This window comes from Sulfitobacter sp. UBA1132 (assembly GCF_002311545.1).
In the GTDB taxonomy this organism is placed as follows: Bacteria; Pseudomonadota; Alphaproteobacteria; order Rhodobacterales; family Rhodobacteraceae; genus Sulfitobacter; species Sulfitobacter pontiacus.
This window is the reverse complement of the sequence record NZ_DCAN01000012.1, coordinates 13,074-67,731: the sequence shown is the minus strand read 5'-3', so window position 1 is coordinate 67,731 and position 54,658 is coordinate 13,074. Positions and strand designations below refer to the sequence as shown.

At 61.7% G+C, this 54,658-nt stretch carries 58 protein-coding genes (1 of these 58 running past the window's edge); 23 read left to right on the top strand and 35 right to left on the bottom strand.

The genetic code is table 11. The features are described from left to right. Nucleotides 1-293, top strand: partial view of an aromatic amino acid transaminase gene (locus B4F27_RS10635; RefSeq protein WP_064216295.1) — the end only. It extends 892 nt beyond the left edge of the window; only the last 293 of its 1,185 coding nucleotides appear in the window; its start codon lies beyond the left edge, outside the window; the stop codon is at nt 291-293. Between the two features lie 163 nt (nt 294-456). Here B4F27_RS10635 and B4F27_RS10630 read toward each other — a convergent pair whose 3' ends face one another. Both B4F27_RS10630 and B4F27_RS10625 read right to left on the bottom strand, forming a co-directional pair. After that, nucleotides 457-1,758 (bottom strand): ammonium transporter, encoded by a 1,302-nt coding sequence (locus B4F27_RS10630; protein WP_005851078.1) that lies wholly within the window; start codon nt 1,756-1,758, stop codon nt 457-459. A gap of 25 nt (nt 1,759-1,783) precedes the next feature. Further along, entirely contained in the window at nt 1,784-2,122 is a 339-nt protein-coding gene (locus tag B4F27_RS10625; protein ID WP_005851080.1) for a P-II family nitrogen regulator, read from the bottom strand. Nucleotides 2,123-2,378: 256 nt separating this feature from the next. Here B4F27_RS10625 and B4F27_RS10620 point away from each other — a divergent pair, with 256 nt between their 5' ends. After that, nucleotides 2,379-4,550 (top strand): transglycosylase domain-containing protein, encoded by a 2,172-nt coding sequence (locus tag B4F27_RS10620; RefSeq protein WP_180828601.1) that lies wholly within the window; start codon nt 2,379-2,381, stop codon nt 4,548-4,550. 135 nt (nt 4,551-4,685) lie between these two features. On the opposite strand, the gene B4F27_RS10615 is transcribed toward B4F27_RS10620, so the two are convergent. From B4F27_RS10615 to B4F27_RS10605, 3 genes are all read right to left on the bottom strand, one after another. Further along, nucleotides 4,686-5,540 (bottom strand): DUF481 domain-containing protein, encoded by an 855-nt coding sequence (locus B4F27_RS10615; RefSeq protein WP_074636159.1) that lies wholly within the window; start codon nt 5,538-5,540, stop codon nt 4,686-4,688. A gap of 156 nt (nt 5,541-5,696) precedes the next feature. Continuing rightward, nucleotides 5,697-6,596, bottom strand: a complete 900-nt coding sequence (locus B4F27_RS10610) for a LysR family transcriptional regulator (protein ID WP_286759636.1) — start codon at nt 6,594-6,596, stop codon at nt 5,697-5,699. Between the two features lie 104 nt (nt 6,597-6,700). Further along, the gene (locus B4F27_RS10605; RefSeq protein ID WP_286759635.1) at nt 6,701-7,450 is read right to left on the bottom strand and encodes an MlaA family lipoprotein; all 750 of its coding nucleotides are present in this window, start codon (nt 7,448-7,450) and stop codon (nt 6,701-6,703) included. Between the two features lie 189 nt (nt 7,451-7,639). Between B4F27_RS10605 and B4F27_RS10600 the strand changes: the two genes are divergently transcribed. From B4F27_RS10600 to B4F27_RS10585, 4 genes are read left to right on the top strand one after another with little or no spacing between them, the layout of a single operon-like run. Then, nucleotides 7,640-8,098, top strand: a complete 459-nt coding sequence (locus tag B4F27_RS10600) for a RidA family protein (RefSeq protein WP_074636155.1) — start codon at nt 7,640-7,642, stop codon at nt 8,096-8,098. Then, entirely contained in the window at nt 8,095-8,856 is a 762-nt protein-coding gene (locus B4F27_RS10595) for a glycerophosphodiester phosphodiesterase family protein (RefSeq protein WP_286759634.1), read from the top strand. Before B4F27_RS10600 ends, B4F27_RS10595 begins: the two co-directional genes overlap by 4 nt. Nucleotides 8,857-8,906: 50 nt before the next feature. Continuing rightward, the gene (locus tag B4F27_RS10590; protein WP_286759633.1) at nt 8,907-10,094 is read left to right on the top strand and encodes a GNAT family N-acetyltransferase; all 1,188 of its coding nucleotides are present in this window, start codon (nt 8,907-8,909) and stop codon (nt 10,092-10,094) included. Beyond that, nucleotides 10,091-10,402 carry a 4a-hydroxytetrahydrobiopterin dehydratase gene (locus tag B4F27_RS10585; RefSeq protein WP_005851091.1) on the top strand — a complete coding sequence of 104 codons (312 nt, stop codon included), beginning with the start codon at nt 10,091-10,093 and terminating at the stop codon, nt 10,400-10,402. Before B4F27_RS10590 ends, B4F27_RS10585 begins: the two co-directional genes overlap by 4 nt. Before the next feature lie 87 nt (nt 10,403-10,489). Here B4F27_RS10585 and B4F27_RS10580 read toward each other — a convergent pair whose 3' ends face one another. Further along, nucleotides 10,490-10,978, bottom strand: coding sequence for a peroxiredoxin (locus B4F27_RS10580; protein ID WP_005851093.1), 489 nt, complete (start codon nt 10,976-10,978; stop codon nt 10,490-10,492). 92 nt (nt 10,979-11,070) lie between these two features. Here B4F27_RS10580 and B4F27_RS10575 point away from each other — a divergent pair, with 92 nt between their 5' ends. The 4 genes from B4F27_RS10575 (at nt 11,071) to pssA (ending at nt 14,341) form a co-directional block, all read left to right on the top strand. Beyond that, complete coding sequence (locus tag B4F27_RS10575; protein ID WP_286759632.1) at nt 11,071-12,279, top strand: NAD(P)/FAD-dependent oxidoreductase; 1,209 nt, start codon at nt 11,071-11,073, stop codon at nt 12,277-12,279. Further along, nucleotides 12,276-12,827: a 16S rRNA (guanine(966)-N(2))-methyltransferase RsmD gene (gene rsmD, locus B4F27_RS10570; protein WP_286759631.1), complete on the top strand. Its 552-nt coding sequence runs from the start codon at nt 12,276-12,278 to the stop codon at nt 12,825-12,827. Before B4F27_RS10575 ends, rsmD begins: the two co-directional genes overlap by 4 nt. Before the next feature lie 91 nt (nt 12,828-12,918). After that, nucleotides 12,919-13,578 carry a phosphatidylserine decarboxylase gene (locus tag B4F27_RS10565; RefSeq protein WP_174226618.1) on the top strand — a complete coding sequence of 220 codons (660 nt, stop codon included), beginning with the start codon at nt 12,919-12,921 and terminating at the stop codon, nt 13,576-13,578. Between the two features lies 1 nt (nt 13,579). Further along, nucleotides 13,580-14,341 (top strand): CDP-diacylglycerol--serine O-phosphatidyltransferase, encoded by a 762-nt coding sequence (pssA, locus tag B4F27_RS10560; RefSeq protein ID WP_005851102.1) that lies wholly within the window; start codon nt 13,580-13,582, stop codon nt 14,339-14,341. 3 nt (nt 14,342-14,344) lie between these two features. On the opposite strand, the gene map is transcribed toward pssA, so the two are convergent. After that, nucleotides 14,345-15,160, bottom strand: a complete 816-nt coding sequence (gene map / locus B4F27_RS10555; protein WP_037944888.1) for a type I methionyl aminopeptidase — start codon at nt 15,158-15,160, stop codon at nt 14,345-14,347. A 34-nt stretch (nt 15,161-15,194) separates the two neighbouring features. Further along, a complete protein-coding gene (gene sfsA, locus B4F27_RS10550) occupies nt 15,195-15,932 on the bottom strand; it encodes a DNA/RNA nuclease SfsA (protein ID WP_037943032.1) in 738 nt (245 codons plus the stop codon). Nucleotides 15,933-15,978: 46 nt separating this feature from the next. Between sfsA and B4F27_RS10545 the strand changes: the two genes are divergently transcribed. Genes B4F27_RS10545 through B4F27_RS10530 form a run of 4 tightly spaced genes read left to right on the top strand, consistent with a single transcriptional unit; the run spans nt 15,979 to nt 18,937 of the window. Then, nucleotides 15,979-16,698, top strand: a complete 720-nt coding sequence (locus tag B4F27_RS10545) for a competence/damage-inducible protein A (protein WP_037954089.1) — start codon at nt 15,979-15,981, stop codon at nt 16,696-16,698. Next, nucleotides 16,695-17,405 carry a GNAT family N-acetyltransferase gene (locus B4F27_RS10540; protein WP_037943034.1) on the top strand — a complete coding sequence of 237 codons (711 nt, stop codon included), beginning with the start codon at nt 16,695-16,697 and terminating at the stop codon, nt 17,403-17,405. The genes B4F27_RS10545 and B4F27_RS10540 overlap by 4 nt, the downstream gene beginning before the upstream one ends. A 12-nt stretch (nt 17,406-17,417) precedes the next feature. Then, complete coding sequence (locus tag B4F27_RS10535; RefSeq protein ID WP_009825885.1) at nt 17,418-17,987, top strand: peroxidase-related enzyme; 570 nt, start codon at nt 17,418-17,420, stop codon at nt 17,985-17,987. Beyond that, complete coding sequence (locus B4F27_RS10530) at nt 17,984-18,937, top strand: OmpA family protein (protein WP_286759630.1); 954 nt, start codon at nt 17,984-17,986, stop codon at nt 18,935-18,937. Before B4F27_RS10535 ends, B4F27_RS10530 begins: the two co-directional genes overlap by 4 nt. A 91-nt stretch (nt 18,938-19,028) precedes the next feature. Here B4F27_RS10530 and B4F27_RS10525 read toward each other — a convergent pair whose 3' ends face one another. The 3 genes from B4F27_RS10525 to B4F27_RS10515 all read right to left on the bottom strand — a co-directional run bounded on the left by B4F27_RS10525 (nt 19,029) and on the right by B4F27_RS10515 (nt 23,174). Continuing rightward, nucleotides 19,029-19,934: a LysR family transcriptional regulator gene (locus B4F27_RS10525; RefSeq protein ID WP_005851116.1), complete on the bottom strand. Its 906-nt coding sequence runs from the start codon at nt 19,932-19,934 to the stop codon at nt 19,029-19,031. A 136-nt stretch (nt 19,935-20,070) separates the two neighbouring features. Then, a complete protein-coding gene (locus B4F27_RS10520; protein WP_286759629.1) occupies nt 20,071-21,030 on the bottom strand; it encodes a zinc transporter ZntB in 960 nt (319 codons plus the stop codon). 116 nt (nt 21,031-21,146) lie between these two features. Next, the gene (locus B4F27_RS10515; RefSeq protein WP_286759628.1) at nt 21,147-23,174 is read right to left on the bottom strand and encodes an NADPH-dependent 2,4-dienoyl-CoA reductase; all 2,028 of its coding nucleotides are present in this window, start codon (nt 23,172-23,174) and stop codon (nt 21,147-21,149) included. Between the two features lie 167 nt (nt 23,175-23,341). Between B4F27_RS10515 and B4F27_RS10510 the strand changes: the two genes are divergently transcribed. Together B4F27_RS10510 and purU are read left to right on the top strand one after the other, a co-directional pair. Then, a complete protein-coding gene (locus tag B4F27_RS10510) occupies nt 23,342-23,833 on the top strand; it encodes an RNA pyrophosphohydrolase (RefSeq protein ID WP_005851121.1) in 492 nt (163 codons plus the stop codon). Between the two features lie 211 nt (nt 23,834-24,044). Then, nucleotides 24,045-24,929 carry a formyltetrahydrofolate deformylase gene (purU, locus tag B4F27_RS10505; RefSeq protein ID WP_005851123.1) on the top strand — a complete coding sequence of 295 codons (885 nt, stop codon included), beginning with the start codon at nt 24,045-24,047 and terminating at the stop codon, nt 24,927-24,929. Between the two features lie 12 nt (nt 24,930-24,941). Here the strand turns inward: purU and B4F27_RS10500 are convergent, their stop codons facing one another. From B4F27_RS10500 to nth, 3 genes are read right to left on the bottom strand one after another with little or no spacing between them, the layout of a single operon-like run. Then, the gene (locus tag B4F27_RS10500; protein ID WP_180828613.1) at nt 24,942-25,532 is read right to left on the bottom strand and encodes a GNAT family N-acetyltransferase; all 591 of its coding nucleotides are present in this window, start codon (nt 25,530-25,532) and stop codon (nt 24,942-24,944) included. Continuing rightward, a complete protein-coding gene (locus B4F27_RS10495; RefSeq protein ID WP_286759627.1) occupies nt 25,532-26,521 on the bottom strand; it encodes an adenosine kinase in 990 nt (329 codons plus the stop codon). Before B4F27_RS10495 ends, B4F27_RS10500 begins: the two co-directional genes overlap by 1 nt. Then, nucleotides 26,518-27,162 carry an endonuclease III gene (gene nth / locus B4F27_RS10490; protein ID WP_005851129.1) on the bottom strand — a complete coding sequence of 215 codons (645 nt, stop codon included), beginning with the start codon at nt 27,160-27,162 and terminating at the stop codon, nt 26,518-26,520. Before nth ends, B4F27_RS10495 begins: the two co-directional genes overlap by 4 nt. A gap of 140 nt (nt 27,163-27,302) precedes the next feature. On the opposite strand from nth, the gene B4F27_RS10485 reads away from it, so the two are divergent. Further along, complete coding sequence (locus B4F27_RS10485; RefSeq protein WP_286759626.1) at nt 27,303-28,196, top strand: bifunctional helix-turn-helix domain-containing protein/methylated-DNA--[protein]-cysteine S-methyltransferase; 894 nt, start codon at nt 27,303-27,305, stop codon at nt 28,194-28,196. A gap of 126 nt (nt 28,197-28,322) precedes the next feature. Then, entirely contained in the window at nt 28,323-28,991 is a 669-nt protein-coding gene (locus B4F27_RS10480) for an OmpA family protein (protein ID WP_005851133.1), read from the top strand. 94 nt (nt 28,992-29,085) lie between these two features. Here the strand turns inward: B4F27_RS10480 and B4F27_RS10475 are convergent, their stop codons facing one another. Further along, nucleotides 29,086-30,117, bottom strand: a complete 1,032-nt coding sequence (locus tag B4F27_RS10475) for an NAD(P)/FAD-dependent oxidoreductase (RefSeq protein ID WP_286759625.1) — start codon at nt 30,115-30,117, stop codon at nt 29,086-29,088. Between the two features lie 59 nt (nt 30,118-30,176). Between B4F27_RS10475 and mnmD the strand changes: the two genes are divergently transcribed. Together mnmD and B4F27_RS10465 are read left to right on the top strand one after the other, a co-directional pair. Continuing rightward, nucleotides 30,177-30,848, top strand: a complete 672-nt coding sequence (gene mnmD / locus B4F27_RS10470; protein ID WP_074636128.1) for a tRNA (5-methylaminomethyl-2-thiouridine)(34)-methyltransferase MnmD — start codon at nt 30,177-30,179, stop codon at nt 30,846-30,848. After that, nucleotides 30,845-31,753, top strand: a complete 909-nt coding sequence (locus B4F27_RS10465; RefSeq protein WP_051577598.1) for a DMT family transporter — start codon at nt 30,845-30,847, stop codon at nt 31,751-31,753. Before mnmD ends, B4F27_RS10465 begins: the two co-directional genes overlap by 4 nt. Here the strand turns inward: B4F27_RS10465 and B4F27_RS10460 are convergent. After that, complete coding sequence (locus B4F27_RS10460; protein WP_168592682.1) at nt 31,709-33,682, bottom strand: lytic transglycosylase domain-containing protein; 1,974 nt, start codon at nt 33,680-33,682, stop codon at nt 31,709-31,711. The two genes, B4F27_RS10465 and B4F27_RS10460, sit on opposite strands and share 45 nt — an antisense overlap. A gap of 119 nt (nt 33,683-33,801) precedes the next feature. Here B4F27_RS10460 and dapA point away from each other — a divergent pair, with 119 nt between their 5' ends. Continuing rightward, on the top strand, nt 33,802-34,677 hold the full coding sequence (gene dapA, locus B4F27_RS10455; protein ID WP_009825897.1) for a 4-hydroxy-tetrahydrodipicolinate synthase: 876 nt from the start codon (nt 33,802-33,804) through the stop codon (nt 34,675-34,677). 147 nt (nt 34,678-34,824) lie between these two features. On the opposite strand, the gene B4F27_RS10450 is transcribed toward dapA, so the two are convergent. The 17 genes from B4F27_RS10450 to B4F27_RS10370 form a co-directional block, all read right to left on the bottom strand. Next, nucleotides 34,825-35,082 carry a glycine zipper 2TM domain-containing protein gene (locus B4F27_RS10450; protein WP_037944890.1) on the bottom strand — a complete coding sequence of 86 codons (258 nt, stop codon included), beginning with the start codon at nt 35,080-35,082 and terminating at the stop codon, nt 34,825-34,827. A 96-nt stretch (nt 35,083-35,178) separates the two neighbouring features. Beyond that, on the bottom strand, nt 35,179-36,576 hold the full coding sequence (locus tag B4F27_RS10445; RefSeq protein ID WP_009825899.1) for an aspartate aminotransferase family protein: 1,398 nt from the start codon (nt 36,574-36,576) through the stop codon (nt 35,179-35,181). Nucleotides 36,577-36,848: 272 nt separating this feature from the next. Beyond that, nucleotides 36,849-39,044, bottom strand: a complete 2,196-nt coding sequence (locus B4F27_RS10440; protein WP_286759624.1) for a DEAD/DEAH box helicase — start codon at nt 39,042-39,044, stop codon at nt 36,849-36,851. 164 nt (nt 39,045-39,208) lie between these two features. Beyond that, nucleotides 39,209-40,777: a gamma-glutamyltransferase gene (locus B4F27_RS10435; protein ID WP_286759623.1), complete on the bottom strand. Its 1,569-nt coding sequence runs from the start codon at nt 40,775-40,777 to the stop codon at nt 39,209-39,211. 85 nt (nt 40,778-40,862) lie between these two features. Continuing rightward, nucleotides 40,863-41,483, bottom strand: coding sequence for a CHAP domain-containing protein (locus B4F27_RS10430; protein ID WP_005851155.1), 621 nt, complete (start codon nt 41,481-41,483; stop codon nt 40,863-40,865). 132 nt (nt 41,484-41,615) lie between these two features. Beyond that, on the bottom strand, nt 41,616-42,245 hold the full coding sequence (gene ureG, locus B4F27_RS10425; protein ID WP_286759622.1) for an urease accessory protein UreG: 630 nt from the start codon (nt 42,243-42,245) through the stop codon (nt 41,616-41,618). Then, nucleotides 42,242-42,877 carry an urease accessory protein UreF gene (locus tag B4F27_RS10420; RefSeq protein WP_286759621.1) on the bottom strand — a complete coding sequence of 212 codons (636 nt, stop codon included), beginning with the start codon at nt 42,875-42,877 and terminating at the stop codon, nt 42,242-42,244. The genes ureG and B4F27_RS10420 overlap by 4 nt, the downstream gene beginning before the upstream one ends. A 12-nt stretch (nt 42,878-42,889) precedes the next feature. Continuing rightward, entirely contained in the window at nt 42,890-43,342 is a 453-nt protein-coding gene (locus B4F27_RS10415; protein WP_286759620.1) for an urease accessory protein UreE, read from the bottom strand. A gap of 9 nt (nt 43,343-43,351) precedes the next feature. Continuing rightward, entirely contained in the window at nt 43,352-45,061 is a 1,710-nt protein-coding gene (gene ureC, locus B4F27_RS10410) for an urease subunit alpha (RefSeq protein ID WP_074636116.1), read from the bottom strand. 24 nt (nt 45,062-45,085) lie between these two features. Then, complete coding sequence (locus B4F27_RS10405; RefSeq protein WP_286759619.1) at nt 45,086-45,391, bottom strand: urease subunit beta; 306 nt, start codon at nt 45,389-45,391, stop codon at nt 45,086-45,088. Then, entirely contained in the window at nt 45,388-45,573 is a 186-nt protein-coding gene (locus tag B4F27_RS10400) for a hypothetical protein (protein WP_005851166.1), read from the bottom strand. The genes B4F27_RS10405 and B4F27_RS10400 overlap by 4 nt, the downstream gene beginning before the upstream one ends. Nucleotides 45,574-45,600: 27 nt before the next feature. Beyond that, entirely contained in the window at nt 45,601-45,903 is a 303-nt protein-coding gene (locus B4F27_RS10395; RefSeq protein ID WP_005851167.1) for an urease subunit gamma, read from the bottom strand. 1 nt (nt 45,904) lies between these two features. Further along, nucleotides 45,905-46,777, bottom strand: coding sequence for an urease accessory protein UreD (locus B4F27_RS10390; RefSeq protein ID WP_286759618.1), 873 nt, complete (start codon nt 46,775-46,777; stop codon nt 45,905-45,907). Nucleotides 46,778-46,930: 153 nt separating this feature from the next. Further along, nucleotides 46,931-48,244: a TRAP transporter large permease gene (locus tag B4F27_RS10385; protein ID WP_005851171.1), complete on the bottom strand. Its 1,314-nt coding sequence runs from the start codon at nt 48,242-48,244 to the stop codon at nt 46,931-46,933. After that, nucleotides 48,241-48,807 carry a TRAP transporter small permease subunit gene (locus B4F27_RS10380; protein WP_064216317.1) on the bottom strand — a complete coding sequence of 189 codons (567 nt, stop codon included), beginning with the start codon at nt 48,805-48,807 and terminating at the stop codon, nt 48,241-48,243. The genes B4F27_RS10385 and B4F27_RS10380 overlap by 4 nt, the downstream gene beginning before the upstream one ends. Nucleotides 48,808-48,919: 112 nt before the next feature. Then, entirely contained in the window at nt 48,920-49,957 is a 1,038-nt protein-coding gene (locus B4F27_RS10375; protein WP_005851174.1) for a TRAP transporter substrate-binding protein, read from the bottom strand. A gap of 195 nt (nt 49,958-50,152) precedes the next feature. Continuing rightward, a complete protein-coding gene (locus B4F27_RS10370) occupies nt 50,153-51,007 on the bottom strand; it encodes a helix-turn-helix domain-containing protein (RefSeq protein ID WP_286759617.1) in 855 nt (284 codons plus the stop codon). 93 nt (nt 51,008-51,100) lie between these two features. On the opposite strand from B4F27_RS10370, the gene pobA reads away from it, so the two are divergent. After that, nucleotides 51,101-52,270 carry a 4-hydroxybenzoate 3-monooxygenase gene (gene pobA / locus B4F27_RS10365; RefSeq protein WP_168592672.1) on the top strand — a complete coding sequence of 390 codons (1,170 nt, stop codon included), beginning with the start codon at nt 51,101-51,103 and terminating at the stop codon, nt 52,268-52,270. Between the two features lie 98 nt (nt 52,271-52,368). On the opposite strand, the gene B4F27_RS10360 is transcribed toward pobA, so the two are convergent. Together B4F27_RS10360 and B4F27_RS10355 are read right to left on the bottom strand one after the other, a co-directional pair. Beyond that, nucleotides 52,369-53,349 (bottom strand): zinc-binding dehydrogenase, encoded by a 981-nt coding sequence (locus B4F27_RS10360; RefSeq protein ID WP_168592671.1) that lies wholly within the window; start codon nt 53,347-53,349, stop codon nt 52,369-52,371. A 21-nt stretch (nt 53,350-53,370) separates the two neighbouring features. Next, nucleotides 53,371-53,964: a TetR/AcrR family transcriptional regulator gene (locus B4F27_RS10355; protein WP_286759686.1), complete on the bottom strand. Its 594-nt coding sequence runs from the start codon at nt 53,962-53,964 to the stop codon at nt 53,371-53,373. A gap of 121 nt (nt 53,965-54,085) precedes the next feature. Here B4F27_RS10355 and B4F27_RS10350 point away from each other — a divergent pair, with 121 nt between their 5' ends. Further along, nucleotides 54,086-54,340 carry a hypothetical protein gene (locus B4F27_RS10350; protein ID WP_286759616.1) on the top strand — a complete coding sequence of 85 codons (255 nt, stop codon included), beginning with the start codon at nt 54,086-54,088 and terminating at the stop codon, nt 54,338-54,340. The last annotated feature ends 318 nt before the right edge of the window (nt 54,341-54,658 follow it).

Sequence of the window (54,658 nt, the reverse complement as noted above, 5' to 3'; positions counted from 1 at the left end):
ACGCCTTGCGCAGCGACTGGATGGCCGAACTCGAAGACATCCGCAACACCATGCTGGGCCTGCGCAGCCAGCTCGCGGGCGAACTTCAGCGTCTCTCCGGCTCTGACCGCTTCGGTTTCCTTGCCGAACACCGCGGCATGTTCTCGCGCCTCGGAACCTCGTCTGACATGGTCGACAAGCTGCGCGAAGACCACGGCATCTATATGGTGGGTGACAGCCGCATGAACATCGCGGGGCTGAACGCCGAAACCGTGCCGATCCTCGCCAAGGCGATCATCGAGGTCGGCATCTAACCCGCCGCTTCACCCTTTCAAAAATACTCAAACCGCCGCGCTGGCATCTGGCGCGGCGGTTTTTGTTTGGGCGCACTGCCAGCCCTGCCCAGCATAACACGCGCGCAGCAAAAAGCCCGGGCGCGAACGCCCGGGCCTCTGCCTGCCTGCAGGAGTTTAGACCTTAGCTCTTGGAGAACTCAGGGTAGGCTTCCATGCCCAGTTCGGACACGTCCAGACCAGCGATCTCGGCTTCTTCGCTGACGCGGATGCCGGTGGTGGCTTTCAGGATCATCCACACGATCAGCGACACGATGAAGACAAAGGCACCAATAGAGGCAAAACCGATGATCTGTGTCACAAAGGATGTGCCGTCGGTGTAGACGGGAACAACCAGTGTGCCCCAGAAGCCTGCGATCAGGTGAACCGGGATCGCACCGACCACGTCATCGATCTTGAGCTTGTCAAGGAAGGGCACCGCGAAGACCACGATCGCACCGCCCACAGCACCGATCCAAAGCGCACCGAAGAGCGTCGGGTCAAGCGGGCCAGCTGTGATAGAGACCAGACCGGCCAGCGCGCCGTTCAGCACCATTGTCAGGTCGGGCTTTTTGTACAGCATCTGGGTCAGGACCAGCGCGGCGATGGCACCGGCAGCAGCAGCCATGTTGGTGTTGGCAAAGATCTGCGCAACAGCATCGGCATCGATCATCGACCCCATCGCCAATTGCGAGCCGCCGTTGAAGCCGAACCAACCCAGCCACAGGATGAACGTGCCCAAAGTGGCGAGCGGCAGGTTCGAACCCTGCATCGGGATCACACGACCGTCTTTGTATTTGCCGATACGGGGGCCAAGCACCAGCGCACCTGCCAGAGCCGCAAAGCCGCCCGCGGCGTGGACCAGAGTGGAGCCCGCAAAGTCGCTGAAGCCCGCGTCAGACAACCAGCCTGCGCCCCACTGCCAGCTTGCTTCGATCGGATAGATAAAGCCGGTCAGCACGATGGTGAAGATCAGGAAGGGCCACAGTTTGATACGCTCGGCCAATGTGCCCGAAACGATGGATGCGGTGGTCGCGCAGAACATCAGCTGGAAGAAGAAATCCGACGCGTTGGAATAGCCGCCCGCGTCAATCGCCGTCTTGATGTCCTTGGTTGCAAAAGTGCCGAACACGCCGGGGATGATCCACGCGTCGCCGGGGTACATGATGTTATAGCCAACCAGCCAGTAGAGAATGGCGGCCAATGCGAAAAGCGCGATGTTCTTGGTCAGCTGGGTGGTCACGTTCTTGGACCGCACCAGGCCGGCTTCGAGCATGGCAAAACCCGCCGCCATCCAGAACACCAGAAAGCCGCCGATCAGGAACAGGATCGTGTTGAAAATGAAAGCAGTGTCAGCCGCGGTTGCATATTCGGCCTCCTGCGCGAAACCCAAGGACGGCAGCAGCGTCGCTGCGGCGGCAAGGGGAATAAGAAGTCGTGATGTCATGTCGTCAATTCCTCGGACGTGGGGGTCAGATGGCGTCTTCGCCGGTTTCGCCGGTGCGCACGCGCACGGCTTGTTCAACGTCGAGGACAAAGATTTTGCCGTCGCCGATCTTGCCGGTATGTGCGGTGCGGGTGATCGTCTCGACCATCTGGTCGGCCAGCGCATCTGCGACCACCAGTTCAAGCTTCACCTTGGGTACGAAGTTCACGACATATTCAGCGCCGCGGTAGATTTCGGTATGGCCGGATTGGGCACCGAAGCCCTTGATCTCGGTCACCATCAGGCCACGCACGCCCGCTTCGGTCAGTGCTTCGCGCACCTCCTCGAGCTTGAATGGCTTGATTGTTGCGATAATGAGTTTCACCTATAATCCCTCTTCCAGATGGCAGGTACTTCCTGCGTTATGCCTTGGATAAAAGAGCGGCCGGTGCCCCTTGAAGGAAGGGTACATCGCGCTTAGTCCCTCTCTGGGCGGGCGCGTTTGCCTGATTATTGGGCGCTATGGGAAATGTGCCTAATTATTGGGCGTTAATTAGACGGCGCAGCGGGGCGTCTGCGCTAAACAAACCGCGCTGTGCAGGATAGAGTGCGAAAAAAAAGAATGGTTCAGCGAGCAGCATATGAGTGATTCATCCAAACGGAAGCGGCCCTTGGTTGCCGATAAACGCACCGCGGGCAAAGGCGGCAAACCGCCCCGCAAGCCGGTCGCGAAAAAGGCTCCGGCCAAGCGCAAGCCTGCACGTCGTGCGCCTGCGCGCCCCAAGGGGCCTATTGGCTGGCTGGCCGCGCTGGTGCGGTGGGTCTTCCGTTTGATCTGGACGATCGTCTGGCGGGTGACTGCCGTGGCGGTGCTGATGGTTGCCTTGGCCGTCGGCTATTTCTACACCACGCTGCCGCCGCTCGAGGCGCTGCTGGACGGGCGTGCGCGAGGGTCTGTCACGCTCAAGGATCGCTATGGTGATGTCTTTGCATGGCGCGGGGATCAGTTCGGCGGCGTCGTCACCGCAGACAGCGTATCCCCCGCCCTGAAGAACGCGGTGATCGCGACAGAGGATAAACGCTTTTATCGTCACTTTGGTGTCAGCCCGCGCGGCATCGCTTCGGCGGTCAAGATCAACCTGAGCGAGGGCCGCGGGCCCTTGTCCGGTCACGGCGGTTCGACGATCACGCAGCAGGTGGCCAAGCTGCTGTGTCTGGGTGAACCCTATGATGCGTCGTCGGGGCAGACGGAAAAGGAATACGAAGCCGAATGTCGCCGGTCCTCGCTGTCGCGCAAGGGCAAGGAAGCCCTGTTCTCCATGGCGATGGAAGCGAAGTATTCCAAGGATGATATCCTGTCGATCTACCTCAACCGCGCCTATATGGGCGGCGGTGCCTTTGGGGCCGAAGCCGCGGCGCAACGTTTCTTTGGCAAACCGGCCGCCGCGTTGAAGCCTGCCGAGGGCGCGATGCTGGCGGGTCTGTTGACCGCACCGACCACCCTGTCACCGACCAATAATCTTGATCGGTCGCAAAGCCGTGCGGCAACCGTGATCCGCCTGATGGAGGATCAGGGCTATCTGTCAAAGGCAGAAGCGGATAACGCCATTGCCAATCCCGCAGAGCTGTCAGAAGCCGCAGAGGCCGAGGCGGGTGGCTATTTCGCGGATTGGGTGATGTCGTCGGGGCCGGAGTTCTTTACCCGCAACACGACCGAGGATGTGGTGATCAAGACCACCCTTGACCAAAAGATCCAGCGCGCCGCCGAGGAAGGTCTGAGCTGGGTGTTCGAAAACAAGGTCCGCGAAGGTTCCAAAGCGCAGGCGGCTGTGGTGATCATGTCTGCTGACGGGGCCGTGCGTGGCATGGTCGGTGGGCGCAAGACCAAGGTCGCGGGGGCCTTTAACCGCGCGACACAAGCGATGCGCCAGACTGGCTCTGCCTTCAAACCGTTTATCTATGCAGCGGCGCTGGATCTGGGGTATTCGCCCAACGACCTGATCGAAGACGCGCCCTATTGTCTGAACGTGCCGGGGTCGGGCCAATGGTGCCCGAAGAACTATACCAACAGCTTCAAGGGCAACGTGACCCTCACCACCGCGCTCAAGGATTCGCTGAACATTCCGGCGGTCAAAGTCTCGGAGAGTGTCGGGCGCGATGTGGTCAGCCAGGTGGCAGAGCAGTTCGGCATCAAAAGCGATCTGGCCGTCGGTCCGGCGCTGGCGCTTGGGGCGTCCGAAAGCACGTTGCTTGAAATGACAGGCGCCTATGCCGGCATCCTGAACGGCGGGTCATCCGTTAAACCCTATGGGCTGATTGATCTGACGTTGCAGGGCGACACTGATCCGGTAATGGGCACGGGCGGCGGTATCGGCGAACGGGTCATTCAGGAAGATGCCGCGCTGCAACTGGTCTACATGATGGAAAAGGTCGTGTCCGAAGGCACGGGGCAGCGGGCGCAATTTGGTGGTCGTGAACTGGCCGGTAAAACGGGCACGACACAGGCCAACCGCGACGCGTGGTTCATCGGTTTCTCTGCCGACTACGTGGCCGGTGTCTGGATGGGCTATGACGACAACACGCCGTTGACCGGTGTATCGGGGGGCGGGTTGCCCACCGAGATCTGGCAGCAGGTCATGATGCGCGTTCACGAAGGGCTGCCGAATACGCCGCTGCCGATGATCGTGCCGGAACCGCCAGTGGTGCAAGCCCCGCCGCAGCCTCAGCAACCGGCGCAGCCGCAGCGGGTACCGCGTCAGGACAACCCACTGGGCGTCATCGACAGGGTGCTGCGCGATATCTTTGGCGGGTAAAGACCCTGCCTCTGCCGCAGCTCAATGCTTTGGAAACGAAAGAAGGGAGGCCGGATTATTCCGACCTCCCTTCCTTTTGTCGCATCCCCGAAGGCGGTACGAGGAGACCCGCCCCCGGGGGTTTGACGGTCTGGCTTAGAAGCCCAGAACCAGCGACACACCCAGGGTGTTGTCAGTGGATTTCAGGCCCGCAACCGGATCGGTGTTGTAGTCGGTACGGTAGCTTACGCGTGTCGACAGGTTGTCGGACATCTTGTAGTTGATGCCAGCGTCGTTCGACACGATGGTGTTCACGTCAGAGCCGACAATGTCGGTGTCCATGGTGAAGGATACGATGTCGTTGAACGCGTAGAAGTAGCGCGACGAGGCGATGAAGCCGACTTCGGTTTCGGAGGTGCCGGTTGCGTCTTTAAAGTAGCGTACACCGGGGCCCGCTTGAACGCGCCATGTGTTGTCTTCTTTATTGATCGCGCGGTAACCCGGACCAAAGCCCAAGAATGCGTCTGTTTCGGAACCGTCAACGGCTGCACCGGATGTATCGGTCAGGTAACCGTCATATTGGTAACGGGCCAGGCCGAACGCATAGAACTCGGGTGTGAAGTAGCGGCTACCTTCATAGGTACCAAAGAACTTCTCTTCGCTCTTGGTGCCGTTTGCTTCGCCGTATTCTACCGCAAAACCAACCAGGTGGTTCCAGTCGCCGACACCGTATGTCAGGCGGCCAGCGCCCGATACTTCGCCGTTGTCTGTGTTGCCGCTGGTGCCCGATGCGGACAGGGCGAAAGACCCGCGCCAGCCTTGGGCAACGCCATTGGCGCCATAACGTTCTGCGTCGGTGCCGCGGGCCAGGTCGGTGTTCACGTCATCGGTGATGTCTTCGATCTGGTCGTTCAGCGTTTCAATGCCAAGCGCACGTTGCTGCGCGAAAACTGGAGCAGCAGCCAAGAGTGCGATTACGGAAACCGCGGACGCTTTAAGTACTGTATTCATTGGGGAATCCTTTCCCTTAGAAGTGACCCGCCTCGTTGATTGAGGCGAGAGCATCTCTGCTGAGAATGGATTTAAGATAGGGGGTCAGATAAGTGAAATTCGAATAAATCGTGCATGAAGCAAGTATTACTTGTTTTAACTGCCCTTGAAGCGGAATTAAGGCGTCTTTTGCCCGTTGTCCAAGCTCTCGATCAGGATATTTTGTTGATTTTCAGCCGCTTGAGCGAGGTCCATCAAACTACGCCGAGCGATCGACAGCATCTCGGGGTCCAGATCTTCGCGCCAGACCACCCATGCGGGGTACGCAAAGCGTGGGGAATTTGCCACAACATGCAGTTTTCCAACGTCGAGATACCGTTGCACTGCCCGTGCGGGCAGGTAGGCAGCGGCGCGACGGTTGACGATATAGTCGGCCGCAAGCCCGCCAAGGGCCAATGATCGCCCCGAATTGGTCAGATGGGGCAGGGCGCTGGCGTGCATATGCGTAAACTCCGGCCCCCAGTCGACCGCGACATATTCTTTGCCAAGATCTTTGACGTCCGTTTCAAAGGACGCGACAAGAATCAGTTCTTCCTCCAGCACGGGTTCGACGCGCAATCCGGGGCGCAGCTGCGGGGTGTAAAGCAAAGCGGCCTGAATAACCCCTTCGACCAGAAACCGTGTCAGCCGGTCGGACATGCCCATTTCGGCGTGAATACTCAGTTCGGGCATCATCGTTTGCATCGCGTCGATCCAGCGAAAGCCAAGCTTGTGCCAAAGGGCGTGCTGCGCGCCGAAGGAAAAGCTGCGGCTGTATCCTTCGGGGATCGCGATCTGCTGCCGGGCTTCTTCCCATATCTTAAGAAGGCTCAGCGCATATGAGGTGAATTGTTCGCCTTCCGAGGTCAGCACCGCCCCCGCTTTCGATCGTTTGAACAGCGGGTGGCCTAGGCTGTCCTCAAGCCGTTGCACGCGCAGGCTGACAGCGGATTGGGTGACAAACAGCCGTTCGGAAGCAGCGACAAAAGAGCCGGTGTTGGCGACTTCGATAAAGGTTTTGATCAGGGTGATATCCATGCCCTGATAATGATCCTCCGCAGGCCCGTTGCCAAGCTGCCCTGACCTGAATCGCGCGCCCCTATCCGAAAGAGACCGGAAGGGAGGCGCGAGTTATTTAATGCTTAGTCAACCATGCGCGGGCCGGTGGTGGCGGCGATGCTGGTGGGGCGCGACAGATCGGCACGGCGCTTTTGCAGATAGTCCTGACGTGCCTGAGCATAGCTGTCGCCCGATGCGGAGATTGGCACTTGCTTGCCATTCACGATGCGGCGGTTTTTCTCGAATGCGCTATCGGCATAGCCGGTGACGGTGCCGACATAGCTTTCGGGGCTATCAAGCGTATAGGACAGCGGGTTGGTGAACAGGTCCACCACGCGGCCGGTGGTGTCGCGACGGGTGGACGGGCCGATCAGGGGAAGTTCGATATACGGGCCTTCGCCCACACCCCAGACATATAGCGTTTCGCCAAAGTCGGTATCATGCTCGGGCACTTTGAATTCGCTCGCGACATCGAACAGGCCGCCCATCCCAAGCGTGCTGTTTACCAAGAAGCGGTAGGTCGACAGGCCAAAGCCCGCAAGATCCGCCTGCAAGGCGCTGTTAACGGCAGCTTGCGGCATCGACAGGTTCTCGGAGACGTTATGCACGACCGTCTGGAATTCGATCGGCACCGCCTCCAGCACGCGGTTGGGTTTGCCCGATCCGCCGATCTTCTGATTGAAGGCGTGGACCTTGCGGTTACCGGCCTCGTGCGGGTCATTGACTCCTGCGGGCTGGGGGCGCGATGCACCGCTACAGGCGGCAAGACCTGCAACCAAAGTGACACCCACAAGGGCGCGCAGCGATGTGGAGAGGGTCGTGGCCTTGGACATGGTATAAATCCCGAAAACGCGTGAAAAACATGGTTTGTTATGCGCAGCGTCCCCGAAATACGCAACATGAGTTTCCTTGGGCATCTCGCGTTGGTGGCAGGTGTTGCAGTTCCTCCCTCTTGGGTCTTTTCGTTTCGGCATCGCATCGCTATCGTCCCGCCAAAGCCATTCATTCCAAGGAAGTCCCCCATGAGCATCACCAGCCGTCTGAACGATCTTGGCGTCACCCTGCCTGACGCACCTGCCCCTGCGGCGAACTATGTGCCCTTCGTGAAAACCGGCAACACGATCTATGTTTCGGGCCAGATCTCGAACGGGCCGGACGGGTTCATCACCGGAAAACTGGGCGCGGATATGGATGTCGCCGCGGGTGCCGAAGCCGCCAAGACCTGCGCGATCAGCTTGCTGGCGCAGGTCAAAGCCGCATGTGACGGCGATATCGAACGGCTCAAGCGGGTGGTGAAGCTGACGGCCTTTGTGAACTCCACCGCCGACTTCACCGACCAGCCCAAAGTGGTTAACGGAGCCTCTGACTTCCTTGTCGAAGCTTTGGGGGATGCGGGGCGTCACGCGCGCTCGGCCGTTTCTGCCGCCTCCTTGCCGCTGGGTGTCGCGGTCGAGATCGAAGGCATCTTCGAAATCGAATGACCCTACCACAGGCGTTTTATACGACTCCTATTGCGCATCGCGGTTTTCATCACCGCGATGCCGGTCGGCCCGAAAACAGCTTTGCCGCCTTTCAGGCCGCGATTGATCGGGGCTATGGCATCGAGCTTGATGTGCAACTGTCACGCGATGGTGTGGCGCTGGTGTTTCACGACTATGCGCTGGATCGCCTGACAGGCCAGACCGGTGCCATCCGGCAACGCGATGCGGATGACCTGTGCCAGATTACGCTCACCGGCGGCAGTGACACTATTCCAACCTTGCCGCAGGTGCTGGACCTGATCGCAGGGCGCGTGCCGCTGCTGGTCGAGATCAAGGATCAGGACGGTGCAATGGGCACCGACATCGGGCCGCTGGAAGATGCGGTGGCAGACGCCCTGCGCGACTATGTGGGCGATGTGGCTGTCATGTCGTTCAACCCCAACAGCGTCGCGCGGATGGCAGAGCTGCTGCCGCATGTGCCGCGTGGATTGGTGACAAGCGCCTATCGCTATGTCGAATGGCCGCTGCCCAAAGCCACCTGCGACCGCCTGCGCGAGATCCCCGATTACCACCGCACCGGCGCGTGTTTCATCAGCCACGAGGTCGACGATCTGCCCCGCCCCCGCGTGGCTGAACTGCGCGAGGCAGGCGCGATGATCTGCTGCTGGACCGTGCGCAGTCTTTCAGTTGAAAACGGCGCACGCGAATTTGCGCATAATATCACCTTCGAAGGCTATGACGCGCCGCTGCAAGGTTGAACCGTCCGGCTTCGGCCACAGATAAGGCCTATGACAACGGGACATCCAGTATGAACGCGCGCGACGTCGAAATCAGAATTGCCTCGCGCATCGCGCAAATCGGTCAGGCGGAATGGGATGCCTGTGCCTGTCCCGAAGCCGCCGGGGGCGCGCGCCCCGCGGACCCTTTCACCACCTTTCGTTTCCTTTCAGCGCTAGAGGAAAGCGGCAGCGTCGGCCCCGGTACGGGGTGGCAGCCGCAATATCTCAGCGCTGCCATTGACGGTCAGATCATCGCGGTTGCGCCGATGTACGCCAAGTCACACAGTCAGGGTGAATACATCTTTGACCACAGCTGGGCCCATGCGTTTGAACGGGCGGGCGGGCGCTATTACCCCAAGCTGCAGATCGCCGTGCCCCATACCCCGGCCACGGGCCGCCGTTTCCTGACCCGTCCGGGGTTCGAAGAGACGGGCACCGCGGCCCTCATCCAGGGGGCGGTCCAGCTGACCGATTCAAACGGGCTGTCGTCCTTGCACATTACCTTTTGTACCCAAGACGAGGCCGCCGCCGCAGAGCAACTGGGCATGCTTTCCCGCAAAAGCCAGCAGTTCCACTGGCACAACGCGGGCTTTAAGGACTTCGACGGGTTTCTTGCCACGCTCAGCTCGCGCAAGCGCAAGAACATCCGCAAGGAACGCCAGCAGGCACAGGCCTTTGGCGGAGAGATAGAGGTGTTCACCGGTGACGATCTTCAGCCCGAACATTGGGATGCCTTCTGGCAATTCTATCAGGACACAGGTGCGCGAAAATGGGGCACGCCCTATCTGACACGCGCCTTTTTCGACATCGCCCAGGACCAGCTACGCGACGACATGGCACTGGTGCTGGCCAAGCGGGATGGTGCATGGGTGGCGGGGGCGCTGAACTTTATCGGCGCAGATGCGCTTTATGGGCGCTATTGGGGCTGCACTGAACATCATCCGTTCTTGCACTTTGAATTGTGCTATTATCAGGCCATCGATATCGCGATCAAACTGGGCCTCTCTACCGTCGAGGCAGGTGCGCAGGGGGAACACAAGCTCGCGCGCGGTTACCTGCCACAGGCGACGTGGTCGCTGCATTGGATGCGGGACGAGGGTTTTATGCGCGCTGTTGACGACTATCTTGTAGAGGAACGGGCAGCCGTTGACGAAGAGATAGACATTTTGACAGATTACGGCCCATTCAAAAGGGTCGAGGTTGAGGAACAGGAATGAGCGAAAGATTAAGCGAAGAGACGCGCAAAACCGTATTGGCCCCCTTGTTCAGCACAGGCTGGGCTATGGTGGAGGACCGGGATGCGATCGTCAAAACCTTCAAGTTCAATGATTTCGCGGATGCTTTCGGCTGGATGACCCGCGCGGCGATCTGGGCCGAGAAATGGAACCACCATCCAGAGTGGGAGAACGTCTATAACAAGGTGATCGTCACCCTGACGACCCATGACGTGGATGGCCTAAGCTCGCTTGATGCCAAGCTGGCGCGCAAGATGGATGGATTGATGGGCGAGGTCAAAGCGGGCTGAGGCACCGTTGACCATCGACTTATCCAAAGAAAAACGCAGCCGCGGTGCCCCCGCGGCTGCGTTTTTCTTCTTCAGGGTCGTGCAGGATTACATGTTGTCCAGCAGCGCCTCGCCGCCCGACATGTCGCAGACGCCGGGTTGGACCTCGGCCTGGAACAGCGTGACCTTGCCGTCATCCACCAGCATCGCATAGCGTTTGGAGCGCGAGATCAGCCCCGCGGGCTCGGCCGAGAATTCCATGCCGATGGCTTTGGTAAAGGCGCTGTTGGCATCGGCGAGCATGGTGATGCCAGCCGCCGTCGCGCCTGTCGATTCACCCCAAGCGGCCATAACAAAGGGGTCATTGCAGGACACGCAGATGATCTCGTCCACGCCTTTGGCGTCGAACTGGTCCTTGGTGCGCACAAAGCTGGGCACATGGGCGGAATCGCAGGTGGGCGTATAGGCACCGGGCACGGCAAAGACGACGACCTTGCGGCCCTTTAGCTTGTCAGCCATCTGCACAGGCTGCGGGCCGTCCGGCCCCATTTGCACCAGCGTCGCATCGGGCAGCGTGTCGCCTTGAGAAATCGTCATATGCGTGACCTTTCGTGTCATTGCGTTTGTCTTCACGGAAGATATAGGCTTTGCACGCAGGCAGGAACACGGTTTTTTCGAAAGGGGCAAGGATGGGTCATGTGGTGGTGATCGGGGCAGGGCAGGCGGGGTCATCCTGTGTGGCCAAGCTGCGCAACTCCGGCTTTGAGGGTAAGATCACGTTGATCGGGGCCGAAACCGTGCCCCCCTACCAGCGCCCGCCCTTGTCCAAGGCCTATCTGCTGGGCGACATGGCGCTTGAGCGGCTCTATCTGCGGCCCGAGAGTTTTTACGCCGACCACGGGATTGACCTGATGCTGGGCACCGCGGTCGACAGCATCGATCCGGCGGCGCAGACCGTGCGGGTGAATGGCGGGGATATGGCCTATGACGATCTGGTGCTGACCACCGGATCTTTCCCGCGCCGTCTGCCCGCGCATATCGGTGGCGATCTGGCGGGCGTGCATGTGGTGCGCGACCTCAGCGATGTCGATACGATGGGCCCGCGCTTTACCAAAGGCGCGCGGGTGCTGATCGTCGGCGGTGGCTATATCGGGCTAGAGGCCGCCTCGGTCGCGGCCAAGCTGGGGTTGCAGGTGACACTGGTAGAGATGAGCGATCGCATCCTGCAACGGGTCGCGGCCCCGCAGACCTCTGACTTTTTCCGCGCGCTGCACGAGGCGCATGGCGTCACCATCCGCGAAGGCGTCGGGCTTGAGCGTTTGACAGGCGACACGCATGTCACCGGCGCTGAACTGTCGGACGGCACGACGCTGGACGTGGACTTCGTGATCGTCGGCGTTGGCATCGGGGCGGCGACGGCGCTGGCCGATGCGGCGGGGATCGTGAATGACAACGGCATTATGACCGACAGCCACGGGCGCACCTCTGCGCCGCATGTCTGGGCTGCAGGCGATTGCGCGTCCTTCCCTTATCGCGGCGGGCGCATCCGGCTGGAATCTGTGCCAAACGCCATTGATCAGGCCGAGCTGGTCGCGGAAAACATCATGGGTGCGGATAAGGAATATGTCGCCAAGCCGTGGTTCTGGTCGGACCAGTATGACGTGAAACTGCAGATCGCGGGGCTGAACATGGGCTATGATCGCGTGATCACCCGACGCAGCGATGCCGATAGCGTGGCCTTCTGGTACTATCGCGGGGACGAACTGCTGGCGGTGGATGCGATGAACGATCCGCGCGGCTTCATGATCGGGCGCCGGTTGATCGAGGCGGGCAAATCCCCCGCACCTGCGCTGATCGAAGACCCGAGCACAGATTTGAAGGCACTGCTGAAGTCATGAGGATCATCGCTGGCAAACACCGTGGCACCCAACTGGCCGACGTGGGCAAGGGCGATGCGGATGCGCATTTGCGCCCCACCTCTGACCGCGTGCGCGAGAGCCTGTTTTCGATGCTGACCCATCACAATGTGATCAACGGCGCGCGGGTGCTTGACCTGTTCGCGGGCACCGGTGCCCTTGGGCTAGAGGCGTTGTCGCGCGGTGCGCGCGAGGTGGTGTTCATCGAGAACGGGCGCGTCGGGCAAAAGCTGATCACCGAGAACATCAAGAAGATGCGGGCCGAGGGCGCGACCACGCTGATGCGCTCCGACGCGACGGCCCTTGGGGGGTGGATCGCGGCACCGTTCGATCTGGTCTTTCTTGACCCGCCTTATGGCAAGGGGATGGGTCAGACCGCCTTGGTCAAGGCGCGCGCGGGCGGCTGGCTGACACCCGATGCCATGATCGTCTGCGAGGAAAACGCCCCGCTTGATCCGCCCCAAGGGTTCACGCGCGAGGACAAGCGCAAGTATGGCGACACCTGGATCACCCTGCTGCGCCAAGACTAGCCCAGTGGCCATCAACAGTTGCCGCTTTGCATTCGCTGCGCTGCGGCCTATGTGCTAACAAAGACGTAAAGGAAAGTAGACCGCCATGAGCCTGAGCATGACCAGCACCTTCATCAAGCCGATGCACCCCGAGGGGCGCAAGTTCGTGGCGATCTTTGCCGCGATCACGCTGGTGCTCTTTATCATCGCTGAACCACTGGGATGGCTGGGGGTGGGCGCAACCGTCTGGTGCTACTACTTTTTCCGTGACCCTGAACGGGTGACACCCAAGGGCGATAACCTTGTTATCAGCCCTGCCGATGGCATCGTATCACTGATCGAACCTGCCGTACCCCCCGCAGAGTTGGGGATGCCCGACACGCCGCTGACACGGGTCAGCGTGTTCATGAACGTATTTAACTGCCACGTGAATCGCGCCCCCGTCGCAGGCGAGATCACCGAAATCGCTTACCGCCCCGGCAAGTTTTTCAACGCTTCGCTGGACAAGGCGAGCGAGGATAACGAACGCAACAGCCTGCGCATCAAGATGGCCGACGGTCGCGAGGTCGCCGCCGTCCAGATCGCCGGTCTGGTAGCGCGTCGTATCGTGTGTTTCACCAAGAAGGGCGCGCATACGCAGGCGGGTCAACGCTTTGGTCTGATCCGCTTTGGGTCGCGCGTCGATGTCTACCTGCCCGAGGGGGTCACCCCGCGCGTCAGCATCGGCCAGACGATGGTCGCAGGCGAAACCGTGCTGGCAGAGCTTTCCTGAGATGACCGATCAGCCCCCCGTCGCGCCGGATAAGACGAAAACCGAATTCTCGTTGCTACAGCTGTTGCCCAACATGCTGACGATTGCCGCGATCTGTGCCGGTATTTCCGCGATCCGTTTCGCCGCCGAGGGGAATATCGCGCTGGCTGTGGCGCTGATCACGTTGGCGAGTATCCTTGACGGGATGGACGGGCGCACCGCGCGCTATCTGGGCTTCAACAGCAAGATCGGGGCCGAGCTCGACAGTCTTGCGGATTTTGTGAACTTCGGCGTTGCCCCGCCTTTGGTGGTGTATTTCTGGGGGCTGCAGGATTCCTACCGCGCGGGCTGGCTGGCGGTGCTGGTCTTTGCGATCTGTTGCGTCATGCGGCTGGCGCGGTTCAACGTCGATTCCCGGACCAAAGACCCGCTGGACGATGGCGGCTATTTCACCGGTGTGCCGTCGCCTGCAGGTGCGATGCTGGTGATGCTGCCGATCTATCTGCCCTATGCCTTCGGCCCCGGTGCGGCGCTGCCCGACGTGGTATCCAGCCTGTATATCGTGCTGGTCGGCTGGGTCATGGTCAGCCGCATCCCCACGTGGTCGTTCAAATCGGTCAGCTTTTCGCGCGCCAACGTGACCTATTTCCTGATCTTCTTTACCGGCTTTATCGCCTGCCTGGTCAGCTTCCCCTGGGCCACATTGGTGATCTGCTGCTTTGCCTATGCAGGCAGCGTGCTGTGGGCCGTGATCGAGCTGAAGCTGGCCAAGCGCCGGGGCTGAGGATCAGCCCTGGCTATAGGTCGGGTGGAACATACCGGCGGGGGATTCGGTAAAGATCTCGTATCCGGTTTCGGTCACGCCGATAGAGTGTTCAAACTGCGCTGACAGGGATTTGTCGCGGGTGACCGCTGTCCAGTCATCGGCCAAGACCTTGGTCTCTGCGCGGCCCAGATTGACCATCGGTTCAATGGTAAAAAACATGCCGGGTTCCAGCACGGCACCGGTGCCGGGGCGGCCATAGTGCAGCACGTTTGGCGGTGCGTGGAACACGCGGCCCAGCCCGTGACCGCAGAAATCTGTCACAACGCTCATCCGGTGGGATTCCGCGAAAGTCTGGATCGCGTGGCCGATGTCGCCAAAGGTATTGCCGGGTTTCACGACCTCGATCCCGCGCATCAGCGCGTCATGGGTCACGTTGATCAACCGCTCTGCCTTGCGCGACAGCTTGCCCGCGACATACATGCGCGAGTTATCTCCGTACCAGCCATCGACAATCACGGTGACGTCGATGTTCAGGATATCGCCATCCTTCAGCTTTTTGTCACCGGGGATGCCGTGGCAGACGACATGGTTCAACGAGATACAGCTGGCGTGTTGATAGCCCTTATACCCGATGGTGGCAGACTTCGCGCCGGCGTCTTCGATCATCTGCGTGATCACACCGTCAATGGCACCGGTGGTCTGTCCGACAAACACATGTTCGGCGATGTCATCAAGGATTTGCGCCGCCAGCTTGCCCGCCGCGTGCATCCCCGCGAAATCCGAGGGGTCGTAAATGCGAATGCCATCTTTGGTCTGGCGTCCTCGGTGTTCGTTCATCACCGCTGTCTCCGTCATATGAATTTGGTGCTGTCTAACCCGCTTGGCCCCCAAGAGCCAGTGCAGGCGGGTCGATTAGGGGGATTGCGCCCGCAACGCTGACCCCAAGGGGGCTGATATGGGTGCCGATGACATGGGTTTCCAGCCCTGCGGCGCGGGCGTCGGCAAAAGCGGCGGCATAGGCAGGATCGATATCGGCCGCCACGCTAAAGGCGCTGCAATCGGTCCGCTGCACCAGATACAGCAGCACGGCGCGGTGCCCGTCCCGTGCCATCTGCGCCAGCTCTCCCAGATGCTTTGCGCCGCGTTTGGTCACGCTGTCGGGGAATTCGACCAGCCCCTCGCGGCGCGACAGGGTGGCGGATTTCACCTCGACATAGGCGTCGGGCAGGCCGGGCTCGGCCAGCAGAAAGTCGATGCGCGAGTTTTCACCATATTTCACTTCGGGTCGCACGGTCGTGTAGCCCGCGAGCGGGGCGATCTGCCGATCCATTAACGCGGCCTTGATCGCACGGTTCGGCAGCGCGGTATCGACGCCGGTGAAATGCCCGTTCTCGTGGTCAACCAGCCGCCAGCCGTAGTTCAGCTTACGCTTGGGGTCATCATTGGGCTCAAGCCATATTTTCATGCCCGCTGTGGCCAGCCCCATCATAGACCCGGGGTTGGCGCAATGCGCCGTCACCTCGGTGCCGTCCTCAAGCTGGCAATCGGCCAGAAACCGTTTGTAGCGGCGGATCAGGCGGGCGGGGACAAGTTCGGTTTGAAAGCGCATGGGGGGTGACCTATACCTCAATCAACGGCCCCTCAAGGAGACAGCCATGCCCAACCCCACTGCTGCGATGATCGTCATCGGCGATGAGATCCTGTCGGGGCGCACCCGCGATTCAAACATGCACCATCTGGCGGGGCAGTTGACCAGCGTCGGGATCGACCTGAAAGAAGTCCGTGTGGTGGGGGATGAAAACGGCACGATCATTGCCGCCGTGCAGGAACTGTCGCGCGTCTATGACAGCGTGTTCACCAGTGGCGGTATCGGGCCGACCCATGATGACATCACCGCCGATTGCATCGCCGCTGCGTTCAACAAGCATATCGACGTGCGCGAGGATGCCCGCGGCATTCTGGCCGACCACTACGCCAAAAGCGCGACAGAGCTGAACACCGCCCGTCTGCGCATGGCGCGTATCCCCGATGATGCCACGCTGATCGACAATCCCGTGTCGGCGGCACCGGGGTTCAAGCTGGAAAACGTCTATGTCATGGCCGGTGTCCCCGCCGTGTTCGAGGCAATGGTCGCCAGCGTTCTGCCAACCCTGACCGGTGGGGCCCCCCTGATCAGCGCCACCCATCGCATCGAACGCGGAGAGGGCGACATCGCCGGACCGTTGGGAGAGTTGGCGCATAGCTATCCCAACCTCTCTATCGGGTCCTACCCCTTCCAGAAAGACGGCAAATACGGCGCGCATATCGTGATCCGGGGCAATGATCAGGCCGAGGTCGACGCGGCGATGGCAAAGCTCGCGCAGGTGTTCCCGTGACCGATCTGGCGCAGCTTTATCAGGTCATCGACCACACATGGCCCGCCGCGAAAATCTGGACCGAAACCGGCTGGACTCTGCGGGACGGGCAGGGCGGGGGCAAACGCGTCTCTGCCGCGACGATGGCCGAACCCAATGCGGATATCGGTCAGGCCGAGGCCGCGATGCACGCCATGGACCAGCGCCCAATCTTCATGATCCGCGACGGCGACGACACGCTGGATACAGAACTGGCCGCGCGCGGGTATGACATCGTCGATCCGGTGAATGTCTATATCGCGCCTGTCGGCAAGCTGACCGATGTGCCGATGCCGCGGGTGACCGCTTTCCAGATATGGGAGCCGCTGGCCATCATGACAGAGATTTGGGCCAAGGGCGGCGTGGGCCCCGAGCGGATCAACGTGATGCACCGCGCCGCGACCAAAACCGCGATCCTGACCCGCTGGAACGAGATGCCCGGTGGCGTCGCCTTTGCCGCGCTGCATGAGGGCGTGTGCATGGTCCATGCGGTCGAGGTGCTGGAACACCAGCGCGGGCAGGGTGTCGCCAAATGGCTGATGCGCAGCGCCGGTTTCTGGGCGCAGGCGCAGGGGGCGACGCAGGTGGCGGTTCTTTGCACAAAGGCGAACGCGGCCGCGAACCGCCTGTATCAAGGACTGGGCTTTGATCTGGTAGGGCACTATCATTACCGTCAATCCCCTGACTAAAGGAGCCGCCCCATGGCGCATGATGCCCCCACTGCCCTGAACCTGCCGATGGTCGATCCGCTGCCCGAGGACACGCAGAAATACTTTGATGTCTGTCAGGAGAAGCTGGGGATGGTGCCGAATGTGCTACAGGCCTATGCCTTTGACATCGACAAGCTGAACGCCTTTACCGCGATGTACAACGACCTGATGCTGGGCGCGTCGAACCTTTCAAAGCTGGAACGCGAAATGATTGCGGTCGTCGTGTCGTCCGTGAACAAATGCTACTATTGTCTGACAGCCCATGGCGCGGCGGTGCGGCAACTGTCGGGCAATCCGATCCTTGGGGAACAGATGGTGATGAACTGGCGTGTCGCCGATCTGGATGCGCGGCAAACGGCGATGCTGGCTTTTGCCGAACACCTGACCGTCGCAAGTGCCAAAACCACCGAGGCGGACCGTCAGGCGCTGCGCGATGTGGGCTTTTCCGACCGCGATATCTTTGACATCGCATCGGTCACGGGGTTCTTCAATATGACCAACCGCGTCGCCAGCGCGACCGAAATGAAACCGAACGACGCTTACCACGCGCAATTCAGATGATCCTCTGGCGTGCCGGGCTGATCTGGCTTTTACTGGCGGGCACGGCCCATGCGCTGGATCTGTCGCTGCCCGGGGCGGCGCGGCAGACCGTGATCCGCGATACCGACCCTGACAGCTACCTTGCCCCGACCTCTGCCTTTGAGGACGGCGGCTTTGCCAGCGTCAAAATCGAAGGGTCCATCGCGCGCTCTGCCTGGCGGTTAGAGGCTCCGGGCCTCACGCCCCTACAGATTATGCGGCCCCTGCGCACCCAGCTAGAGGACGCGGGCTACAGGATCGTGCTGGATTGCAGCGCCGAGGTCTGCGGCGGTTTCGATTTCCGCTTTGCGATCGAAACACTGCCCGCGCCGAACATGTATGTCGATCTGCGCCAGTACCAGTTTGTCACCGCCGTCAAAGGGTCGCTGCAATCACCTGACGCCGTTGCGACCCTTCTGGTCAGCACAACCGATACCTCTGCCTATCTGCAGATCGTTGAGGCGGATGCGCAAGGCCAGGCGTCCAGCCCGTCGGTGCCAGAGGTGGCGGAAGACACCCAGACCTTGGCCCCCGATGCCCCCGCACAAAGCCAGTCAGAGATGGCTGCGGCGTTGCAGAATACCGGCCATGTGGTGCTGGCTGCGCTTGATTTCGGCACCGGTACCGCGGCCTTGGGGCAGGGGGAGTTTGATGCGCTGGCCAATCTGGCGGCGGTGCTGAAAGCCCAGCCTGATCTGCGGATTGTTTTGGTGGGCCACACCGATAGCGTCGGCGGGCTGCAAAATAATATTGCCCTGTCGCGAAGCCGCGCGGCGGCGGTGCGGCGGCGGCTGATCACGGCGCATGGCATCGCGGGCGACAGGATCGAGGCGCAGGGCATGGGCTATCTGTCGCCAATCGCGTCCAACCAGACCAAAGCGGGGCGCGACGCCAATCGACGGGTCGAGGCCGTGCTTTTACCCGCGCCCTGACCCCGAACAGAAAAATCCCCGCATCCCTGAAAAGGGAGCGGGGGCAGCCACATGTGGGCTCAGTTCACCGAGGGCAGTTGGTGATCTCGTGTTACCAGTCCGTTGGACCTTTTTCGGCAAAGGTATGGGCTAGAAAATCAATGAAGGCGCGCACCTTGGGCTGGGTGAACCGGCCCGGAGGATAGACGGCGTAGATGCCTTGGGTCTCAAGCGGGAGATCGGGGATTGCGTCTTCGACCAGCCCTTTCTCCATCGCGTCGGCATACAGAAAGCTCGGCAGGTAGGCGATGCCAAGGCCAGAAATGGCGGCGTTCAGCAGCGATTGCCCGTCATTCACCGACAGCCAACCAGCGGTGCGCACCTGACGCTTTTCGCCCGACGGCGAGGTCAGCTTCCACATATTGCCGCTGGACTGGTTGGAATAATGCAGCAGCTTGTGATCGTTCAGATCGTCGATCTTTTCGGGGCGGCCGTATTTCTCGAAATAGGCGGGGGAGGCGATCATGCGTTTGGTCGTCTCGGTCAGCTTGCGGGCCCGCAGGGTGCTGTCCTCCAGCTCTCCGATACGGACGGCCATATCGAAACCTTCGCTGATCAGTTCGACGTAGCGGTTGTTCAGCACCATGTTGACGGTGATGTCGGGGAAATCGGCCAGAAACTCGGACAGGGCGGGCGACAGATGGTTCACGCCAAAGTCCGTCGCGACCGAGATCCGCAAAAGGCCCGAAGGCGCGGATTGCATAGAGGTCACAAGCGCATCGGCTTCGCCCGCGTCATTCAGCACACGGCGGGCGCGGTCGTAATAGGCAAGCCCGATCTCTGTCGGGCTGACACGGCGGGTCGTGCGGTTCAGCAACCGCGCCCCAAGCCGCGCTTCAAGCGAGGATACGTGTTTGGATACGGCGGATTTGGAGATACCCATCTTCTTGGCCGCATCGGTAAAGCCACCCTGGTCCACGACCGTGGCGAATGCTTCCATCTCTGTCAGGCGGTCCATACCCGTCCCCTTTCATCATCTGCGTCTGAAAAGGGTATGGGGGCCAAATCAGGCAGGATCACGGCAGCGGTGAGACAGTGGAGAGGTATTTATAGGGATCGTTCGCGGCGGGGAAACAGGGCGCGCCGTGCTGTGGCTAAATCCAGCGGACTAGTTTCAGGACCAGAAACATAAGCAGCGCCAGCCCCGCCATGCCAAGACAGAGGATGGTAAACGCCCAAGGATGGTCCACCCCCGGCATCCCGGCAACGTTGACGCCGAACAGACCTGTCAGAAACCCCAGCGGCAGAAAGATCGCCGCGGCGACCGACAGCACATAGCCGTGGCGCGCCTGGCGCTGCGCGATATTGGCGTCGTGCTCTTCCTGAACCGACACCAGCCGGTCGCGCAGCTCGTCCAGCTCTTCTACCGCGATCAGCGCGCTGTTGGCCTGCTCGCGCAGCTCAAGCTGGCTTTCGTCGGGGATCAGCGGAATATCAAAGGCGGCCAGCTTGGCCAGCGCCTCGCGTTGGGGGTCAAGATAGCGCCGCAGCCGGATCACGCTGCGCCGGATTTCGGGCAGCTCATGCGGCATCGGGGTGTTCTTGTCCTCTAGATCATCCTCGAAGAACTCCGCCTGTTCATCCAGCCCTGCGACGTGTTCTTGCACCCTCTGGGTCAGACGGCCCACCAGTTCCTCAAGGAACTCGGCAGGGCTAGGAGGGGCCTTTTGCGCTTCGGCGTCGCGGCGGATCGCGTCGATGGCAAAGACCTTCTTGCGGCGCACGGTGATCAGCAGGTCGGAATCCACATACATCCGCACCGATACCATTTCATCGGCATCCTGCCCTTCGTTCATATTGATGCCGCGCAGGTTCAGGATCAGCCCGCCTTCAAAGCGGTCACAGCGCGGGCGGGTCTGTTTCTGGATCAGCGACCCGGCGGGGATTTCATGCAAGTGTTCGCGGACCCAGGGTTCAAGCATCGGGTCGGCCAGATCAAAGTGCCACCAGCGGTAGATGCCCGGCCCCGTAAGATGCGTGTCGGTAGGCACTTGGGTCGTGCCATCGGCAAAGATATCGAAAACGCAAATCGGCATGGCCACACCCTGAAACATCTATTGATCCGGGCATTTTGACAGACCGGCGCGGAGGCGCAAGATGTGCTGCCCTTGTGGCGCGGGCGAAAGACGGGGCAGGCCACGACAGCCTGCCCCGTTTTGGTCGACATACCTTACAGCGCAGCGGCCAGACGGGTGCCTTGGTCAATCGCGCGTTTCGCATCCAGTTCAGCCGCGACATCCGCGCCGCCGATAACATGGCACGGGATGCCCTTGACCTCTAGCGCGTCGGCCAGCGACCGGTCCGACAGCTGACCGGCACAAAGCACGATCGTATCCGCCGCGATCACCTGCGGCTTTTCACGCGCTTCGCCAAAGCTGATGTGCAGGCCCTCTGCGTCGATCTTCTCGTAGTTGACGCCCGCGATCATCTGCACGTTCTTCATGGTCAGGGACGCGCGGTGGATCCAGCCGGTCGTCTTGCCCAAGCCCTTGCCGACCTTGGTGGTCTTGCGCTGCAGCATGGTCACTTCGCGCGCGGGGGCGTGCGGCTGCGGACCTTCGGGCGCGAGGCCAGATCGGTGATCGGCGGGGTCGGTGACGCCCCATTCCTTCATCCATTCGGGCAGGTTGGTGGTGGTGCTGTCCCCGTCATGCACCAGATGTTCAGACACATCGAAACCGATGCCGCCCGCGCCGATGACAGCGACACGCTGACCAGCGGTGACGGTGCCGTTCAGGATGTCGATATAGCTGACCACATTGCCCGCGTCCTGACCGGGGATTTGCGGGTCGCGGGGGATCACGCCGGTGGCGATAATCACCTCGTCATACGCGCCCAGGTCATTGGCCGAGACTTCGGTGTTCAGCTTCACGGTGACGTCGTATTTCTTGACCATCGCCCGATACCAATCGACGAGGCCCCAGAACTCCTCTTTGCCGGCGACCTGCTTGGCAAGGTTCAACTGGCCGCCGATCTCGGCTGCGCGGTCAAAGACGGTGACCTTATGGCCGCGTTCTGCCGCGGTGATGGCGGCAGAGAGCCCCGCAGGGCCCGCGCCCACTACGGCGATTGTCTTGGCCGCGTCAACAGGATTGACGCGCAGTTCAGTCTCGTAGCAGGCGCGCGGGTTGACCAGACAGCTCGAGATTTTGCCACCAAAGGTATGGTCCAGACAGGCTTGGTTGCAGGCGATACAGGGTGCGATCTCGGCCGATTTTCCGGCGGCGGCCTTGGCGACAAAATCGGCATCGGCCAGCATGGGACGCGCCATCGACACCATGTCGGCGCAGCCGTCCACCAGCACCTCTTCGGCGACCTCGGGCGTGTTGATCCGGTTGGAGGTGATCAGCGGGATGTTCACCTGACCCATCAGCTTTTTCGTGACCCATGCAAAGGCCGCGCGCGGCACCGAGGTCTGGATCGTCGGGATGCGCGCCTCGTGCCAGCCGATGCCGGTGTTGATGATCGAGGCACCTGCGGCCTCTACCGCCTTGGCAAGCTGCACGACCTCTTCAAAGGTTGAGCCGTTGGGGATCAGGTCGATCATCGACAAACGGTAGATGAGGATGAAATCGGGGCCGACGGCCTCGCGCACGCGGCGCACGACCTCGACTGGCAGCCTCATGCGGTTCTCGTACGACCCGCCCCATTCGTCGGTCCGTTTGTTGGTGTGGGTGACAAGGAACTGGTTCAGGAAATACCCTTCGGAGCCCATCACCTCTACCCCGTCATAGCCTGCCTGTTTGGCACGCAGGGCGCAGGCGGCGATATCGCTGATCTGCTTTTCGATGCCTTCCGCGTCCAGTTCTTTCGGGGCGAACATCGAGATGGGGGATTTGATCGCCGAGGGGGCGACGCAATCGGGGCTGAAGGCATAGCGCCCCGCGTGCAGGATCTGCATCGCGATCTTGCCGCCTGCCTCGTGCACGCGGTCGGTGACGATGCTGTGGTTGTCCACGTCCTTTTGCGACAGCATCATCGCGGCACCATGGGCGACCGACCCTTCGGGGTTGGGCCCGATGCCACCTGTCACCATCAGCCCCACATCGCCACGCGCGCGGGTGGCGTAGAATTCGGCGACGCGGTTCCAGTCCTGTGTTTCCTCAAGCCCGGTGTGCATAGACCCCATCAACACGCGGTTCTTCAACGTCGTGAACCCCAGATCAAGCGGGGCAAGCAGGTGCGGATAGTCGGACATTTGGCAAACCTTTCGAGGGCTGAATGTAGGGTACTGGACCGTTCTGTGCGGCAGTTCACCCCAAGCCTGCGGTTCTGTCACGCACAACGCTGCGTAAGCCAATATACATGGGCGCGGGATTCGTGCTAACGCCGGTATGACTTCTCTTGCCGCGAAAGGCCCCCGATATGACGCCAGAAGAAATCGCCCGACTGCCCTATCGCCCCTGTGTCGGGGTCATGCTGGTCAACGCCGACGGGCATGTGTTTGTCGGGCAACGTCGGGACCGGGATCAGGACGCATGGCAGATGCCGCAAGGCGGCGTAGAAAAGGGCGAACACGCCGAAGTCGCCGCCCTGCGCGAGCTGGAGGAAGAGACAGGCATCCCCCCAAGCTCTGTCACCGTGGTGGCGCAGACCGAGGGCTGGTTGCCCTATGACCTGCCGATCGAACTGGTGCCCAACATCTGGAAAGGCCGGTTCCGCGGGCAAGAGCAGAAGTGGTTCCTGCTGCGCTTTCACGGGTCGGATGACGAGATCAACCTGGACACCGAACACCCCGAATTCTCGGACTGGCGCTGGTTGCCGGTGCGCGAACTGGTCGACAACATCGTCCCGTTCAAGCGCGAGGTCTATACCGCTGTGGTCAACGCCTTTGTCGAGCATTTCGCCGACGCCTGACAAAGGGGCGGGCCGCGTTCACCGTCTGCCCGATTGCGTAGCGGATATGGGCCAATGTGCATGATCGGAAACCGATTGTGCTGATTTGACCGGCCGCGCGGGCGTCGTGTGTCTTTTTCGGCCGTCGCGAACTTGACGGGGCGGGGGCGGATAGGAAACAGGTGGCTATCGGCGCGCGACGTCGGACCGCTTTGCCACAGGAAAAATCCCGATGAAGACATATGCCCTGACCGTGACCTGCCCCTCTGCGCGCGGGGTTGTTGCGGCGATTGCGAATTATCTGGCCGATCAAGGCTGCAACATCTCGGACAGTGCCCAGTTCGACGATAAGGAAACCGGCGGTTTCTTCATGCGCGTCAGCTTTGAAAGCGAAGCCGAGGTTGATCTGGCGACCCTGTCAGACGGCTTTGCCGATGCGGCGCGGCCCTTTGACATGGCCTATGAGTTCCACGACGAAGCGGTGAAGATGAAGGTCGTCATCATGGTCTCGCGCTTCGGGCACTGCCTGAACGATCTGCTGTACCGCTGGCGTATTGGCGCGTTGCCAATCGATATTGTCGCGGTGGTGTCCAACCACATGGACTATCAAAAGGTCGTCGTGAACAACGACATTCCGTTCCACTGCATCAAGGTCACGCCGGAAAACAAAGCCGACGCCGAGGCGCGGATCATGGCTGTGGTCGAAGACGCGGGGGCCGAGCTGATTGTACTGGCGCGCTACATGCAAATCCTGTCAGACGAGATGTGCCAAAAGATGTCGGGGCGGATCATCAATATCCACCATTCTTTCCTGCCCAGCTTCAAGGGGGCGAACCCGTATAAGCAAGCGTTCCAACGCGGCGTCAAGCTGATCGGGGCGACATCGCATTACGTGACCGCCGATCTGGATGAAGGGCCGATCATCGAACAGGACATCGTGCGCGTCACCCATGCGCAATCCGCCGAAGACTATGTCTCGCTCGGGCGGGATGTCGAAAGTCAGGTATTGGCGCGGGCCATTCACGCGCATATCCACCGGCGCGTGTTTGTGAATGGCAACAAGACGGTGGTCTTCCCCGCCTCGCCGGGGTCTTACGCCTCTGAACGGATGGGGTGAGCCACGGGGGCGCTAGCCGATGGTCGGCACATGCGCCCCTGCGTCCTTGTCCAACAGATCGATCAGCCGCGGATCATCCGCGACCTCGACCTGCCGCTTGAACGGGGTAAACCCGCTGCGGATGTAAAAGGACAGCGCCTGCGGACTGTCGAGCGTGCAGGTATGTAGATGAAACCGCGAGATCGGCCGTGCCCAAGCCGTGCGGATCGCGTGGTTCATCAGGTAGCGCCCGGCACCCGACCCGATCAGCGCGGGGGTCAGTCCGAAATAGGCCAGCTCGCACGTGCCATCAGCCGTGAACTTGAGCTCGAGCAGCGCCTCGTCGCGACCATCCTTGGTCAGCGTGAAAAACTGCGTGTCCGCATCCGACAACAGCGCCTGCAATTCGGCGTCGGTTTTTGTGAGCCGCCCGAACCACAGCCAATCCTGTCCGACCCGCCGAAAGATATCACGGTACCAGTCCAGTGTCGGGGTCAGCGCGCGCAGGGCCACGCCCTCGGGGGCGGGGACATCCCGCAGGGGGGCGGCCTCGCGCATCTCAAGATGTGTGACAACCATCGCCAGTTTGCCAAGCGGTACGTCGTGATATCCGTCGGTCAGCATCAGACCAGCCCTTTTTCCTTGAACAGCTCCATCATCGAGGTCTGCGGGCGTGGACCGATGTGGCTGATCACCTCGGCCGCGCAGATGTTGCCCATCTTGCCGCATGTTTCAAGGTCGCGGCCCGTGGCCATGCCATAGAGGAACCCCGCCGCGAATTGATCGCCGGCGCCTGTGGCATCCACGGGGGTCACCTTGGTCACCGGCACGTCGACGCGTTCGCCCTTGCGGATCAGCGTCACACCGTCGCCGGACCGGGTGCAGACGACCGTGTCACAGATCGCCGCCGTGCGGGTCAGCGCGTCTTCCAGATCGTCGGTTTCCCACAGGGCGCGGATCTCGGCCTCGTTGCCGATGACATAGCCCAGATCGTTTTCGATCAGCGCGAGGAAGTCATCCCGATGGCGTTCCACGCAGAAGGGGTCGGAAATCGCGATCCCCGCCATGCCGCCGCCCGCCGTCGCCGCGCGCGCCGCTTCGCGGAAGGCGGTTTTGCCGGCGTCGTGGTCAAAAAGGTAGCCTTCTAGGAACATCAGCTTGGCCCCGGAGGCCACCGCCTGCGGAACGTCGTCCGAGGTAAGCCCAGTAGAGATCCCAAGATAGGTGTTCAAAGAGCGTTCCCCATCCGGGGTCACAAAGATCATGCAGCGCGAGGTCGGGTTCTCGCCCCCGGTCACAGGCGCGTTGACAAAATCAATGCCAATGTCTGTCATCGCTTTGGCATAGAACTGCCCCAGCTCATCGTCATTCACCCGCCCGATAAAGGCCGTGGGCAAGCCAAGCGCGCCGATGCCCGCAATGGTATTGGCGACCGACCCGCCGGGGGTCTGCAGACGGTCTTGCATTGTCGCATACAGGTTTTCGGCGCGGTCACGCTCGATCAGCTGCATAATGCCTTTTTCGATGCCGTTATCTTGCAGAAACGCGTCATCCGCATGCGAGATCACATCGACAACAGCGTTGCCGATGCCAACCACTTCGTATTGGGTCATTCGGTTTTTTCCTCATAGGGGCAAAGGTCACGGATGATGCAGGTTCTGCATAGGGGTTTGCGTGCTTTGCAATGGTATCGCCCGTGCAGGATCATCCAGTGGTGGGCATGGTGTTGGAAATCGACAGGGATATTATCCTCGATCGCGCGTTCTACTGCATCGACGGTTTTGCCGGGGGCGATGCGTGTGCGATTGCCGACGCGAAAGATATGCGTGTCCACCGCCTGCGCCGGATAGTGCCACCACATATTCAGCACGACATTCGCGGTCTTGCGGCCCACGCCGGGCAATGATTGCAGCGCCGCGCGGCTGTTGGGCACGACCCCGTCATAGTCATCCACCAGAATCTGGCTCAGCTTCATCACGTTCTTGGCCTTCTGGCGGAACAGGCCGATTGTCTTGATGTGTTCGGTCAGCCCCTCCAGCCCGAGGTCCAGCATCTGCTGCGGGTGCTCGACAATCTCGAACAGGGATTTGGTGGCCTTGTTTACCCCCGCATCCGTGGCCTGCGCGCTCAGCGCGACAGCGACCAGCAACGTATAGACGTTGGTGTGATCCAGCTCGCCTTTCGGTTCCGCCTCGGCGTCCTGAAAGCGGGTGAAAATCTCGCGGATCGTGTGATAATCAAGGGTTTTGGCCATGCGCCAAGGGTATGCGTGGTTTCGCCTCTCAGGGCAAGCCGCGCGCGGCGGATTTTACGGGCGTCGCTGCGGCAGGGGGCTGCGTCATTTGGCGCATGTTTCGGGTCGCGCGGGGGCGGGGCCTGCCGTAGTCTGCCCCTATGACACATGCACAGCACACGCCCCAAACCACCACCCCCGAAGATGCCGCCACTGCAGACGGCAGCGCCTATCACTACGGTGTGATGCGGCGGGCGATTGATCTGATCGATGCCGCCGCCGACCCGCTGGCGCTGGATCAGATCGCGGGCGAAATGGGGATGAGCCCGGCGCATTTCCAGCGGCTCTTCTCGCAGTGGGTGGGGGTGTCGCCGAAACGCTATCAGCAATACCTGATGCTGGATCACGCCAAATCGCTGCTGCGCGACCGCTTTACCACGCTCGACACGGCGCACGAGCTGGGGTTGTCCGGCTCTGGCCGGCTGCATGACATGTTCCTGCGGTGGGAAGCCATGAGCCCCGGTGATTTCGCCCGCAAGGGCGACGGGCTTGTGATCTCGTGGGGGTGGTTCGACAGCCCCTTTGGCCCGGCACTGGTCATGGGCACGCCACGGGGGATCTGCGGGCTGGCTTTCTCGGCCGAGATGGGCACCGATGCCGCGATGGAGGATTTGTGCCGTCGCTGGCCGGGTGCGACATTCCGCGAGGATCCGGCGGTGCTGCGCGACTGGGTGCAGATTGCATTCGGCCTACAGGGAGACGGGACCGACAGGGCTCCGATGTATCTGATCGGCGCGCCCTTCCAGATCAAGGTGTGGGAGGCTTTGCTGGCGATCCCGTCGGGTCATGTGACCACCTATTCCGAAATCGCCCAGACCATCGGCACGCCCAAAGCGGTCCGCGCTGTGGGCACGGCGGTGGGGCGTAACCCGATCAGCTGGTTGATCCCCTGCCATCGCGCCCTGCGCAAATCCGGTGGGTTAGGGGGCTATCACTGGGGGCTGCCGGTCAAACGCGCCATGCTGGCCTTTGAATCCGCCCGCGTCGACGCGTGAGGGTATCGGCGGGTTGCTGCCTATGGGTTTGAAGCTGCCGGTTCAACGGGAACAAAGGCTGGTGTAAAGCGTTATGTGACGATTGCCTCGCCCGAACGGGGCCACAACTTAAAGGCAGAATAAGATATGACACTTTCGAAAACCTCCATTGCTGTAGCTCTGACAAGCGTTCTGGCGCTGGCTGCTTGTGAACCCGGTCCGATTGGTGGCAACCCCAACGACCCGAACGCCAACACTCGTAACGGTGCGCTGATCGGTGCAGGTACCGGTGCTGTGATCGGTGCGCTGTCCAAAGGCGACGGCAACCGTGCGCAAGGTGCCTTGGCCGGTGCGGTCGCTGGCGGTGCATTGGGTGCTGGCTATGGCTATTCGCTGGACAAGCAAGAGGCCGACCTGCGCCGTCAGCTGGATTCCGACGTGATCATCACCAACACAGGTGACCGCCTGATCGTGACCCTGCCGCAGGACATCCTGTTCGCGACAGACAGCACGCAGGTTCAGGCCGGTATGCAAAACGATCTGGCCGCACTGGCGCGGAACGTGAACGTCTACAGCAACTCCACGCTGCAAATCGTCGGTCACACCGATAGCGATGGCGAAGCGTCCTATAACCAGCAGCTGTCCGAAGGCCGTGCGCGCGCCGTTGCGAACGTACTGGTGTCGAACGGCGTTCCCGGCAGCCGCATCCAATCCGTGGGCCGTGGCGAAAGCCAGCCGGTGGCAAGCAACCTGAACGCAGCGGGCAAAGCGCAAAACCGCCGCGTTGAAATCGTGATCCTGCCAAACGCTGCCTAAGCCTTGGCGACATGAACGTGAAAGGGCCTCGGCATCTGCCGGGGCCCTTTTGCGTTTAAGAGGTGCCTTAGGGGGCTGACGGGCCGCCGCGGCGCTAGAGGTTGTCTTCGACGCGGAACCCATCGGGGATAGTATCGCGCCCGTCCAGCATCAGATCGGCCATGACATCGGCCACTTTGGGGGCCATGCCGAACCCGATCTTGAACCCGCCATTGGCCACGAACTGCCCCGGAGCGTCGGGCAAGGGCCCCAGCATCGGGGCACGGCTGCGGCTGCGGGGGCGCACGCCGGCCCAGCGGGTGATCACCGGCGCATCTCGCAACACGGGCACCGCGGCACGTGCGGCGGCGATCACGTCATCAAGCTGCGCGTCCGTCTCGGTGGGCGAGGTATACGCGCGCTCTGTCGTTGATCCGATGGCGGTGGTGCCGTCGCTGTGCGGGATGATATGCACACCGCCCGCGAAAAGCTGTGGCAAGCCGCGCGCGTCATAGTCCAGCAGCGCGGCCTGACCCTTGACGCCTGCGCCGACCAGACGGCTATGATTGGCGGTCATATGCGCCAGCCCCGCGACGCCCGTCGCCCACAGAACCTGTCCGCGATCTTCGCCCTCCGCCTGCACCGTCACGCCTTTGGCCGCCAGTGCCCGCACCAGCGCGTCGCAGGCGTGGCGGGGGTGGATCAGACCGCTTAGCGTGTCGTGGATCAGCCAGCCGGTGGGGCTGTCGGGCTGCCACGGGGTGTCACTCGCGCGGATCACGGACCATGTGGCCTGACCTTGCCACAGCGCCTTGGCGGTTTCGGCCCGCTGCTGTGCCAGTGCCAATGCCGCGTCATCGGCCACGGGTTGCAGGCGCCCTTTGCGGGCATAGCCCGCGTTGCCGCCGCCCGCCTGTTCAACCGCTTGCCAGAACCCTTCGGCCATCAGCAGGCTGTCGCGTTGAAAGGCTTTCTTGGCGTTCCAGTTTTCAGGCACATGCGGGGCCAGCGCGCCGACGATACCGCCGCTGCTGCCTGCGGCGGGCCCATTCGGGTCGATCACCTGCACAACCGCGCCGCGTTGCACGCAGGCCCATGCCACCGATAGCCCGAATATCCCCGCGCCGCGTATCGTGATTTCGGCCATTGCCAATCCTTGCCCTTTTTGCGCAGTGTTCGGCAACGCCCATAGCACAAGGCCATCCCATGGAGAACCAGACAGCTGATATCGAATGGAAAGACAGCGGTGTGCCCGTGTCCTCCAAGTTCGACGATCCGTACTTCAGCCTCGACAACGGGGTAGAGGAAACGCAGCATGTCTTTATCGACGGGAATGACCTGACCAACCGCTTCCGCGACGGGTTCCGCATCGGAGAGTTGGGGTTCGGCACGGGGCTGAACTTTCTCGTGGCTTGGGACGCGTGGGAGCGGCACGGCGCGAAAGGCACGCTGCATTTCACCTCGTTCGAAGCCTTTCCGATGTCGTCCGAGGATATGGCCCAAGCGCATCGGTCCTTTCCTGACTTCGATGGAAAGCGCGACGCGCTGTTGGACGCTTGGTCGCCAGAGGGTGGAGAGATGCGCTTTGGCGATGTGGTGCTGACCGTGGTGATCGGCGATGCGCGACGTGCGGTGCCCGCGTGGGACGGGCTGGCGGATGCGTGGTTTCTTGACGGATTTTCCCCCGCCAAAAACCCCGAGTTGTGGGAGCCGGAGCTGCTGCACGATGTAGCACGGCACACGGCACCGTTTGGCACGGCCGCGACCTATACCGCCGCTGGCGCGGTCCGTCGCGCGCTGGAAAGCGCGGGCTTCGCGGTTGAGCGCACGACCGGCTATGGCCGCAAGCGGCACATGACGCGGGCTGTGCGCGTATGAGCATGGCCACCAACCGCGCGGCGGCTGCGGCGCAGTCGAACAACATCCCGCTTGGCATCACCTTGATGGTGATCACGACCTTCGTGTTTGCGGTGCAGGACGGGCTGTCGCGGCATCTGGCCTCTGAATACAACGTGATGATGGTGGTGATGATCCGTTACTGGTTCTTCGCGGCCTTTGTGATCGCGCTGGCCAAACGCCATGCGGGCGGGTTGCGGGCGGCGGCGCGGACCAGCCAGCCGGTGCTCCAGATATTCCGCGGGCTACTGCTGGCGGCCGAGATCTGCGTGATGATCGTCGCCTTCACGATCCTTGGCCTTGTGGAAAGCCACGCGGTCTTTACCTGTTATCCGCTGCTGGTTGCCGCCCTGTCCGGCCCCGTCCTGGGGGAAAGTGTCGGCTGGCGCAGATGGGCGGCGATCGGGGTCGGCTTTATCGGTGTGTTGATCATTCTGCAGCCGGGGATGAGCGTCTTTGACCCCGCCGCCGTGATCCCGCTGGTGGCGGCCGCGATGTTCGCGGTCTACGGGCTGCTGACCCGCTATGTCGGGCGCAAGGACAAGACCGCCACCAGCTTTTTCTGGACCGGCGTCACGGGGTCAGTGGCGATGACAGCCACGGGGCTGTGGTATTGGGAGCCGATGATCGCCAGCGACTGGCTGATCATGGGGTGCCTGTGCATCACCGGTGTCACGGGCCACTGGCTGTTGATCCGCTGCTACGAAGTGGCCGAGGCGAGCGCGGTGCAGCCCTTTGCCTATTTGCAACTGGTCTTTGCCGCGATCATCGGCATCAGCGCCTTTGGCGAAACCGTGCGCCCCAATGTCGCCATCGGGGCGGCGCTGATCGTCGCGGCGGGGCTATTCACCTTTTGGCGCGAACGGCAAAAGGGTCGTGCCCGTTAGTTCCTCGGTAAAGGGTTGGGGCAGGGGATCTTTGCCCATGCGCGCGCGGTAAACGGGCAGGCTTTCGGTCACCCGCATCACATAGTTCTGCGTCTCGCGAAAAGGGATCATCTCTATCCAGTCGACGATATCGATGTCGCCCTCGCGCGGGTCGCCATAGGTATCCATCCAGCGCGTCGGACGCGAGGGGCCCGCGTTATAGGCGGCCGAGACCATGACCACATTCCCGTTAAACCGGCCCGCCATCTGCGACAGGTATTCGGACCCCAGCAAAGCATTGTATTCGGGGTCGGCGGTCAGTCGGTCGGTGGTGTGCAGGGCGCTGATCTCCAGATCGCGCGCGACATCCTTGGCCGTGGCGGGCATCAGCTGCATCAGACCGCGTGCGCCCACATGGCTCTGGACCACGGGATCGAATTCGCTTTCGCGGCGGGCGATGGCCAAAACCATCTCGGGGGCCATGTTCAGGTCCAGCTTAATCGCATCATGCAGCGCGTAATAGGGGCCGGCGATGGTGATGCCCCGTTGTGCCACACGTTTGCCGATCATCACGGCCAGATGCGGCTGGCCCACATCAATCGCGGCCTGTCCAAGAAGGGCAGCGTCTTCGGTGATCAGCTGCTCTGCCAGATGGGTCCAGAACCGTTCGGCGGTCGACAGCTCGCCCGAGGCTTGCAGCAACAGCCCCGCCTGAAATAGCGGTGCCTGTGCCAGCGCCGATGTGCGCCAGTCCTGTTCAGGGGGCGCGCCTGCAAGGCTTGTATCGAACGGCAGATTGCCCCGCTCTGCCGCAAGCAGACCGTAGAAAGAGGATTGGAACTTCGCGCCTTGGGCATAGGCTTTGGCCGCGCCCTCGGCGTCGCCCATGGCCTGATACGCGCGGCCCTGCCAATAGCCCGCGCGCCCTTGGCTGATGGGGGATTCTACCGCGCCGTCATGGGCCTGAAAGTGACCAAGCGCCAGCTTGGGGTCTTTGAGGAACCGCAGGGCGATATAGCCCGACAGCCATTCAAGGTCCGCGAAATGTGACCCTTCGGACAGGAAGTGTTTCGACGCCATCTGATAGGCCCGCGCCGGATCGCCATTGCGCATTTCGTCCCGCGCCAGCGCGCGGCGGCGGTTGGCCCATGCGGCGGGCTGACCAAGGGCCGCAGCGCTGACCGATTGCGACAGCATCAGATCCTTGGCGCTGTCGCCGTAGCCTTTGCGGATGCGCCATTCGAAGCGGTCGGCCTGCAGCCCCGGATCACCGGCCTTGCTGGCGGGCAGCGCGTCGATCAGGGCGTTTACGTCGCCGTCCAGATTTTGCAAGGCGATGCGGGTTTCGGCCAGCGCCTTGTCGGCATCGCTGACCAGATCGAACATCTGGCGGGCTTCGGCGTGTTCCCGTTGCCATAGCATCTCGTCCAGACGGGCGGCGTGGTGCGGTTTCAGCAAAGGCCCATGCGCGTCAATGAACTTTGCCTGATCATTCCCGCTCATCGGGAGGGTACGCCACGCCAGCACCAGCCGCGCCTGTGCCTCGCCCAGACGATCCGCACGCAGCAGCGCTGCGGCATGGGCCAGCACACCCTCGGGCGTCTGCGGGCCCTGACCGGTAAAGAAATCCAGTATCGCCTTGTCACCCTCGCGGATCACGGCCTCTTCGGATTGTCTGCGCAGATAGGCCTCGCCCGGCCAATCCGGGCGGCGGTTAAGGAAATCTGTCACCTCGGCATAGGTGCCCCGTCCGGCGCGCAGGCGGTGCCATTCGATCACATCTACCGCAACGGCCCCGTCACGGCGCGCAATCAGGGCGGCATTCTCCCAGCTGCCCGCGCGCATGGCGTCCATCGCCCATCCCAGTGGACGCGGCCTTTCGGCATGGGCCGGAAGGGCGAGGGCAAAAACCATCGTCAGCGTCGCCAAGGCGCGTCTCATCACTTGCATTTCCTACTGGTCAAAGGCTACAGCCTTGCAACATACGGCGCGGCGCGGGGGTTTCAACTCAACTTGCCGCTATCAGCAATTGGGCGCTTGCCCAGCAACGCAAGAATAGGAGCGTGCATATGCTACAAGGTTCACTACCTGCACTCGTCACGCCGTTCACGGACGGCGCGCTGGATTTGGCCACGCTCAAGAAGCTGGTGGAATGGCACATCGCGGAAGGATCGAACGGGCTGGTGCCCGTCGGGACCACCGGTGAATCGCCCACCCTGACCCATGCCGAGCATGAAACCGTTGTCGCCGAAGTCGTCAAAGCCGCCGCGGGTCGTATCCCCGTCGTTGCAGGTGCCGGTTCGAACAACACGACCGAAAGCATCCGTCTGGCCAAACACGCCGAAAGCGTCGGTGCCGATGCGGTTCTGGTGGTCACGCCCTATTACAACAAGCCGACCCAAGCCGGTCTGATCGCGCATTTCACCGCGATCCACGAGGCCTGCGGTCTGCCGATCATCATCTACAATATCCCCGGCCGTTCGGTCGTTGATATGCTGCCCGAAACCATGGCGGAGCTGGCCAAGCTGCCGCGCATCATCGGTGTCAAGGATGCCACCGGCGATCTGGCGCGGGTCTGTGACCAGCGGATGCTGTGCGGGCCGGATTTTGTCCAGCTCTCGGGCGAGGACGCCACAGCGCACGGGTTCAACGCCCAAGGCGGCGTGGGCTGTATCTCTGTCACTGCGAATGTCGCGCCCAAGCTGCTAAGCCAGATGCAAGCGTTCTGCCTTGCGGGGGACTATGCGTCGGCGCTGGAAATCCAGGACAAGCTGATGCCGCTGCACAACGCGATCTTCACCGAGCCGGGCCTGGTGGGTGTGAAATACGCGATGGCGCGTCTGGGGTTGTGTTCGGACGAGGTGCGCCTGCCGCTGGTGCCGCTGACCGATGCCACCAAAGCGCTGGTGGATCACGGATTGAAGCACGCGGGTTTGCTCGACTGATGTCGCGGTAAAATCACGGTTAAGACGGGGCGGCATCTAGCCGCCCTTTTTTATGGGCAGACCCAGCCAATCGGTCAGCGCATAAAAAAGGCCCCGGCGAAACGCCGAGGCCTAATGTGAATATCTGCCTTCGGGAGCAGAAAACGCTTATGGGCAAGCAGCCGTGTAACGCTGACCTGCGGAGTTCTGGTAGACGCACTGGCCGTTTTTGCCGCGGCCCAGGTATGCACCTGCAGCAGCGCCAGCCAAGCCACCCAAAACGGCGCCTTTGGTTTTGTCATCGTCGCCCGACACGACAGCACCCAGAGCCGCACCAGCAGCAGCGCCGGTTACAGAAGATTGAGTCTGCGTTTCGCAAGCGGCGAGTGCGCCAACCATAGGCAGGACCAAAAGTAGCTTTTTCATGATATACTCCATACTAGCTTCAGTACTTAACGCTATGTGACGGGTTTGGTTCCAGTAAGATTATTTTGATCGGCAACAAAGTGCCGGAGCGGCAGTCTATTTGCTGCCGAACACCCGACCCATTGCCCCATCCACAGCCGCGATGATCTGATCAATATCGTCCTTCTTCGCGATCAATGCAGGGCTGAAGCAGAGCGTGTTGTTCTTGCCCGGCACCGACCGGTTGGTCGCCCCGATGATCACCCCCTGTGCCATGCAGTCTGCGACGACCGCCTGAATCTGCGCTTCGACGACGGGAACGCGGGTGCTGCGGTCTTGGACCAGCTCTGCGCCAAGGAACAGACCCTTGCCGCGCACCTGACCGATCACGTCATATTTGTCCGACAGCTCTTCAAGCTCTTCGAGCATGTATTGCCCCATGTCGCGGGTGTTTTGCAGCAGGTTTTCGCGTTCGATAATCGCCATGTTTTCAATCGCGGCGGTGGGGCCCGCGGTGCAGCCCCCGAAGGTAGAGATATCGCGGAAGTAGTTCAGCGGGTCGCTGGCGTCGTCCTTGAACAGGTTAAAGACCTCTTCCGTCGTCACCAGACAGGCAATCGCCGCATAGCCCGAGGCCACACCCTTGGCCATCGTAACCATATCGGGCTGGACGCCGAAATGCTGGTAGCCGAACCATTCGCCGGTACGCCCGATGCCGCAGACGACTTCGTCGATGTGCAGCAGCACGTCATACTTGCGGCAAATCTCTTGCACCCGTTCCCAGTAGCCGTCCGGAGGCGTGATAACACCACCGCCCGCCGTCACGGGTTCAAGACACAGCCCGCCCACGGTGTCGGGCCCTTCGGCGAGGATGATCTTCTCGATCTGATCCGCAGCCCAAACGCCGTAGTTATCCTCCGGCGCGCCGTCTTGCTCGAACTTGCGATACTCCAGACAGTGGGGGACGCGGACGAACCCGTCGGTGAAGGGGCCGTATTGCGCATTGCGTTCTTCCTGACCGCCCGCAGACAGACACGCGATGGTCGTGCCGTGGTAGTCGCGGTCGCGATACAGGATTTTGTGCTTCTTGCCGCCATAGCGTTTGTGGGCGATCTGGCGGATCATCTTGAAGGCTTTCTCGTTCGCCTCGGAGCCGGAGTTGCAATAGTATAGGCGGCTCATGCCCGGCATCTTGTCGATCAGCTTTTCCGCAAAATGCGACCCCGGAATAGACCCGGCAGACCCCGCGAAATAGTTCAGCTTGATCAGCTGGTCGCGCACGGCGTTGGCAATGCTTTCACGGCCATAGCCGACGTTGACGGTCCAGACACCACCGGACACCGCGTCCAGATGCTCTTTGCCCTTCTGGTCCCAGACACGCATGCCTTTGCCTTCGACAATGATCCGTGGGTCCGTGGTTTCATAGGCTTTGTGCTGGCTGAGGTGGTGCCAGATGTGCGCGCGATCTGCCTCGACCACACGGGAGATATCGTTTTCGCTAAATGTACCATCCATGTGCGTGACCTTTCCGAGGTTGGGATTGGGGGCGGGTGGCAAAGCACCCTGTTTTCAAGGCCCCATCGCAAACGCGCCTCGCGTCTGTTTCGGCCCATGTGCAGTGATTGTTAGGAGCAACTTCCCCCTCTGAAAAGGAAAAACCTGCCACAAAGGGGGGCGGGACGGGGAAGATAGACGCAAAAAGGGCCGGAATTGATTAAAATTCCGGCCCCTAAGCGATTGATTGATCTGTATTTCCCCGTTTTTAGACCGGGGGTAGGTCTTGCGGCTTATTTCGGGCGAAAGCTCGACTTGCCGCGTTTGGGGGCGGCATCGCCGCCACCGGCTTTGCCCGAGGGTTTGCCACCCTTGGGTTTCGCGCCCAGTTTGCCCGGTGGGACAAAGCGTTTCGACGGGTCAGCGGCGCGGGCCTTGAACGGTTTATCCGCTGGTTTGCCGTCGCCACGGGGGCGGTCCGCCCCACGATCCGCTGGCTTTTCCTTTTTCCAGACGGCTTTGGCTTTGGGCTTGCCGCCGGGTTTGTCGAAGCTGTCGGGCTTGCCCGCAGACTTGGGTTTAGGCGTGGCACCGGGCTTCATCGGAGACCGTTCGGTCTTGTGCGACTTGGGCGGGCGTTCGCCTTTGGGGGCTTTGGGCTTGTCAAACTTCGGCTTGTCGCCGCGCGGTTTGTCGAACCCTTTATCGGGGCGCGGGCCGCGAGGTTTGTCGTAGGTAACCGATGGTTCTTCGGTGCTGGCCGCACGTGGTTTGCGCGGTGCACGTGGTGCGTCGGGGTCATAGGGTGCGCGGTCGGGGCGTGGGCCACGATCGGGGCGCGGGCCGTTGTCAGAACGGGGGCCGCCACGGTTCGGTTTGGGGCCACGGCCGCCGGGCTTGGGCCCGCGCGACAGATCGGGGGCCTTGTCCAGTTTTGTCACAACCGCGCCGTCTTCGACCTTCATGTCGGGGCCAAGCGCGTTGGTGAACTTATCTGCCGAGGTCGCGAGGATCTCGACAAAGGTATGGCTGGGCTGCACGCGGATCGCGCCCACGTCATCCTTGGTCAGATCGCCCATGCGACAGATCATCGGCAGGATGGTGCGGGGTTCGGCGTCATCGTTGCGCCCGATCGAGATCGAGAACCAGACCGACGGGCCAAAGTCGCCACGGGGGCGTTCGTCGGCAGGGGTGCCGGGCTCTGCCAGCTGCTCGGGTGCGGACTGGCGTGCACGGTACAGGTTCACAAAGGCCGTCGCCAGTTGCTCGGCGCTGAACTGTTCGACCAGATTGGCAACAAAGCCCGCTGCATCATCGGGGATCGGGTCAGACCATGCGGAATCGGCCAGCAAACGCTTTTCGTCTTCGGCGTTCACTTCTTCAGCAGAGGGCGGGTTGGCCCATTCGACCTTCAGCTTGGCGCCGCCCAGCAGACGGTTTGCCTTGCTGCGCATCTTGGCGGGAACGATCAGCGCGGACACACCCTTGCGACCGGCACGACCGGTACGGCCCGAGCGGTGCAGCAACGTGTCAGAGTTCGACGGCAGATCGGCATGCACCACCAGCTCGAGGTTGGGCAGGTCGATCCCGCGTGCGGCAACATCTGTTGCGATACAGACGCGCGCGCGCCCGTCGCGCAGCGCTTGCAGGGCGTTGGTGCGTTCGGATTGCGTCAGCTCGCCCGACAGCGCCACGACCGAAAAGCCGCGGTTGGTAAAGCGGGTGGTCAGGCGTGCGACGGCGGCGCGGGTGTTGCAGAAGACGATGGCGTTTTTCGCCTCGTAAAAGCGCAGCACGTTGATGATCGCGTTTTCAGTGTCGCGCGGATGCACGTTCAGCGCACGGTATTCGATGTCGGCGTGTTGTTTCTTTTCGCCCACGGTTTCGACGCGCTGCGCATCACGCTGGTAGGATTTGGCCAGCTTGGCGATCGCCGCAGGCACGGTGGCCGAGAACAACAGTGTGCGGCGCTCTTCCGGCGCTTCGGAGAGGATGAATTCCAGCTCTTCGCGGAAACCCAGATCAAGCATCTCGTCCGCTTCATCCAGCACCACGGCACGAATGTCGGACAGGTTGATGTTGTTGCGTTTGATGTGGTCGCACAGGCGGCCCGGTGTCGCGACGACGATATGCGCGCCACGGTCCAGCGCACGACGTTCGGTGCGTGTGTCCATGCCGCCAACGCAGGTGGTCACGACCGCACCGGCCTTGCCATAAAGCCACGTCAGCTCGCGGCTGACCTGCATGGCCAATTCGCGCGTCGGTGCGATGATCAGCGCCAGGGGTGCGCCGGCGTGTCCGAATTTTTCATCATCGCCCAAAAGGGTCGGTGCGATGGCCAGACCAAAGGCCACTGTCTTGCCAGACCCCGTTTGGGCTGACACCAGAAGGTCGGCCTCGACCAGATCTGGGTTGGTAACCGCCTCTTGGACGGGGGTAAGCGAATCATAGCCTTGGGTGGCAAGCGCGTCTGCGATGGTTTGGATCAAGGGATTGTCCTGTCTGAGAAAATGTCGCGCTACAAATACGCGCGTCGCGGCAAAAGCGGATACGCCAGCCACGTGTTGCGCCCGTCCCTAGTCGGTTGTGACGCAAATGTACATCTCTTTGTCAGATGCGCAGGGCAAGGCAGCTATGCTTGCCCGTCGCTCTTTCAGGCGCTGACGGCATCCCCCCAAGCGGACATCACCTCTGTCACGCCGGTATTTTCGTCGCCCGCACGCCCGACAGCTGAGGGGCAGGCGAAGTGATAGGGGAAGATCGTGCGCGGCGCGGTCACCACATTGTCCAGCGTGTCTTGCAGCGTCGCGATCACCTGCGGCGGCAGCGCCTGATCCACGATGGTCACATCGGCAAGGCTCATATCCGTGCGCGGCGCATGAAAGGCGGCTTCCAGATCCATCCCGTAGTCCAGCAGCAGTGAGGTCAGTTCGACCACAGCGGGCATGATCTTGCGCCCACCAGATGCCCCAAGCGCGAATTGCGCACCGTCGGCACGCTCCAGCAGCGTGGGGCACATATTCGCAAGGCAGCGTTTATCCGGCCCAAGCGAGTTCGGCTTGCCCTGTTCAGGGTCGAACCACATGATGCCATTGTTCATCAGGATGCCCGATTGGGGCAGCATCATCCGCGAGCCAAAGATCGACAGCAGCGTTTGGGTGACGGCGACCATATTGCCCGCCGCATCAACGACGCTGAAATGTGTGGTGCAGGACGGATCGGGTTCATGTTCGATATCGCCCATCGTGTCATAGCGTTCCTGGTTGGCCTGCCGGATGGCACGGTCATAAGCGATGAACGCCTCGGCGTCGGGGGCGTCCGTGCCAGGCTGCCAAGCGGTCATCAGATCAAGGGCGCGGCGCATGGTCGGGCCAGCGGTCAGGGTCGGTGTGGCGATGACCTCGTGCCCGCGGTAGGCATAGTGCATCGCGTCGACCAATGTCGCCTGATACTGCGCCAGATCCTCGGCCGTATGGTGGCCGCCCGCGGCTTGCAGATCGGCGACGATGGATTGCGCCAATGCCCCTTCGTAAAACGCGCGCGGTCCGTCCTTGGCCACGGTGCGCAGCGACGCGGCAAGACGGCCAAGGTCGCATTTTGTCTCGCCCAAGGCGGTCCAGCCAGAGGATTTGGGAAAGCCGTCTTCGTCCAGAAACGTCTCGGCCGAGGCGGGGAAGGGGGCGAGGTCTTTGGCCGAACCACCAAGGATCAGCTGCGTGTACCAGTCCACAGGCAGACCATCATCGGCAAGCTTGATCGCAGGGGCCAGCAGATCGGCCCAAGGTTTCGTGGCAAAGCTTTCATGCGCCAGACCCATGCCAGCGACCTGACCGGGAATGGCAATCGCCTTGGCCCCGAAGACATTGCGGTCTTCCAGCACCGAAGGCCAGGGGAACAGATCGCCCGCCTTGCCGCCGACGATGGGGTAGTCCGCGATATCCAGCCCCTTGGGGGATTTCATGCCGAATTCGATGACCTTGGCCGTCTTTTCGCCCGCCATGCGTACGACCATAAAGCCGCCGCCGCCCATACCGCTCATCCAGGGTTCAGCCGCGCCAAGCGCAAAGGAGGTGGCAATCGCCGCATCCACCGCATTGCCGCCCTGCGCCATGACATCCGCCCCGACCTGCGCCGCGACACGGCTTTGCGAGGCGACGATCCCCTTGCGGCTGCGGGTCGCGGGTTTGGTGATTTGCCAAGAGGCATTCTGCTGCTGGGTCATTGGGGGCATCCTGATGTTTAGATGTGCCTACCCAACGCCAGTGTCAGCAGATTTGCAACCTTGAGGGGCACCGCGGCCCCATTGGTCAGTTGCTTTGTGTCGGTGCCGCTGAAAATGCGAACACGGGGGGCTGTGTCATCTCGTTCGACGGCGCGGATTTCGCATCGGGATAGATGAAGCCGTTGATCGGATAGACGCTGCCGTAAGACCCGGCCTGGCTTTCAAGGCGCACATCGGACCAGTCGTTCAGCGGAGATACGTCTTGCACGCTCATTCCAAGCGAGATCTTGTTGCGCTTCCAATTGGCGTGATCGACCTTGATCTCGCGCGGGGAAACGACTTCGGAGACGACGGCAACATGGCCCATAGGGTTCCGGCTGGTGCCTTTGAACGCCATGACCGACCCGACGACGGGTTCTTTGCCGCGCTCGTACAGGCCGTTGGCTTGCGCCCACCACGTATTGGCATTGCCGCGGATTTGAACGCCGCTGGCATTGCGTGCGAAGGGCACGCACCAGACGCGCTGCCCTTTGGATTGCAAAACGCGCACCTCGCGGATTGCCATGGCGTGTAGGTCGGGGTTGATACCCGCCTGACCAATGGTCTGAATTTCAGACGGGCCGCGGGCGCAGGCTGCTGTCATCAGCAGGGCCACACACAAAAAAGGAATTCCGACTTTCGATGACCACTGGCGTTTCACGCTCATTTATCTGTCCTGCTGCCCGTTTCACTCACCTTACTGTCCCAGTAAAGTCCGGCAGACATTCCGCGATTCTCGGCCAAAAACAAAGTGTCAGGATTTTTGTGGGCAAAATTCCGCCGTTATTATTGCAAATTGTTAATTTTCGGGAACCGGGCGGAGGCCGCCGATTTTGACAATCAGGTCCAGCAGCTCTGCCACACCCTTATCGTGTTTCATCTCGGCAAAGAGATAGGGCAGATCGCCGCGCATCCGTTTGGCGTCACGGTCCATCACCTCTAGCGACGCGCCCACATGCGGGGCGAGGTCGGTTTTATTGATGATCAGGATATCCGACTTGGTGATCGCTGGCCCGCCCTTGCGCGGGATCTCTTCGCCCGCAGCAACGTCGATCACATAAAGCGTCACATCCGCCAGTTCGGGGCTGAAGGTCGCCGACAGGTTATCGCCACCGGATTCGATCAGCACGCAGTCCAGATCGGTGTGGCGGTCGCGCATCCGGGCGACGGCGGCAAGGTTGATCGAGGCATCCTCGCGGATGGCGGTATGGGGGCAGCCGCCGGTTTCGACCCCGATGATCCGGTCCTGCGGCAAAACCTGAAGCCGCATGAGCGCTTCGGCGTCCTCTTGGGTGTAGATATCATTGGTGATCACGCCGATCGACCAGCGGTCGCGCATGGCACGGCACAGGGCGGCGGTCGTTGTCGTCTTGCCCGCGCCAACGGGGCCACCAATGCCAATACGAAGCGGTCCATGGGGGGAGGTCATGTCTGGAACATCCTTGAGTAAAGCGTTTCATGTCGCATCGACGCGATATCGGCCAGAAAGCAGGCGCTGCCGATGTCGTCGATGGTTTGGGTCAGGGCCAGCGTCACTGTGTGGTGGCATAGCGGGGCAAGGGCGGTGATCACCCGCTGCCCGTCCGTTTGCCCCAAGGGCACCGCGCGGATCGCGGCAGACACCAGTGCGCTGACGAAGGCGTGCAGGAACAGCTGCGCGCCTTGTGCCACGGGCAGCCCCTGCGCCGCGCAGGCTGCGCCAAAGGCGACGGGCAGCGTCAGGTCGGGGAGGTCATGCCCCCAGACGTCATTGACCACTCGCACAAAAGCCGCGCCCTGTTGGGTCATCTCGGTCAGCCGCTCTGACGAGGGGGCCAGCGCGCGCGCCAGCGCATCTACCTCGTCCACCCCCTTACCCGCAAAGCCAGCGTTCAGCAGGATCGCATCGGTCCGGCCCGCACCGTGGGTGATGATATCCGACAGCCACGCCTGAAGGCTGGACGCATCGTGAATGGCATCGTCCTGCACGGCCATTTCCAGCCCGTGGCTATAGCTGAACGCGCCGATGGGAAAGCTGGGCGACAGCCATTGCGCGAGCGTGATCAGAGCTTGGGTTTGCATCGTCCGGCGGGCCTAATGCGCGTGGCTGTGGGTGCGCCCGTGGCCATAGGCACCGCCTTCGGGAATGAAGGGTTCGGACACATCGCTCAGTGTCGCGCCGAGCTTTGTCAGCATGTCGCGGATCACGTGGTCGTTCTGGATCAGCAGGCGAGTGGGTTCAAGCTGGCAGGGGCAGTGCCGGTTGCCGATATGCCATGCCAGCCGCACCAGATCGTCGCCGGTGATTTCCAGCAAGGCTTCCTTGGCTGCGATGACCTCGATGATCTGCCCGCCTTCAAGCTCGAACGCATCGCCGTGGTTCAGCGATTCCGTATGGGCGAGGTCCACGAGGAACCCGCGGTTATGGCTGGTCAGCAGGCGTTTGCGGCGCAGGAAGCGGTCGTCATAGGTCAGCACGCAGCTGTCGTCCGCATGGTCCCACTGGCCGTGGCGCTTGATCGTATGGGCGGGGGGAAGGTCGGTCATCTAGGGGCCTCAGAACATGAAATAGCGTTGCGCCATGGGGACGGTCTCAGCGGGCGCGCAGGTCAGCAGCTCGCCGTCCGCGCGGACTTCGTAGGTTTCGGGGTTCACCTCTACCTTGGGGGTGGCCGCGTTGTGGATCAGATCGGATTTGCCGATATTGCGGGTGTTTTGCACGGCGATGGTCTGTTTGCGAAGGCCAAGGCTGTCGCGCAGCCCGCTCGACTGCGCGGCTTCCGAAATAAAGGTCACCGCACAATGCTGGAGCGCACTGCCATAGGCCCCGAACATCGGGCGGGTATAGACCGGCTGCGGCGTGGGGATCGACGCATTCGGATCGCCCATCTGCGCCACGACGATCATGCCGGACATCAATACCATTTCGGGCTTCACGCCAAAGAAGGCAGGGTTCCACAGCACCAGATCGGCTTTTTTGCCAACCTCGATCGACCCGACCTCGCGGCTGACACCATGGGCGATGGCGGGGTTGATCGTGTATTTCGCGATATAGCGTTTGACGCGGAAGTTGTCGTTGTCGCCGGTTTCTTCCGGCAAGCGCCCGCGCTGCTTGCGCATCTTGTCAGCGGTTTGCCATGTGCGGATCAGCACCTCGCCCACACGTCCCATGGCCTGACTGTCAGAGGCGATGATAGAGAAAGCACCGATGTCATGCAGGATATCCTCGGCGGCAATCGTCTCGCGTCTGATCCGGCTTTCGGCAAAGGCGACGTCTTCGGGGATGGATTTATCAAGGTGGTGACAGACCATGAGCATGTCCAGATGCTCTTCGAGCGTGTTCACCGTGAAGGGGCGCGTCGGGTTGGTCGAGGACGGCAGCACGTGCTCCTCGCCGCAAATCTTGATGATGTCGGGGGCGTGGCCGCCGCCTGCGCCCTCGGTGTGGAAGGCGTGGATGGTCCGACCTTTCATTGCGCCAAGCGTATGTTCGACAAAGCCGGATTCGTTCAGCGTGTCGGTGTGGATCATCACCTGCACGTCCATGTCGTCGGCGACCGACAGGCAGCAGTCGATGGCGGCAGGGGTGGTGCCCCAATCCTCGTGCAGCTTCAGCGCACAGGCCCCGCCGTTTACCATTTCAACCAGCGCGCCGGGTTGGCTGGCGTTGCCCTTGCCCGAGAGACCGATGTTCATCACCACACCATCCATCGCCTGCAACATGCGCCCTATATGCCAAGGGCCGGGGGTGCAGGTGGTGGCAAGCGTGCCATGCGCAGGGCCGGTGCCGCCGCCAAAGCAGGTGGTCACGCCGGAATGCAGCGCGTCCTCCATCTGCTGGGGGGCGATAAAGTGGATGTGGCTGTCGAAACCGCCCGCGGTGAGGATGCGTCCCTCGCCTGCGATCACCTCGGTCCCCGGTCCGATGATGATATCGACATTGGGTTGGGTGTCGGGGTTGCCCGCCTTGCCAATCGCCGCGATGCGCCCGTCCTTCAGCGCGACATCCGCCTTGTAGATGCCCGAATGATCCACGATCAGCGCGTTGGTGATCACGGTATCCACCGCACCGTTTGCCCGCGTGACCTGCGACTGGCCCATCCCGTCGCGGATCACCTTGCCGCCGCCGAACTTCACCTCTTCGCCATAGGTGGTCAGATCGCGTTCCACCTCGATGATCAGATCGGTGTCGGCCAGTCGAAGCCGGTCCCCCGTGGTGGGGCCATACATTGCTGCGTATTCAGAGCGGGGGAGTGTGGTGGTCATAGGTCTCTCTTTCCTCGAAGCGCCTTAGAGCGCGCCCATCACTTCAGCGTTGAACCCGTACACCTTGCGGTCTCCCGCGAGCGGGATCAGTTGCACCTCGCGGCGTTGACCGGGTTCAAAGCGCACGGCGGTGCCGGCGGCGATGTCCAGCCGGTGACCACGCGCGGCGGCGCGGTCAAAGTCGAGCGCGGGGTTGGTTTCGGCAAAGTGGTAGTGGCTGCCGACCTGCACGGGCCGGTCGCCGGTATTGGCAACCATAAGGGTGATGGCTGTGAGATCGGCGTTCAGGGTGATGTCCCCCGCGGCGCACAGCACCTCTCCGGGGATCATTTGCGCGCCTTGCGGGGGGCCTTGACCCGCCCGCGCAGGGCGATGGCCGCGGCGGTTGCGATGACGGCAAGCCCCATGAAGACAGGCATCCATTCGGCCCCGTGGGGGGCGATATGCACACCGGGGTGGGCAAGGGCAGGGCCGGCCATCAGGGCGGCGGGCAGGATCATCAGATGTTTCATAGCAGAGGCCTTTCTTGCGAATGGGGGCTAGCGGATAGGGTTGTGCACGGTGACCAGCTTGGTCCCGTCGGGGAAGGTGGCTTCGACCTGCACGTCGTGGATCATCTCGGCGATGCCCTCCATACAGTCGTCGCGGGTGATGACCTGGGCACCAGCCTGCATCATCTCGGCCACGCTGCGGCCATCGCGCGCGCCTTCGACGACGGTGTCGGTGATCAGGGCAATCGCCTCGGGGTGGTTCAGCTTGACGCCACGGGCCAGACGCTTGCGCGCGACTTCGGCCGCCATGGCGATCAGCAGTTTGTCTTTTTCACGGGGGGTCAGCTGCATGTCAAAGCATCCATGTTTTAGGAGGGGCCGCGCCGTGCAGGCGGGCGATGATCGGCACCAGAGACTGGCGCAGGATGTAACTGTCGGGCGCGAGCAGCCGCGCATAAAGCACGCCGTCGCGGATCAGGCTGGCACCGGCGCTGGCAGGCAGCAGCGCGCGCAGGGGGGCAAGCAGCGCTTCGGCATCGGGGGCGGCGTAGATCACGCTGGCCATGGCGCAGTTGCCGCGCGCCGTGGCGGTGCCTGCAAGCTGTGCGTGGATATCGCCGGACAGACGCACGGCATCGGCAAAGATAGGGTGCCCGTCGCGGCGGATCGTGATGTTGTCGGCAAAGCGCGCGTCGCGCAGCGTTTCGCCCATGGAGACGCGGCCAAAGACCAGCGGCTCTACGCCGAAGAAACAGGCGTCGCCCGTCAGGTCCACCTCCAGCTTGCGGCGCAGGGCGGAGCCGTTGAACAGGATCGTTTCCTGCGGCAGCCAATCGACCCGTGCCCCCGCTTTTGCCTCCAGCCGCGTGGTCATCTGCGCCATGGGGCCGGGTTGCGCCAGATAGACGCGCTCGGCCGCTTGGCTGGTCAGGGTCAGCCGGCTGCCCGCACCCGCCGTGGCGTGGATCGACAGCTCATCGCCGCCCGTCATCCCACCCGAGGTATTGAGGAAAACCCCCGTCAGCCCGCCCGCCGCCGCGCGCGGAAACAGCGCCTTGAAGCAGCCTTGTTGGTAGAGATCGCCAATCACGGACGTGCCGCCATAGGTCTTGCTACTGATGCGCAACGCCCCGCGGGCGCGGGGTTGCATCGGCACGGAGAAAGCCTGATCGGTATGGGCGGCGATGTTGATGGGGGGCCTCGTCCAGCTGAAAATAACTCCCATCTGGATAGCGTGATTCCCGTCGGGTGCGATCCGAAACGGGCATTTTTGGCGCAATTTCAGGCTGTATCTCGACGGCTGCCTAATATTTGAGCATATCCCGTCAGGGGCTTTGACCCGCAGCCGTGCCGCGGGTCAAGGCAGGTGTTTACAGGTCTACCCGTAGAAATACTTGGGCAGATAGGTCGCGATCTCGGGGATCAGGATGATCAGCAAGACCCCGATCAGCGTCACGATCACATAGGGCGTCACCGAGGCATAGATATCGCCCATTGTGACGTCCGGCGGGGCCACCCCTTTGAGGTAAAAGAGGTTAAAGCCGAAGGGCGGGGTCATATACCCGACCTCCATCATGATGATGAAAAGGATGCCGAACCAGATCGGATCAAAGCCATAACTCTGCACAACGGGCAGGAATACAGGCAGGGTGATCAGCATGATCCCCACCGGATCCAGCACCATCCCAAGGATGAAGAGCACCGCCAGCATGAACACCAGCGACCCCCAACGCCCACCGGGCACAAGGTTCATCATATCCTGGATCAGGCTTTGTGCCCCAAGCGCGGTATAGGCCGTGCTGAAGGCGTGGGCCGCGAAAAGGATCCACATGATCAGCGCGGTCAGTTTCAGCGTTGCGACAGAGGCGTCGCGGATCACGGCCCATGACAGTTGCCGGTTCACGCCCGTGGCCACCATCGCGCCAAAGACACCGATGGCGGCGGCTTCGGTCGGCGTCGCGTAGCCGCCAAAGATGGCCCCCAGCACGATCACCACGATCAGGATCGGCAGGATCACCGCCTTGAGAGACCGCAGCTTCTGCCCCCAGTTCGCGCGTTCCTCTTTCGGGAGGGCGGGGCCCAGTTCCGGCTGCATCCAGCACCGCCCGCCGATATAGACGGAGACGAGGAAGAACAGCAGCAGCCCTGGCCCGATACCGGCCGCGAACAGACGCCCGACCGACACTTCGGTCAGCAGCGAATACAGCACCATCAGGATTGACGGCGGGATCAGGATGCCCCAGCCCCCGCCCGCGTTGATCGCCCCAAGCGCGAGCTTCTTGTCATAGCCGCGTTCCAGCATCTTGGGCAGCGCGATGGTCCCCATCGTGACAACCGCCGCCCCCGAGATGCCCGACATGGCGGCAAAGATCACGCAGATCAGCACCGTGCCGATGGCCAGACCGCCACGCAGCCCGCCCCACCATTCGTGCATCATATCGTAAAGGTCATTCGCGACCCCCGATTTTTCAAGCAGGATCGCCATGAAGACAAACAGCGGAATTGCCATCAGCGTGGGGGATTGCATCGTCTCCCACATTTTGGAGGCGAGCAGATAGAACCCCAGATCGCCCATTTCCGCATAGAGGAAGATCACCGATATCCCTCCAAGGGCAAAGGCCAGCGGGGTGCCGAGCATCACAAACAACAGCAGCGCGCCAAAGAACAGCATGGTCAGGATTTCAACGCTCATGACTGGCCTCCTGCGGCTTGGGCGGCTTGGGTGTCGCCGGTGGCCGGTTGTCCAAAGATCGCGGGGTCATTGGGCAGCCCCATCAGGGTGCGCACATCGGCCCAAAGGCGTACGAAGCCCTGCAACAGCAGCAGCAAGGCGGCGACGGGGATCAGCGATTTTGTCGGCCACAGCGGGGCCTTCCAGACAGAGTTCGACCGCTCCATATCCGCGATGGCCTCGGACGCGATGTCGTAGCCTTGCCACAGCAGCACGCCGACAAAGATCAGGAACAGCGGCCATGTCACGATGTCCACCAAGGCTTTGCGTTTGGGGGAAAACTGGCCGTAGATGATATCGACGTTCACGTGACCGCGTTCGGTCAGCAGATAGCCGCCCCCGATGATCGCATAGACACCAAAGATCAGCGTCGCCAGCTCGGCAGTCCAGATCGCGGGCTGCCCGATCAGATAGCGCATGACCACATCGGCCAGCAGCAGGGCAAAGATGATCAGCACGCAAAAGCTGATCCAATAGCCGATAATGCGGTTCAATTGCGTGATGAAGCGCGCAAGCTTAAACAAAACGTTTCTCCCTCAAGACATAAAAGAAGCCGCCCGAAATGCAGGGACATGTCAGGCGGCTACATTGATTTTCACTGTGGCATCACCGGGGTCGAGCCCCCGGATCAGGCCCCTAGAGGTAGCCGAGGTCGGTCATCAAGGTTTTGTAGATATCCGCCGCCTTTGCCGCGCGTTCGCCTTTCTGCGCCTCTGTGTCGAGGATCTTGGCCGAGGCATCGGCAAGGATCGCCAGAACGTCGTCGGGCAGTTCGGACACCTCGATATCGTTCTCGGCGATGCCCGAAGAAATCGCGATGGCTTCGGCGTGCTGGTATTCGGCCGACCGCTGGAAGAAGCGCGTTTCCATCGTGTCGAGCAGGGCAGTGCGCAGATCGTCCTCCAGCCCGTCGACGGCCTCCATATTCAGGATAAAGGCGTCGGTGGTCTGACCAAGCGCGGGTTTGTAGTGGTATTTGCAGACCTCCCAGAGGGACATGGATTTCGCCCCCACGGCAGCGCCCCAATGCGCGCCATCCACAACGCCCGAGCTGAGCGATTGATAGAGTTCGGACCCGGGGATGTATTGCGGGGCGGCACCAGCGGATTGCAGGTAATCCAGCATCGTACCCGACGACCGCAGCTTGAGCCCTTTGAAGTCTTCGGCGGATTCGATCTTTTTCGACACGACGATTTCGACGGGCAAAACCTTTTCCGTCTTCATCATCACGCCATCGGCGTTCAGGTCTTCGTTCACCAGCGCCTCAAGTCCAAGGTTCTTGACCGCGTGTTCCATTTCCCAAGCTTGGCGGAAGGTGCCGGGGATGCCGAACAGGAAGGACGCGGCCTGCGCCTGATCTTGCACATAGGACGGGCTGACCGTCCCCATCGGCACCACGCCCTTGCGCACGATATTGTAGATGTCGGGACCTTTGGCGAATTCACCAGCACCCAGCAGATCCATTTTGAACGCGCCTTCGGTGCGCGTTTCTAGCACTTCGGCCAGTTTGCCAAGGCTGTCGGTGAAAGAGCTGGACGCTTTGGGCCAATGCGCTTGCACGCGCCAGTTGACCTTGCCCTGCGCGATCCCTTTGCCGACCAGCGCCGGTGTCGCCAGCGCGCCAAGAGCAGCGCCGCGCAGCATGGTGCGACGGTTCATATTGCCTTTTGTCATTCTATTTCCTCCCAGAAACTTCGGTTTCTCTTATCTGCGCGGCACGGGTTGCGCAGGCTCCCTAACGTCACCTTCACGTATCAATTGGGGTAGGTCAAACGGCTGTTAGCGATAACGGTGAATAATTCTGACATTTGTCAGTTTTGTGAGCACTGATTTGCCGAGTCTTCAACCTGTGGTCCTTTGGCCGCGATTTCAGGTTACGAATTGCTGGCGGTATTGCGATGGGGTCACCCCCTGCACGGTGCGGAAACGGCGCGAGAAATAGGACGGATCGGCGAACCCCAGACGATAGCCAACTTCGGCCACCGACAGGCGTGTAAAGGCCAGCATGCGGCAGGCTTCCTCGACATGGCGGGCTTCGATGTAGGCGGTGGCGGACAGCCCCTTTGCCGCGCGACACAGGCGCGACAGATGTCCGGTGCTGATCCCGAGGGTGCTGGCAAAGTCCTTGGCCGTCCAGCCGGCGCTGTCCGGATCGGCGATAAGCTGGTCGAGCCGCGACAGGCGATCATCCTGCGGTGCGTCGTTGCTGCGGTTTTGCGTGGTCCCCCATGCCGCGATGCTGGCCAAAACCGCATGCCCCAGCCCCACGGCAATCTGCGCCCGAAACGGTGCCCCCGTCTGGGCCGCCACGGTTTCCAGCTGGGTCATCAGCGCGATCAGCGGGCCCGCGGCGCGACCAACCGTCGGCTTGGTCAGCGCCTGTGCGACCTCGGCATTGACGGGCCCGATGCTGTGCAGGATCGCAATGGGAAAGGATTGCACCATGCCTTGGGTATTGGGGGCAAAGTCGAAACTATGCACCATGCGGGGCGGGATAAAGACGACCGATCCCTGCGTCAGGGCAAATCGGTCGCCATCAATATTCGCTGTGCCACCCCCCGAAAGGATGTAGAGCACCTGCGCCAGCTGCGCGTGCCGATGTGGCGCGATGTGCCACGCGTGATCCGGTGCGCGGTCCTTGATCCGTTCGCAATGAAGGACATCGGGAAAGCCTTTGGTTTCGCCAAAAAGCGCATAGCTGGGGATGGGGGAAAGCTCTGTCATGCACGGATTGTACCAGCAATTGCGCTAACGATCCATTCATCATGCACGTTCCGTACAATAGGTTAACCCGAAAATCGGGCAGGGAGCAGCTATATGAAAACGGAAGTCGTCATTATTGGCGGCGGGCCATCGGGCTTGCTGCTGTCGCAATTGCTGAACGACGCAGGCGTCAGCACTGTCGTGCTTGAAAGGACCACCCGTGAACACGTGCTGTCCCGCATCCGCGCGGGCGTGCTTGAAGACGGCACAATGAACCTGCTGCGCCATGCCGGTGTCGGTGCGCGGATGGACCAGCAGGGCCTGCCGCACAAAGGCTGCTACCTGACCGACAACGATCTGATGGTGCATATCGATTTCCACAAGCTGATCGGCAAGAAGGTCATGGTCTATGGCCAGACAGAGGTCACCCGCGATCTGTACGACGCACAGGACCGGATGGGCACCACGATCATTCACGAGGTCGAGGATGTGGTGATCGACGGTGCGGACAGCAATGCGCCCACGGTATCCTTCACCAAAGACGGCCAGCGACGCGAGATCAGCTGCACTTACGTCGCGGGCTGTGATGGGTTCCACGGTGTCAGCCGCGCGACGATCCCCGCCGCCAAACGTCGGGAGTTTGAACGGGTCTACCCCTTTGGATGGCTGGGGATTCTGTCGCGCACGAAACCGGTGAACGATGAACTGATCTATGCCAGTTCGGCGCAGGGCTTCGCCCTTGCCTCCATGCGCAGCGCAAGCCTGAGCCGGTATTACATTCAGGTGTCGTCGACCGAAAAGGTCGAGGATTGGAGCGATGACCGCTTCTGGGAGGCGCTGAAGCAACGCTTGCCACGACCTGTATCAGAGGCGCTCGTGACCGGCCCGTCGATCGAGAAATCCATCGCGCCGCTGCGCTCCTTCGTGAGCGAGCCTTTGCGGTGGGGAAACCTGTTTCTGGTGGGGGATGCCGCGCATATCGTACCGCCCACCGGTGCCAAGGGGCTGAACCTCGCGGTGTCCGATGTCTTCTATCTGCATGACGCGCTGATTGCCGCGTTGAAGCGGGGGGATCACAGCGGGGTTGACGGTTATTCCGCCCATGCGCTGTCGCGGATCTGGAAGGCGATGCGGTTCAGCTGGCAGATGACAACAATGCTGCATCAGTTCGAGGGCGAAGACAGTTTCGCCCCGCAGATGCGGCGGGCGTCGCTGGCCCATCTGGCGCAAAGCGAAACAGCGCGGCGCGATCTGGCAGAGAATTATACGGGGCTGCCGTTCTAAACGCAGCCGCCCAAACTTGGGTGCCGAAATGAAAGCAGGGCGGCCCTTGATCCCGTATCAAGGGCCGCCCTGTTTGGTACTGTGGTATCCGACTGCGATTAGCCGCGGATCATCACCTTGCCGGGGCGGCCCGGTGTGAGCGAGGCTTTCAGCGCACCCGAAAGATCATCCAACCCGAACTGCCCGCCGTCTTCCAGCACCAATTCGCCTTTGGCGACCAGCGTGACCAGTTCAGTGATCAGGCGTTTGCGCTCTTCGGGGTCCATGTCGCCGCTCACGCGGGAGCCCCAGAAGCCTTTGACGGTGATGTGCTTCATGATTAGCGCGCCAGAGTTCAGCGGCATCGGCGCACCGGTCGCGGTCCCAAACACGACAAGCTCTCCGTCCAGTCCCAGCAGATCGACCAGATCAGCCGAGATATCGCCCCCTACGGAATCGATCGCGGATGCGGCCCCTTTTTCGCCGATGATCTCGCGTGCTTTATCCTGCCAGCCCGCTTCCGAGGTCGATAGCACGTTGTCGATGCCCAGATCTGTCAGCTCTTTCACAGCGTCTTCGCGCCGCACGAGGTTCAGCAGGTTGATGCCGCGGCTTTTGGCGAGCGTGGTCATGATCTTGCCGACGGCCCCGTTTGCAGCGGTCTGAACGATCCAGTCGCCTTTCTGCGCCTTGAGCGTTTCCAGCAGAGAGATGGCGCTGAACGGCATCGCGATCAACTGTGCGCCAGCAACGTCCGAGATCACGTCGGGCAGGGGCAGAACACCCGTGGCGGGGGCGACGAAGTATTCGGCCCAGGTGCCATGCACACCCGCGATCGACACTCGCTGGCCGATCATCGCGTCGTCCACGCCTTCACCGACAGCCTCGACGGTGCCTAGCGCTTCGCTGCCGGCAATCGCGCCGGGAAGCTCGGGCTTGTAGCCGTAGTTCCCGCGGATCGTCCAAAGATCGTGGTTGTGGATTGGCGACAGGGTCATCTTGACCAGAACCTCGCCCGCCCCTGCGGTGGGAGTGTCGACATCGGTCGCTTCGATGACGTCGATGGGTTCGCCAAAGCTATTGTGCACGGCTGCTTTCATGGGGATCTCGCTTTCTTGTGGTTATCGAATGGTTAGAAAATCGGTGGTTTCTGACAAAGCCTGCTGCAACGGGATCTGATCCTGCGACAGTTTCGACAGGATCGCGGCCCCCAGAAACTTGGCATAGAGCATCTGCGCTGCTGCCCGCGGATCATCGACCGGCGGGACGGAGCCTTCTTCGGCCCCGGCAACCAGCAGCTGCGCAATGCGGCCGACCAACTGTGCCACGCCATCATCCAAGATGCGGCGCATGTCGTCCGACAGATCGGCAACCTCGGCCCCAAGCTTCACAACGAGGCACTGGTTGGCGATCCCTTCGGAATGGGCATGGGCCAGCCACGCCGACCAGAACGACAGCAGCTTGTCACGGGCAGAACCCGACCCGCTGCACAGCGCATCCATGCGCGCCAGATAATCGTCGACATAGTCGTGCAGTAAGGCCTGGCCAAAGGCATCCTTGGACGGAAAGTAATAATAGAACGACCCTTTAGGGACATCACTTTCCCTCAGGATGCGCGCCAGCCCGACAGCGCCAAACCCGTGCTTGCTGATCAGCGCACGTCCGGCGGTCAGTATCTTTTGCCGCGTTTGATCTGATTTCTTTTGCTCTGTCATACGGGGGAGGTAAGAAGTAATAGACCGGTCGTCTAGTGGCGCGGCCAATTTAATTTTGTCCGCGGCTGTTCCTTGCCGTACAGCTTGGGACGGGGCGGCGTTTCAAGGGGCGGGGTGCGCAATGGGAAAGGTGACAGACAGAATGGTCATGTGGGTGTTCTACGTCTCAGGCGCGCTTTGCTTTGGAATCGCAGCATTCCTTGGCGTGCAGCACTGGGTCGAAAGCATCCCCTACACCGACACATGGGCCTATTTCCGCAACTACCACCCGATCCGGCACACTCTGCTTGTTGCGATCGGGTGGGCCTCCGCTGGCGTCAGCGTGACTGCGGGCGTTGTGTACGCATGTAGGCGTGCGATGAGTCGGAAACGCTGAAACCCGTCAATCAGCCCCGCGTGGTGCGTGACATATATGCTGGGATGTTCGGGTGGTGTTTGGTGGAGCCTAGCGGGATCGAACCGCTGACTCAGAGTGTCTGCCCTGCAGACGCGCGTCAGTCAGCCCCGCGTGGCGCGTGACATATGTGCTGGGATGTTCGGTGAAGGTTTGGTGGAGCCTAGCGGGATCGAACCGCTGACTCAGAGTGTTCGCCTCGCGGACGCGCGTCAGTCAGCCTCGCGTGGTGCGTGCCATATATGCTGGGATGTTCGGTGAAGGTTTGGTGGAGCCTAGCGGGATCGAACCGCTGACCTC

Excerpts from the sequence above, each read along its gene's own strand:
- B4F27_RS10630 (WP_005851078.1), bottom strand. The coding sequence starts at position 1,758 with ATGACATCACGACTTCTTATTCCCCTTGCCGCCGCAGCGACGCTGCTG.
- B4F27_RS10620 (WP_180828601.1), top strand. The coding sequence starts at position 2,379 with ATGAGTGATTCATCCAAACGGAAGCGGCCCTTGGTTGCCGATAAACGC.
- B4F27_RS10615 (WP_074636159.1), bottom strand. The coding sequence starts at position 5,540 with ATGAATACAGTACTTAAAGCGTCCGCGGTTTCCGTAATCGCACTCTTG.
- B4F27_RS10610 (WP_286759636.1), bottom strand. The coding sequence starts at position 6,596 with ATGGATATCACCCTGATCAAAACCTTTATCGAAGTCGCCAACACCGGC.
- B4F27_RS10605 (WP_286759635.1), bottom strand. The coding sequence starts at position 7,450 with ATGTCCAAGGCCACGACCCTCTCCACATCGCTGCGCGCCCTTGTGGGT.
- B4F27_RS10600 (WP_074636155.1), top strand. The coding sequence starts at position 7,640 with ATGAGCATCACCAGCCGTCTGAACGATCTTGGCGTCACCCTGCCTGAC.
- B4F27_RS10595 (WP_286759634.1), top strand. The coding sequence starts at position 8,095 with ATGACCCTACCACAGGCGTTTTATACGACTCCTATTGCGCATCGCGGT.
- B4F27_RS10590 (WP_286759633.1), top strand. The coding sequence starts at position 8,907 with ATGAACGCGCGCGACGTCGAAATCAGAATTGCCTCGCGCATCGCGCAA.
- B4F27_RS10585 (WP_005851091.1), top strand. The coding sequence starts at position 10,091 with ATGAGCGAAAGATTAAGCGAAGAGACGCGCAAAACCGTATTGGCCCCC.
- B4F27_RS10580 (WP_005851093.1), bottom strand. The coding sequence starts at position 10,978 with ATGACGATTTCTCAAGGCGACACGCTGCCCGATGCGACGCTGGTGCAA.
- B4F27_RS10575 (WP_286759632.1), top strand. The coding sequence starts at position 11,071 with ATGGGTCATGTGGTGGTGATCGGGGCAGGGCAGGCGGGGTCATCCTGT.
- rsmD (WP_286759631.1), top strand. The coding sequence starts at position 12,276 with ATGAGGATCATCGCTGGCAAACACCGTGGCACCCAACTGGCCGACGTG.
- pssA (WP_005851102.1), top strand. The coding sequence starts at position 13,580 with ATGACCGATCAGCCCCCCGTCGCGCCGGATAAGACGAAAACCGAATTC.
- map (WP_037944888.1), bottom strand. The coding sequence starts at position 15,160 with ATGAACGAACACCGAGGACGCCAGACCAAAGATGGCATTCGCATTTAC.
- sfsA (WP_037943032.1), bottom strand. The coding sequence starts at position 15,932 with ATGCGCTTTCAAACCGAACTTGTCCCCGCCCGCCTGATCCGCCGCTAC.
- B4F27_RS10545 (WP_037954089.1), top strand. The coding sequence starts at position 15,979 with ATGCCCAACCCCACTGCTGCGATGATCGTCATCGGCGATGAGATCCTG.
- B4F27_RS10535 (WP_009825885.1), top strand. The coding sequence starts at position 17,418 with ATGGCGCATGATGCCCCCACTGCCCTGAACCTGCCGATGGTCGATCCG.
- B4F27_RS10530 (WP_286759630.1), top strand. The coding sequence starts at position 17,984 with ATGATCCTCTGGCGTGCCGGGCTGATCTGGCTTTTACTGGCGGGCACG.
- B4F27_RS10525 (WP_005851116.1), bottom strand. The coding sequence starts at position 19,934 with ATGGACCGCCTGACAGAGATGGAAGCATTCGCCACGGTCGTGGACCAG.
- B4F27_RS10520 (WP_286759629.1), bottom strand. The coding sequence starts at position 21,030 with ATGTTTCAGGGTGTGGCCATGCCGATTTGCGTTTTCGATATCTTTGCC.
- B4F27_RS10515 (WP_286759628.1), bottom strand. The coding sequence starts at position 23,174 with ATGTCCGACTATCCGCACCTGCTTGCCCCGCTTGATCTGGGGTTCACG.
- B4F27_RS10510 (WP_005851121.1), top strand. The coding sequence starts at position 23,342 with ATGACGCCAGAAGAAATCGCCCGACTGCCCTATCGCCCCTGTGTCGGG.
- purU (WP_005851123.1), top strand. The coding sequence starts at position 24,045 with ATGAAGACATATGCCCTGACCGTGACCTGCCCCTCTGCGCGCGGGGTT.
- B4F27_RS10500 (WP_180828613.1), bottom strand. The coding sequence starts at position 25,532 with ATGCTGACCGACGGATATCACGACGTACCGCTTGGCAAACTGGCGATG.
- B4F27_RS10495 (WP_286759627.1), bottom strand. The coding sequence starts at position 26,521 with ATGACCCAATACGAAGTGGTTGGCATCGGCAACGCTGTTGTCGATGTG.
- nth (WP_005851129.1), bottom strand. The coding sequence starts at position 27,162 with ATGGCCAAAACCCTTGATTATCACACGATCCGCGAGATTTTCACCCGC.
- B4F27_RS10485 (WP_286759626.1), top strand. The coding sequence starts at position 27,303 with ATGACACATGCACAGCACACGCCCCAAACCACCACCCCCGAAGATGCC.
- B4F27_RS10480 (WP_005851133.1), top strand. The coding sequence starts at position 28,323 with ATGACACTTTCGAAAACCTCCATTGCTGTAGCTCTGACAAGCGTTCTG.
- B4F27_RS10475 (WP_286759625.1), bottom strand. The coding sequence starts at position 30,117 with ATGGCCGAAATCACGATACGCGGCGCGGGGATATTCGGGCTATCGGTG.
- mnmD (WP_074636128.1), top strand. The coding sequence starts at position 30,177 with ATGGAGAACCAGACAGCTGATATCGAATGGAAAGACAGCGGTGTGCCC.
- B4F27_RS10465 (WP_051577598.1), top strand. The coding sequence starts at position 30,845 with ATGAGCATGGCCACCAACCGCGCGGCGGCTGCGGCGCAGTCGAACAAC.
- B4F27_RS10460 (WP_168592682.1), bottom strand. The coding sequence starts at position 33,682 with ATGCAAGTGATGAGACGCGCCTTGGCGACGCTGACGATGGTTTTTGCC.
- dapA (WP_009825897.1), top strand. The coding sequence starts at position 33,802 with ATGCTACAAGGTTCACTACCTGCACTCGTCACGCCGTTCACGGACGGC.
- B4F27_RS10450 (WP_037944890.1), bottom strand. The coding sequence starts at position 35,082 with ATGAAAAAGCTACTTTTGGTCCTGCCTATGGTTGGCGCACTCGCCGCT.
- B4F27_RS10445 (WP_009825899.1), bottom strand. The coding sequence starts at position 36,576 with ATGGATGGTACATTTAGCGAAAACGATATCTCCCGTGTGGTCGAGGCA.
- B4F27_RS10435 (WP_286759623.1), bottom strand. The coding sequence starts at position 40,777 with ATGACCCAGCAGCAGAATGCCTCTTGGCAAATCACCAAACCCGCGACC.
- B4F27_RS10430 (WP_005851155.1), bottom strand. The coding sequence starts at position 41,483 with ATGAGCGTGAAACGCCAGTGGTCATCGAAAGTCGGAATTCCTTTTTTG.
- ureG (WP_286759622.1), bottom strand. The coding sequence starts at position 42,245 with ATGACCTCCCCCCATGGACCGCTTCGTATTGGCATTGGTGGCCCCGTT.
- B4F27_RS10420 (WP_286759621.1), bottom strand. The coding sequence starts at position 42,877 with ATGCAAACCCAAGCTCTGATCACGCTCGCGCAATGGCTGTCGCCCAGC.
- B4F27_RS10415 (WP_286759620.1), bottom strand. The coding sequence starts at position 43,342 with ATGACCGACCTTCCCCCCGCCCATACGATCAAGCGCCACGGCCAGTGG.
- ureC (WP_074636116.1), bottom strand. The coding sequence starts at position 45,061 with ATGACCACCACACTCCCCCGCTCTGAATACGCAGCAATGTATGGCCCC.
- B4F27_RS10405 (WP_286759619.1), bottom strand. The coding sequence starts at position 45,391 with ATGATCCCCGGAGAGGTGCTGTGCGCCGCGGGGGACATCACCCTGAAC.
- B4F27_RS10400 (WP_005851166.1), bottom strand. The coding sequence starts at position 45,573 with ATGAAACATCTGATGATCCTGCCCGCCGCCCTGATGGCCGGCCCTGCC.
- B4F27_RS10395 (WP_005851167.1), bottom strand. The coding sequence starts at position 45,903 with ATGCAGCTGACCCCCCGTGAAAAAGACAAACTGCTGATCGCCATGGCG.
- B4F27_RS10390 (WP_286759618.1), bottom strand. The coding sequence starts at position 46,777 with ATGGGAGTTATTTTCAGCTGGACGAGGCCCCCCATCAACATCGCCGCC.
- B4F27_RS10385 (WP_005851171.1), bottom strand. The coding sequence starts at position 48,244 with ATGAGCGTTGAAATCCTGACCATGCTGTTCTTTGGCGCGCTGCTGTTG.
- B4F27_RS10375 (WP_005851174.1), bottom strand. The coding sequence starts at position 49,957 with ATGACAAAAGGCAATATGAACCGTCGCACCATGCTGCGCGGCGCTGCT.
- B4F27_RS10370 (WP_286759617.1), bottom strand. The coding sequence starts at position 51,007 with ATGACAGAGCTTTCCCCCATCCCCAGCTATGCGCTTTTTGGCGAAACC.
- pobA (WP_168592672.1), top strand. The coding sequence starts at position 51,101 with ATGAAAACGGAAGTCGTCATTATTGGCGGCGGGCCATCGGGCTTGCTG.
- B4F27_RS10360 (WP_168592671.1), bottom strand. The coding sequence starts at position 53,349 with ATGAAAGCAGCCGTGCACAATAGCTTTGGCGAACCCATCGACGTCATC.
- B4F27_RS10355 (WP_286759686.1), bottom strand. The coding sequence starts at position 53,964 with ATGACAGAGCAAAAGAAATCAGATCAAACGCGGCAAAAGATACTGACC.
- B4F27_RS10350 (WP_286759616.1), top strand. The coding sequence starts at position 54,086 with ATGGGAAAGGTGACAGACAGAATGGTCATGTGGGTGTTCTACGTCTCA.